Below are 56252 nucleotides of genomic sequence, written 5' to 3'. Positions count from 1 at the left end.
AGTGGGCTGGCTGGTGGATGGCGCCGCCATCGTCAACCAGGTGGTACTGCAGCGCACCTCCTATGGCCCGTACTCGCGCGCCATGATCCGCATCTGCAAGGAAGAGAGCTTCCACCAGCGCCAGGGCTACGAAATTCTCCTGACCATGATGCGCCACGGCACCCAAGCCCAGCGCGACATGGTCCAGGACGCTATTAACCGCCTGTGGTGGCCGGCGCTGATGATGTTTGGCCCCAGCGACGAACACTCGCCCAATAGCGCCCAGTCCATGGCCTGGAAAATCAAGCGCCAGACCAACGACGAACTGCGCCAGCGCTTCATCGACCAAACCGTGCCGCAGCTCGAGCTGCTCGGCTGCACCGCCCCCGACCCCGAGCTGAAGTGGAACGCCGAGCGCGGCCACTACGACTTCGGCGAAATCCAGTGGGACGAGTTCTACGAAGTGCTCAAGGGCAATGGCCCGTGCAACCAGGAACGTGTCGCCACCCGCCGCCAGGCCATCGAGGATGGCGCCTGGGTACGCGAAGCCGCCGTGGCCTATGCGCGCAAGCAACAGAACAAGAACGCCGCCTGAGCGGCGATTGATGCGGAGATCGAAAATGTCTGTCTGGACCCTCTACGAAGTGTTCGTGCGCAGCAAGCACGGCCTTAACCACAAGCACGTTGGCAGCGTGCACGCCGCCGATGCCGCCATGGCCATCGAAAACGCCCGTGAGCTGTACACCCGCCGCAGCGAAGGCGTAAGCCTGTGGGTGGTGCCCTCGGCACTGATCACCGCCTCTTCCCCCGACGAGAAAGACCCGCTGTTCGCCCCGGCGGACGACAAGGTCTACCGCCATGCCAGCTTTTACGAGCTGCCCGACGAAGTCGGACACATGTGAGGTTGGCCATGCATAACGAAGCCCTTATCCCCTATTTGCTGCTGCTCGGCGACAGTGCCCTGGTGCAGGGCCAGCGCCTCTGCGAATGGTGCGGCCACGCCCCCGCCATCGAAGAAGAACTGGCCCTGATGAACGTCGGCCTCGACTTGGTCGGCCAGGCGCGCAACTGGCTGGAGTACGCCGCTGAACTGCTCGATGACGGCAGCGACGCCGATGCCCTGGCCTTCCGCCGTGATGAACGGGCCTACCGCAACCTGCTGCTGGTCGAGCAGCCCAACGGCGATTTCGCCGTGACCATGACCAAGCAGTTCTTCTATGACGCCTGGCATTTCGCCATGCTGCAGGGCCTGATCGGCTCCCGCGACGCGCGCATTGCCGGTATCGCCGCCAAAGCACTGAAGGAGGTCACCTACCACCTGCGTCGTTCCAGCGAGTGGGTACAGCGCCTGGGCGGTGGCACTGACGAAAGCCGCCAGCGCATGCTCGCCGCCATCCCCGCACTGTGGCGCTTCAGCGTCGAACTGGCGGCCGGTAGCGACAACGAAGTGCGCCTGGCCGAAGCCGGCATCGCTGCCAACCCAGCTGCCGTGGGTGCCGATTGGCTGAAGCAGGTGGCGGCGATCTTCGCCTCGGTCGAGCTGCCGCTGCCCAACGCCGCCAGCCATTTCTACCTGGACGGCCGCAAAGGCCTGCACACCGAGCACCTGGGCCTGCTGTTGGCCGAGATGCAGTGCCTGCCAAGGGCTTACCCCGATGCAACCTGGTGAGCTGATTGCCGGCGACCGTGGCGCCCGCGCGCCACACGGCGACGACCTGGCCCGGGCCTGGGCGGTCCTGGCCCAAGTCATGGACCCGGAAGTGCCGGTGGTCAGCGTGGTCGACTTAGGCATTGTCCGCGACCTCGACTGGCGCGCCGGGCACTTGCACCTGGTGGTCACGCCTACCTATTCCGGCTGCCCCGCCACCGAGGTGATCGAAGGGGATATCCGCCTGGCGCTGGAACAGGCGGGCTTCCCTGCCCCTGACCTGGAGCGCCGGCTGACCCCGGCCTGGAGCACCGACTGGATCAGCGAACTGGGCCGCGAGCGCCTGCGCGCCTATGGCATCGCCCCGCCACAAGGCAGCGCCAGCAAGCGCAGCCTGCTCGGCGAGGCGCCCCAGGTGTGCTGCCCGCAGTGCGGCAGCGCCCATACCGAATTGCTCAGCCAGTTCGGCTCTACGGCCTGCAAGGCGCTGTACCGCTGCCGCGAGTGCCTGGAGCCGTTCGACTATTTCAAATGTATTTGAGCCGTGGAGAACGCCATGAGCCAGTTTCACAGCCTGACCATCAAGCAAGTGCGTAAAGAGACCCGTGATGCGGTGTCGATTGCCTTCGATGTACCCGCGCACCTGCAAGCGCAGTTTCGTTTTACCCAAGGCCAGTACCTGGTCATGCGTACCCAGCTGGACAACGAGGAGGTTCGCCGCTCCTACTCCATCTGCAGCGCCGTGCAGGACGGCGAACTGCGCGTGGCCGTCAAGCGCGTACCCGGCGGGCGCTTCTCGGCGTTTGCCAATGATGCGCTCAAGGCCGGCCAGCAACTGGAAGTGATGCCGCCGTCAGGCAGCTTCTTCGTGCCGCTGGACCCGGCCCGCCAGGGTCATTACCTGGGCGTAGCCGCCGGCAGCGGCATTACCCCGATCCTGTCGATCATCGCCACCACCCTGGCCAACGAGCCACACAGCCGCTTTACCCTGCTGTACGGCAACCGCTCCAGCTCGGGGGCGCTGTTCCGCGACAAGCTTGAAGACCTGAAAAACCGTTACCTCGACCGCCTGAACCTGATTTTCGTGTTCAGCCGCGAGCAACAGGATGTCGACCTTTACAACGGCCGCATCGATGCCGACAAGTGCGGCCAACTGTTCTCGCGCTGGCTGGACGTTGCCAGCCTGGACGCGGCATTCATCTGCGGCCCGCAGGCGATGACCGAGACCGTGCGCAACAGCCTGCAGGCCAATGGCATGGCCAAGGAGCGCATCCACTTCGAGCTGTTTGCCGCTGCTGGCAATGAAGCCCGTCGCGAAGCCCGCGAGGCCGCACGCCAGGTGGACTCGGCGCTCAGCCACGTCACCGTGATCAGCGATGGCCGCGCCCTCAGTTTCGACTTGCCGCGTAACACCCAGAGCGTACTGGACGCTGGCAATGCCATCGGTGCCGAGCTGCCTTATTCGTGCAAGGCCGGGGTGTGCTCCACCTGCAAGTGCCGGGTAATCGAAGGCGAAGTGGAAATGGACAGTAACCATGCCCTGGAGGACTACGAAGTGGCGGCCGGGTATGTGCTGTCGTGCCAGAGCTACCCGGTGAGTGACAAGGTGATCCTCGATTTCGACCAGCTCTGACACCGAGCCGCCTGCTTCGCGGGTAAACCCGCTCCCACAGGGATTACACCAGGCCTGAGGGTGGCCCCCCAACCTGTAGGAGCGGGTTTACCCGCGAAGAGGCCATCAGCAACACCGCAGCATCCAGCGTGACCTCATAAAAAACAATTACAACACCCAGAGATCGCAACCCATGACACCCGAACGCATCGAAAGTATCGCCAACCACCCCGACTTCCAGCACCTGGTACGGCGCCAACGCCGCCTCAATGGCAGCCTGACCTTGGCCATGCTGGTGATCTACTACGGCTTCGTCCTGCTGGTGGCGTTTTCCCCCAGCACCCTCGGTCAGTCCCTCAGCGGCGGGGTGACCACCGTCGGCATGCTGGTCGGCGTGCTGATGGTGCTGCTGTCCTTCGCCCTGACCGGCATTTACGTGCACCGCGCCAACAACGTGCTCGACCCGCTCAACGACAAGCTCAAGCAGGAGTGCGCGCAATGAACTGGACCGCTATTTCGATGTTCATGGTGTTTGTCTGCTTCACCCTGCTGGTCACCCGCTGGGCGGCATTACGCACCCGCTCGGCCAGCGATTTCTACACCGCAGGCGGCGGCCTCACCGGCATGCAGAACGGCCTGGCGATCGCCGGCGACATGATCAGCGCCGCCTCGTTCCTGGGCATCTCGGCGATGATGTTCATGAACGGCTACGACGGCCTGCTATACGCCCTGGGCGTGTTGGCCGGCTGGCCGATCATCCTGTTCCTGATTGCCGAGCGCCTGCGTAACCTGGGCAAATACACCTTCGCCGACGTGGTCAGCTACCGCCTGGCGCAAACCCCGGTGCGCCTGAGCTCGGCGTTCGGCACCCTGGTGGTGGCGCTGATGTACCTGGTGGCGCAGATGGTCGGCGCCGGCAAGCTGATCGAACTGCTGTTCGGCATCAGCTACCTGTACGCGGTAATGCTGGTCGGTGTGCTGATGGTCGCCTACGTCACGTTTGGCGGCATGCTCGCCACCACCTGGGTGCAAATCATCAAGGCAGTGATGCTGCTGTCGGGCACCACCTTCATGGCCTTCATGGTGCTCAAGCACTTTGGTTTCAGCACCGAGGCCATGTTCGCCAGCGCTGTGGCCGTGCATGCCAAGGGCCAGGCCATCATGGCCCCCGGCGGCTTGCTGTCCAACCCGGTCGACGCCATTTCGCTGGGCTTGGGCATGATGTTCGGTACCGCCGGGCTGCCGCATATCCTGATGCGCTTCTTCACCGTCAGCGATGCCAAGGAAGCGCGCAAGAGCGTGTTCTACGCCACCGGTTTCATTGGCTACTTCTACCTGTTGCTGATCGTCATCGGTTTTGGTGCCATCGTCATGGTCGGTACCGAGCCGTCCTACCGTGACGCCGCCGGCGCAATCATCGGCGGCGGCAACATGGTCGCCGTGCACTTGGCCCAGGCCGTGGGTGGCAACCTGTTCCTTGGTTTCATTTCGGCAGTGGCCTTCGCCACCATTCTGGCCGTGGTCGCGGGCCTGGCGTTGTCTGGCGCATCGGCCGTATCCCACGACCTGTATGCCTGCGTGATGCGCAAAGGCCAGGCGACCGAGCGCGAGGAAATGCGGGTGTCGCGTATCGCCACCCTGGTCATTGGCCTGCTGGCGGTAATCCTCGGGCTGATGTTCGAGTCGCAGAACATCGCCTTCCTGTCTGGCTTGGTGCTGGCGGTGGCGGCCTCGGTCAACTTCCCGGTGCTGCTGCTCTCGATGTTCTGGAAAGGCCTGACCACCCGTGGTGCGGTGTGCGGCAGCATGGCCGGCCTGGTTTCGGCGGTACTGCTGGTGGTACTGGGCCCAGCCGTGTGGGTCAACGTGCTGCACAACGAGAAGGCGCTGTTCCCCTACAGCAACCCAGCGCTGTTCTCCATGAGCCTGGCGTTCCTCAGTGCCTGGGTATTCTCGATCACCGACAGCTCCGAACGGGCGGTTGAAGAGCGCGGCCGCTACCTGGGCCAGTTCATCCGCTCCATGACCGGTATCGGCGCCGCCGGCGCCAGCAAGCACTGACTTCAAGGACGAATAACCATGTCGGGTAAAACAACAACAATGAACCGCTCGCACCTCATGTCAGCCGCCTGGCTGGCAACCCTGGCCATGCCGTTGCCGGCGCTGGCGGACTTCATCAGCGACAGCCACGCCCGGCTGGAGCTGCGCAACCACTACCTCAACCGCGACTTTCGCCAGAGCAATGCACCACAGGCCAAGGCCGAGGAATGGGGCCAGGGCTTCACCGCCAAGCTGGAGTCGGGCTTCACCGACGGCCCGGTCGGCGTCGGCGTCGATGCCATGGGCCAGTTGGGCATCAAGCTCGACTCCAGCCGCGACCGCCGTAACACCGGCCTGCTGCCCTTCGGCCCCAACAGCCATGAGCCGGTCGACGACTACAGCGAGTTGGGCCTGACCGGCAAGCTACGGGTGGCCAAGAGCACCCTACGCCTGGGCACCTTGCAACCGATCCTGCCCGTGGTGGTGTACAACGACACCCGCCTGCTGGCCTCCACCTTCCAGGGCGGCCTGCTTACCAGCCAGGACCTTGCGGGCCTCACCTTCAACGGCGGCCGCCTGACCAAGGCCAACCTGCGTGACTCCTCGGGCCGTGACGATATCGGCTACGGCGCCGCCAGCAGCGACCACCTGGACTTTGGCGGGGGCAGCTACGCCATCACCCCGCAAACCAGCGTCAGCTACTACTACGCCAAGCTCGAAGACATCTACCGCCAGCAGTTCGTCGGCCTGATCGATACTCGCCCACTGGGCGAAGGCCTGAGCCTGCGCAGTGACTTGCGCTACTTCGACAGCCGCAACGACGGCGCCGAGCGTGCCGGCAACATCGACAACCGCAACTTCAACGCCATGTTCACCCTCGGCGTGCGGGCCCACAAGTTCACTGCCACCTGGCAGCAGATGTCCGGCGACAGCGCCTTCCCGTTCGTCAACGGCGGCGACCCGTTCACCGTCAACCTGGTCACCTACAACACCTTCACCCGCGCCGGGCTGGACTCCTGGCAAGTGCGCTACGACTACGACTTCGTCGCCCTGGGCATCCCCGGCCTGAGCTTCATGACCCGCTACACCGACGGCCGCCACGCTGAAACCGCCACGGTCAGCAATGGCCGTGAGCGCGAGCGCGACACCGACATTACCTATGTCATCCAGAGCGGCCCATTCAAGGACGTCAGCCTGCGCTGGCGCAACGTCACCTTCCGCTCCGGCAATGGCCTAACCAATGCCGTGGACGAAAACCGCCTGATCATCGGCTACACCGTGGCGCTGTGGTAACAGCGCCCCCTCTACCTTATTGAAACCGCTTGGAGAACAGCATGTCTGCCGCCCCTACCCTGCAAAGCTTCATCGCCGGCCGCTGGCTTGGCCAGCACGGCGCCCAGGCCCTGCGCAGCGCCCTGGACGGTCACGTCCTGGCCTACAGCCACGAAGAGCGCCCGGACTTCGCCGAGGCCGTGGACTTCGCCCGTGCCCGTGGCCTGACCAGCCTGATGGCCATGGACTTCCAGCAACGCGCGCAACGCCTCAAGGCCCTGGCCCTGTACCTGGCCGAGCGCAAGGAACAGCTCTACGCCTTGTCCCATCACAGCGGCGCCACCCGCGCCGACAGCTGGATCGACATCGAAGGCGGCAATGCCACGTTGTTCGCCTATGCCGGCATCGGCAGCCGCGAACTGCCGTCGGGCAACCTGGTGCACGAAGGCCCAGCCATCGCGCTGGGCAAGCAAGGCCACTTCGCCGGCAGCCACATCCTGGTGCCACGCGCAGGCGTGGCGGTGCACATCAACGCCTTCAACTTCCCCATCTGGGGCATGCTGGAAAAGTTCGCCCCGACCTTCTTGGCCGGCATGCCGTGCATCGTCAAGCCGGCGACCTCGACCAGCTACCTGACCGAGGCCGTGGTGCGCCTGATGAACGCCTCCGGGCTGTTGCCCGAAGGCAGCCTGCAACTGGTGATCGGCAGCACCGGCGACCTCCTCGACCGCCTGCAGGGCCAAGACGTGGTGACGTTCACCGGCTCTGCCGATACCGCCGCCAAGCTGCGCGTCACACCGAACCTGGTGCGCAACTCGGTACCGTTCACTGCCGAAGCCGACTCGCTGAACTGCGCCATCCTCGGCCCGGACGTGACCCCGGACAGCGAAGAGTTCGACTTGTACCTCAAGGAAGTGGTGCGGGAAATGACCACCAAGGCCGGGCAGAAATGCACCGCCATCCGCCGCGCCATCGTCCCGGCCAAGCACATTGACGCCGTTGCCACACGCCTGCGCGAGCGGCTGAGCAAAGTGGTGGTCGGCGACCCTTCGCTGGAAGGCGTGCGCATGGGCGCGCTGGCTTCCCACGACCAGCAGCACGACGTCGCCGAGCGGGTCCGCAGCCTGCTGCAAAGTTGCGATCAGCTGTTCGGCGCCAGCGATGGCTTTGCCCCGCGTGGCGAGGGCGTGGCCGAGGGCGCGTTCTTTGCCCCGACCCTGCTGCAAGCGCGCGACCCGCATGCCGAAGGCGGTGCCCACGATATCGAAGCGTTCGGCCCGGTCAGCACGCTGATGGGCTACGACGACCTTGACGAAGCCTTGGCCCTGGCCGCGCGTGGCAAAGGCAGCCTGGTGGCAACCCTGGTCACCGCCGACCGTAGCGTCGCCGCCAAGGCCATCCCGGTGGCCGCCGCCTGGCATGGCCGCCTGCTGGTACTCGACAGCGAAGCTGCCAAGGAATCCACCGGCCACGGCTCGCCATTGCCGCAGCTCAAGCACGGCGGCCCGGGCCGCGCCGGTGGCGGTGAAGAGCTGGGTGGCCTGCGCGCCGTCAAGCACTACCTGCAACGTGCTGCGGTACAAGGTTCACCGAGCATGCTCACGGCGGTAACCGGTGAGTACGTACGCGGTGCTGAAGTGATCGAAAGCGAAGTGCACCCGTTCCGCCGCTACTTCGAGCAGTTGCGCATCGGCGAATCGCTGCTTACCCATCGCCGCACCGTGACTGAGGCCGACTTGGTCAACTTCGGTTGCCTGTCCGGCGACCACTTCTACATGCACTTCGACGAAATCGCTGCCAAAGAGTCGCAGTTCGGCAAGCGCATTGCCCATGGCTACTTCGTGTTGTCGGCGGCGGCTGGGCTGTTCGTTTCCCCGGGTGCCGGGCCGGTGCTGGCCAACTATGGCCTGGATACCCTGCGCTTCATCAACCCGGTGGGCATCGGTGACACCATCCAGGCGCGGCTAACCTGCAAGCGCAAGATCGACCAGGGCAAGACCAGCCCACTGGGCCAGCCACAGGGCGTGGTGGCGTGGGATGTGGAGGTGACCAACCAGCTGGGTGAGCTGGTCGCCAGCTACGACATTCTGACTTTGGTGCTGAAAAAGCCCTGATGAACTGATTGAGGAGCGGGCTGGTCCGCGAACAATCCGACGCGGTGCCTGGCACCGGCTGCGCCGGTGTTCGCGGGCAAGCCCGCTCCTACAAGGCATCAGGCGTTCACACAGTCGCTGCTGGGTCGCCCACCGACTGGTTCGGCTTGCCCCCTGACACCCGCCAGCTCACGGCGGTAATTCCGTAGCGCTCGGCCATCGGCCGGCTGACTTTCCTGATCTTTTCACGCCCGAACTTGGGAATAATGCCAATCCCCGCATCGCAACTGGCCCAATGCCAAGCCTCGGCATTGTCCAGTTGTTCCAGACGGATAATGAAACTGCGTGGCTGGCCATGCAGTAGGTAATCAATGATGTACAGCTGTGGGCTAGGCATCGCAGGGGCCTCCTCTTCTCCATGGATGACACCCTGATTGATCGGGGCAGTGCCAGAAGATTCAAAAAAAATGCCGAACAATAGTTAACACAGGCCGAGGCGGCCTCAGCGGCAAGGGGTGGGCAGCACCCGGCACTCGCAAGTGCCGAGCGTATACCGGCCCATTCAACTCACTGTTGACGGCCCCCACCGTGGCTGTTCTGCCCACCCTTGCGGCCGGCTTCCGATGCCCGTTGACGGTCGTTGGCAAAGTTGCCACCAGACGCTTGCCCGCCTTTGTGCCCCGCACGTGAGGCCCGCTCGCGGTCATTGGCGAAATTGCCCGGGTTGGTTTCCTTGGTGCCGCCACGCTGGCGGGTTCGCGGTTGGTCCTGCGCCATGTCGTTTCTCCTTACGATGGATTGGCGAGTCGCATGGGTGCGTGCCATGCCTTGGTTCCGAACCGCCGATCACCTGCTTTGCTCAATGGCATTGCAGGCAACTGACCAGCGGCACCAAACACAGGCAGGCAAAATGTTTGTGTGACGGACGCAGGCGGGTCGCACTTTCGGTGGTTTGCACAGGTCTCAAAAACATGGCGACGGCCTATAATCGCGCCACAACCACCCACGTCCGATGGTCTGCACAAGGCTCCGTCCATGAAGTCGTCCTCTAAGCAACCTGCCTCGCCCCAAAACCCGGCGCTCACCCCCAGCCACCTGGATTTCCCAGTGGTGGGCATTGGTGCTTCGGCAGGTGGCCTGGAAGCGATTTGCACGTTGTTCCGGCAAATGCCCAGCGACTGCGGCATGGCCTTCGTCGTGGTGTTGCACTTGTCCCCCGACCACCAGAGCGTCGCCGACCGCATCATCCAGGAAACCACGCAAATGCCGGTGCGCCAGGTGACCGAGCCGGTGCCCATCGAACGCAACCATGTCTACGTGATTTCACCGGCTAATCGCCTGTCCACCAACGATGGCTATCTGCGCGTGGCCCCGGCCAACCGCCGCCGCGGCGACCACGTGGCCATCGACCTGTTCTTCCGCGACCTGGCAGACGTGCACAAGGACCACGCCTTCTGCGTAGTGTTGTCTGGCACCGGGGCCGATGGCGCCGTGGGCCTGTCGCGGATCAAGGAGCAAGGCGGCGTGACCCTGGTGCAAACCCCAGACGACGCCCAGTACGACTCCATGCCCCGCGCCGCCATTGAAACCGGCATGGTCGACCTGGTGCTACCGGCGGCAGAAATACCGCAGAAGCTGCTTGAACTGTGGCGCAATGCCCGCCAGGTTCGGCTGCCGGAAATCGACGACGATACCCTGCCACCGGCCTTGGGCACCCGCAGCGGCGATGCCCAAGCCTGTGAGCCGCTGCTCGAAGAAATCCTGTTGCAGCTGCGCAGCAATACCGGCCACGACTTCCAGCACTACAAGCGCGCCACCGTGCTGCGGCGCATCGAGCGCCGGCTGCATGTGACCGGGCAAACAGACCTCAAGGCTTACCTGCATTACCTGGAACAGCACCCCGATGAATCCGCCGCGTTGCTGGCCGACATGCTGATTGGCGTGACCAACTTCTTCCGTGACCGCGAAGCCTTCGAAGCCCTGGAGCGCCATGTGCTACCGCAAATGGCCTGCGAACGCGACCCCGCCGAGGGCACAGAGGAGATCCGCATCTGGTCGGCCGGCTGCTCCACTGGCGAAGAGGCTTACAGCCTGGCCATGCTGATGTGCGAGCAGTTGGCGCTGGAGCAGCGCGCGCGCAAGGTGCAAGTGTTTGCCACCGACCTGGACGAACGCGCTATTGGCATTGCCCGCAGTGGCTCCTACCCTGAGGCGATCGTCACCGACGTACCACCCAGCCGGCTACGCCAATTTTTCGTCAAGGAAGACCAGCATTACCGGGTGCGCAAGGAAGTGCGCGAGAAGGTGCTGTTCGCCCGCCATAACCTGCTATCGGACCCACCGTTCTCGCAGATCGACCTGGTTGTCTGCCGCAACCTGCTGATCTACCTGGACCGCGAGGTGCAGCGTGACATCCTGCAGATGTTCCATTTCGCCTTGCGCCCAGGTGGCTACCTGTTCCTCGGTTCGTCCGAGTCGGCCGACGTGGCCTGTGAACTTTTCGCCCCGGTGGACAAGCGCAACCGCATTTTCCGCGCGCGCGATGCCAGCAATGCCGGGCGCCGCTCTGGCCGCTTGGTGCCCGGTACACCGGCTGCCAGCATGCCCCTGGAAGCATTGGTCAAGGCCAAGCCAGGGCGCAAGCCCTCCTTCGCCGAGCTGCACCACCGCGCCCTGGCGCGGCGCATGCCACCCAGCCTGATCGTCGATGTCGATGGCAATGTGCTGCACATGAGCGAGGGCGTGGGGCGCTTCCTGCAGATGACCGGGGGTGAGCCGAGCCGCAACCTGCTTAACCTGGTGCTGCCGTCCCTGCGGCTGACCCTGCGCAGCACCTTGTTCCAGGCGCGCCAGGGCAGCGAGGCAGTCACCTCGCGCCCGGTCGACCTGGCCGATAGCGAGCACAGGCTGCAGGTGGAGGTCACCGTGCAGCCGTACAAGGACGAGCTCAGTGGCAGCGACTGCCTGCTGGTGGTGTTCGAGGAGCGCGCACCTGACCCGTCGTTGCCGTTACCCGGTGCCATCCGCCAAACCGACAGCATGTTCCTGCACAACCTTGAGCGGGAACTGCAGCGTACGCGCCTGCAACTGCAGGAAACCATCGAGCAGTCAGAGGTCTCCAGCGAGGAACTGACGGCTTCCAACGAAGAAATGCAAGCGATCAACGAGGAGCTGCGTTCAGCCAGCGAAGAGCTGGAAACCAGCAAGGAAGAGCTGCAGTCGATCAATGAGGAATTGCTCACGGTCAACTACGAGCTGAAGAACAAGGTCGAGGAAACCGACAAGGTCAACGACTACCTCAGCAACCTGATCGCCTGCACCGAGATCGCCACGGTGTTTGTCGACCGCAACTTGCGTATCCGCTGGTTCACCCCGCGCGCCACCGACCTGTTCAACATGCTGCCGGTCGACACGGGGCGCTCACTGCTCGACATCACCCACCGCCTGGAATACCCGGCGCTGGCCGACGACGCCCGCGCCGTGGCCCAGGGCGAAACCATCATCGAGCGCGAGATTGGCGGCCATGGCGACCACTGGTACCTGGCGCGGCTGCTGCCCTACCGCTCCAGCGAGCAGAAAATCGACGGCACGGTGCTGACCTTCATCGATATCAGCAGCAGCCACGCCGCCGAAGAGCGCGTACGCCTGGGCGAGGAGCGCCTGAGCCAGCAGTTGGCCGAGTCGCAAAGTACCAGCCACATGAAGGACGAGTTTTTCGCCGTCATGTCCCACGAGCTCAAGCACCCACTCAACCTGATTCAACTCAATGCCGAAATCTTGCGCCGCTTGCCGTCGATCAAGAACATCAGTGCCGCAAGCAAGGCCGTCGGCACCATCTGCGAGGCGGTGACCAGCCAGGCGCGGATCATCGATGACCTGCTGGATGTGGCGCGCATTCGCACCGGCAAACTGAAACTCAAGACCGAGCCGGTTGACCTGTGCGTCATTCTGCAGGGTATCCATGGTGTGGTGATGAGCGAGCAATACCCCTGCACGGTCCGCCTGCAGTTGCCCGCCGACAACCTGCCGCTGATGATCGACGGGGATATCACCCGCCTGGAGCAAATCATCTGGAACCTGCTGAACAATGCGCTGAAATTCAGCCCGCCAGGCAGCGAGATACGCCTGGTGCTGAGCCACGACGACGACCACGCGCGCCTACAAGTGATCGACCACGGCGTGGGCCTGAGCAGCGACAGCCTGGAGCACATCTTCGACCTGTTCAGCCAGGCTGCGCCGCAGCTGGCAACCCATAGCCGTGAAGGCCTGGGCATCGGCTTGTCGCTGGTGCGGCAACTGGTAGAGGCCCAGGGCGGGAGCGTGCGCGCCAGTTCACCGGGTCTGGGCCTGGGCTGCACCTTCACGGTCACCCTACCCCTGTGCAATGCGCAGAGCCGGCAGCCTGCGCCCGGCACCGAGCCGCAGAGCGAGGGCCGCCTGAGTGGCATTCGCGTGTTACTGGTGGATGATTCCGTCGAAGTGCTGGCAGTGATGCAGGAACTGCTGGAAATGGAGAGCGCCAGCGTTACCGCCTTCAGCAAGCCGCGTGAGGCCTTGGAGGCCGCTGCGGGCGAGGAGTACGACATCATCCTGTCCGATATCGGCATGCCGATGATGGACGGCCACGCGCTGATCAAGGCCCTGCGCGGTTATGTGCACCTGCGCCATACCCCCGCCATCGCCCTGACCGGCTATGGCGCCAGTGCCGACCAGCACAAGTCGCGCCAGTCAGGCTTCGATCGGCACTTGAACAAGCCAGTGGGCTATGACGAGCTGGTCGAGGCCATCGAAACGTTGAGCGGTTCGGTGCCGTACTGACCGCTGGTCAGGTTCAACGCAACGTTTATTGCTGCCCGGGGCCGAATCCTCATGGAATAAGGGATTCGCCCAGGAGCCTGAATGAAGCCAGTCAAGCATCGCGCCACCATCATCTGCCGGCATGGCAAGCAAAGCCATAAATGGTTATGGGTCAGAAAGCCCAACGCTGCCTGGACCCTGCCCGGCGGCAAGATCGAACCTGGCGAGACGCCGCTGCAAGCCGCGGAGCGTGAATTGCTGGAAGAGACCGGCTTGCAGGCCGCATCGCTGACCTTGTTGATGCGCCATGAAGCGGCAGCGCGTGTGCATTACGTGTTCGAAGCCGAGTTCGCCGATGCGCCGCAGCCCATCGCCCGGCATGAAATTGCCGACTGCCGGTTTGCCCACCTGGACCAGGTGCCACTGCTCAAGGACGAGATCAAGCTGCTGATCCGCGCCTTGCTGGCCTGCGACCGCGCGACCGCCGCCTCTATCACTGTGTAAAGTCGCTACCGTACAGGCGCGGGCTAGCCCGCAACACACCGGCAACCACTAGGCATGCACACTCCACTGGCTGGTCCCGGCCTCGATGCGCATTTCGTCGATGGCGTGAATCATCCCGTTTTCAAACGCCTCCTTCGGCCCCAGTATCCGCGGGTAAGCCATCAAGTAACTCGGCACATCCAGCACCTCGGCCGCCCCTTCGGTGCGTTCAGCCACGATCTGCGCGTACAGCCGCAGGTCATAGTCCAGGCTCATTGCATATTCGGCCATGCGCGCATGGTCCACCGAGCCGTGCAAGGTCCAGTGGAACGGATGGAACAGAAACTTGCTGTAGCGGCACGCGGTGCGCCGTTCCCCAGCCAGGAACAGGATGTTGCCCATGGACTCCACCGTGCCGAGGTTGTGGGTATGCACTGCAGTCGGCAACGCCCGCAGAAAGTTGTACAAGGTGAACCCATAGCTGCACTCCCCACCCATGGTGGCGATGTTCAGTTGCAGGGTTTCGGCGCCTTTGTCCAACGCCCTTGAACAGGTACTGATCAGGTTGCCACAGGTGGACGCGTTGATCGGCCCGGTGAAGTGGATGATATGTCTGGCCATGCTTGCCTCCAGGGTTGGCAGTTCATTCCTTGGGCGTGTGCGCATCGTTATCCTGCTGGGCCATCTGCCGGTACTGCTTGCGCAAGGCATGCAGCTCGGTCGGGTCCATGTCTTCCAGGTCCAGCAGCGCCTTGTGCGCCCGCTGGGTGGTGCGCAGCAATTCGTCGATCTTGATGTGCAATTCGTCGTTGTCGCGGTTCTGGGTGTTCTGGATCAGGAAGACCATGAGGAAGGTGATGATGGTGGTCGAGGTATTGATCACCAATTGCCACGTGTCGTTGAAATTGAACAACGGCCCGGTGACCGCCCACGTCACGATCAGCAGGCAGGCAATGCCAAAGGTCAGCGGGCGGCCTGCGCAATTCGCCAGCCACTGAGAAAAGCGGTCGAATTTCATCCTGGCGCCCTTCCTCATAACGGGTATAACGGGTATGCGGTGGAGACGTTGCAGCGCGCAAAGTTCAACGCAGTGTCTGCCATTCCCGTTGGTCAACCGTGCTGAACCCTGGCTGCTGTTCACCAGTCGCACTTTCAGAGCGACCGAACAAGGACCCGGCAATGAGGAAGGCAGCGTGAGCGATATCCGCATCGGCATCTCCGGCTGGCGCTATAGCCCCTGGCGCAAGGATTTTTACCCCAAGGGGCTGCCGCAGGACCACGAACTGGCGTTCGCCTCGCGGGCGGTCAACAGCATTGAAATCAACGGCTCGTTCTACAGCCTGCAAACGCCCGAACGCTACCAAAGCTGGCGTGACGACACGCCGGACGGCTTCGTGTTCGCCGTCAAAGGCCCGCGATACATCACCCATGTGCGCCGGCTCAAGGAGGTAGAGGAGCCGCTGGCCAATTTCTTCGCCTCGGGGCCGCTGCTGCTCGGCGACAAGTTGGGGCCATTGCTGTGGCAGTTTCCACCCAACATGAAGTTTGACGAGGCCCGCTTCGCGCGTTTTTTAGAGCTGCTGCCGCGCAACCGCAAGGCCGCCCGCCAATGCGCACAAGGTTGTGCCCCGCGCCTGCGGGACAACGGCGGCACCGACATCAAGGGCAATGCACGCTTGCGCCACGCCGTAGAAATCCGCAACGAGAGCTTTTTGTGCGAAGCCTTCATCAAGTTGCTGCGCAAGCACCGGGTTGCGCTGGTGGTAGCCGACAGCGCCGGTAAATGGCCTTATGTCGAGGACGTTACCGCTGACTTCGTGTACCTGCGTCTGCATGGCGACGTCGAGCTGTACAGCAGCGGCTACACCGCGCAGGCGCTGAGGCGTTGGCAGCAACGCATCCAGCATTGGAGCCAGGGCAGCCAGGCCAGCGACGCCCAGTTGATCGTGCCGGGGCCGCCACCACGGCGCACCAGCCGTGACGTTTACTGCTATTTCGACAACGACCAGAAGGTCCATGCGCCTTATGACGCCCGGCGCTTGCTGCAGAAGCTGTCGTTGGACCACGCCTTGATGACCGAGCCCGGCGTAGTGCCGGAGGTGGCACTGTGAACAAAACCCTGCCCACCCCGCACTGCATCATCGACAAGGTGACTGCCGTGCGGCGGCTGAACGTACTGACGCTGAATGTGCACAAAGGCTTCACCTTCTTCAACCGGCGTTTCATCCTGCCTGAGTTGCGCGAGGCCGTGCGCGCCACCGGTGCCGACCTGGTGTTCCTCCAGGAGGTGCACGGTACCCACCAGCAACATGCCCTGCGCCACCCAGCCTGGCCCGATTCACCGCAGTACGAGTTCCTGGCCGACAGCATGTGGCCGCAGTTCGCCTATGGCCGCAATGCCGTATACCCGCATGGTGACCACGGCAACGCCTTGCTGTCGAAGTTCCCAATCCGCCACTTCAACAACCTGGACGTTTCGGTGCAGGGCAAAGAGCAGCGCGGCCTGCTGCATTGCCAGCTGGAAGTGCCGGGGCATGACCAGGTGCATGCCGTGTGCGTGCACCTTGGCTTGCGCGAGGCCCACCGGCAAAGCCAGGTAAAGCTGCTGCTGGACCTGCTCGACAGCCTGCCAGCCAAGGCCCCGGTGATCGTTGCCGGTGACTTCAACGATTGGCGGCTGAAGGCCGACGCGGTGCTGAGCGAGCATCTGGTAGAGGCCTTTGGCGAGCATTTCGGCACCCCGGCCCGCAGCTTTCCGGCCCGCTTGCCGCTGTTGCGCCTGGACCGCATTTACTTGCGCAACGCCATGCCGCGCGATGCCCGGGTGCTGTCGCAGTACCCGTGGTCGCACTTGTCTGACCACGCCCCTCTGGCTGCGGAGATCAACCTGTGAACCGACCTTGGGTAGACGGCAACAACGTGCAGTTGCTGATCAATGGCGAGCAGTACTACCCCCGCGTGTTCGAGGCCATGGCCCAAGCACGTGAAGAAATCCTGCTGGAGACGTTCATCATCTTCGATGACAAGGTCGGCCAGCAATTGCAGCAAGTACTGATCGATGCCGCTTGCCGGGGCGTGCGCGTCGAAGTGGCCGTGGACGGCTACGGCACGGCCGACCTGCCAGCGCCGTTCATTACCGCCATGACCGAAGCCGGGGTCAGCTTTCACGCGTTCGACCCGCAGCCCCGCCTGGTGGGCATGCGCACCAACCTGTTCCGGCGCCTGCACCGCAAGATCGTGGTTGTCGATGGTGAACGGGCCTTCATCGGCGGTATCAACTACAGCGCTGACCACCTCGGCGATTTTGGTGCCATGGCCAAGCAGGACTATGCCGTCGAAGTCACCGGCCCGGTGGTGGCGCAAGTGCATGCCGCCAGCAAACGCCTGATGTCGCCGGTGCTGCAGCCGCCCAGTGCGGTGCGGCCGTTGACCGAGCCTGCCGGGGCCTGCAGTGCCGTGCTGGTAGAGCGCGACAACGGGCTGCGCAGTACCGATATCGAGGCCCATTATCTGCAAGCTTTTCGCCGCGCCCGCCAGCGCATCGTGGTCGCCAATGCGTATTTTTTCCCGGGTTACCGGCTGATGCGTGAACTGCGCAACGCCTCCCGGCGGGGTGTGAAGGTACAACTGATTTTGCAGGGCCAGCCTGACATGCGCTGGGTGCGGGCGTTGTCGCGGCTGCTGTACAACTACCTGCTGCGCGATGGTGTGGCCATTCACGAGTACTGCCAGCGGCCCTTGCACGGCAAGGTGGCGCTGGTCGACGACGAGTGGGCCACGGTTGGCTCCAGCAACCTCGATCCGTTAAGCCTGTCGTTCAACCTGGAAGCCAACTTGTTTATCCGTGACCAGGCCTTTAACCATCAACTCAACCAGCACCTGCAGGCGCTTGCCAGCGACCACTGCAGGCCGGTTACCCTGGAACGCATGGTCCGCGGCTACTGGTGGCGGGCGCCGCTAATCTTCCTATGCTTCCACGTGATCCGCCATTTCCCGCGGATTGCCGGCTGGTTCCCGGCGCACCGCCAGCGTTTGCGCTCGGTACAACCGCAAGATGAGGCCCAAGGCGACTTTCACGAGGGCCAAACGTGATGGCGCGTAGACATTGGCAAACCTGGGGCAAACGCCTGTTCAGCGTGGCGTTTTTGCTGCTGATCCCAGCACTGCTGTACCTGCTCGCGCGTAACTTGGACTGGAACGAGGTGCGCCACTCATTGCTGGCCTACCGGCCTGGCACCCTGGCCTTCGGCCTGGCGCTGGCCTTGTGCAGCTACTTGACCTTCGCCAGTTACGACCTGCTGGCACGCGCCTACACCGGCCACCACCTGCCGGCTCGGCAGGTTTTGCCAGTGGCCTTCGTGTGCTATGCCTTCAACCTCAACTTCACCACCTGGGTGGGCGGTGTGGCCTTGCGCTACCGACTATATGGCCGCCTGGGGCTGGACACAGCGACCATCACGCGCATCCTTACCCTGGGCCTGCTAACCAACTGGATGGGCTACATGCTGCTGGCCGGCACAGTGTTCGCCTTGCGCCTGGTCGAGCTGCCGCCCAGTTGGGCGGTCGGCGCCACCGGCTTGCAACTGATCGGCCTGGTGTTGCTAGCCGTCGCCGCAAGCTACCTGCTGGCCTGTGGTTTCGCCAAAAAGCGCACCTGGCGCTGGCGCGAGCATGAGGTAACGCTACCGTCGCTGCGCCTGGCGCTGTGCCAAGTGGTACTGGGTGCCAGCAACTGGGCGCTGATGGCCCTGCTGATCTTCTGGTTGCTGCCTGGCGAGGCATTCTACCCTTCGATACTGGGCATCCTGCTGATCAGCTGCGTGGCGGGCGTGGTCGCGCACATCCCGGCTGGGCTGGGAGTGCTGGAAACAGTGTTTCTGGCCCTGCTGCATGGGCAGGTTGCGCAAGGTACGCTGGTGGCGGCGCTGCTGGGCTACCGTACGTTGTACTACCTGGTGCCGCTGTTGTTGGCGGTGCTGACTTACCTGATGTTAGAGAAGCGCGCCAAGGCCATGCGCCAGCGCGACAAGCCCGCTTAGACCTTACAAGGGCCTAAGGCCCGGGAGGTAGCCAATGCGCATCTGCATCATGAAGGTCGTGTTGATAGGGATGCTTGCCAGCTTGGCCTGCGGCCAGGCCCTGGCCGAAGCCTGCAACGTACTCACTCGCTCCTCCAGCGAAGCAGTCACGCCGGTGGAGCGGCACAGTTGCTACAGCTACAGCAACCTGCCCGCCGAAGCGATCAACTGGTCGTGCAGTAACGAGAGCAAGGAAATGCTCAACAGCGAAAAGCACAAGGTAGCGCGCTGTGCGGATGGCAGTGTGGGCAGTTGCATCGCGCCGTTGACCCAGGAGGCATTGGCTAACCCCAAGGCCGCTGGCGGTGATAAGCCCGCGTTGCCCAAGGATGCGCGGGTGATCACCTACTACTACGACACCCCCAGCCTGGGCCAGGCCCGCGCCGATTGCGAGCGTAACAACGGCATCTGGCAGACGCACTGAGCCTGCGGGCTTGCCCGGTGCTTATTGTAGGAGCGGGCTTGCCCGCGAACACCGGCGCGGCCGGTGCCAGGCACCGCGCTGGATGCTTCGCGGGCAAGCCCGTCCCTACAAAGTAGGCTAAACCGCAGCAGCCTCGGCCTAAGGTGTTTCAGGGCGAAATGGGGTCGCTGGCTGGGAAGGTCTCCTCCAGCGCATTGTCCACCGTGCTCTCCCCCGGCTTCTCTCCACAATGACAGTCCGCCATCCGGCACGGCTCACCGTTACGATGCCCGCTGGCGCAGGCTTCGCAGCAATACGCCTTACCCTCCTGCTGCACAGCATTGGCATCCACGGTGCAGGCACACTGCGCACAGGCACAACGTTGCTCGTTCATGGCTTGTTCTCCTGGTCATCGATCACGTCGTCCGTCCACGGCTCGCCATCCAAGGGTGCGGAGCGGGCCAGTTCGGCTTCGTCCAGGCCCGTGCCGCCGCCAATTTCATGCGCCTCCACCTGGCGCAAGGCTTTGTCTGCGGGGCCGCCGCTGCCACCCGGTTCGTGCCGGTCACGGGCGCCGGTTTCATCCAGCAGGGTGTCCGGGCTCAGGTCGTCATAGGTAACGTTGTCTTCGTGCAGGCTGTCGCTTAGCGCCTCGCCCCCGGTCATGCCACTTTCAGCGACGCGCCGGGGTGGAAATTCCCGCGCCACCTCCTCGGCTGGGCGCTCATCCCCCACGCGCCCTTCGCGTTCGTCCAAACGTTCATCGAAGTCCAGTTCATGGACGCTGCCCATGCGGTCTTCGGTGTCGTCGATTTCCGTCGGGGTATACGGCTTCGGTTCATCTGCGCGCGCCATGTGCGGTCTCCTTCAGGTGGCTTCATTCGGTCGACTGCGCCTGTACCTGGAAGATTCAGAGTTTTTTTGAACTACCGCCCAGCCTGCTGCCTCCCAGCTTAGAGACTGCAAACCGCCCGGAGCCCGCCATGGCCAAGCCACTGCAGGAATATGCGCGCAAGCGCGACTTCAATGCCACGCCCGAGCCCAGCGGCAAGCGCAGCCGTGGCAAGCGAGCGCACGCGTTGCAGTTCTGCATCCAGAAACACGATGCCAGCCACCTGCACTACGACTTTCGCTTGGAGCTCGATGGCACGCTGAAAAGCTGGGCCATTCCCAAAGGGCCGTCACTTGACCCCAAGGTGCGCCGCCTGGCCGTGCACGTCGAAGACCACCCGCTGGACTACGCCGAATTCGAAGGGCATATCCCTGAAGGCCATTACGGCGCAGGCGATGTGATCGTCTGGGACCGCGGCATCTGGGAGCCCGAAGGCGATGCGCACGAGGCCTATGCCAAGGGCAAGCTGCGCTTTCGCTTGCAAGGCGAAAAACTTAGCGGCGTGTGGAACCTGTTCCGCACCCACCTGGCCGGTAAGAAGGAGCAGTGGATGCTGGTCAAGTCACACGACGGCGAGGCACGCAGCGAAGCCGACTACAGCATCGTCGAAGCCCAGCCCGACAGCGTGCTCAGTGACCGCACGTTAGTGCCGCGCAAGGCCGCTACCAACAAGCCCGCCCCCCCGCGCAGCAGCCGTAAACGCGCCGCCACCGGCCGGAAAGCGCCGTTGCCTGCGCAGCTGCAACCGCAGCTGGCGACGCTGCTCGACTCACCGCCCAGCGGCGACTGGCGCTACGAGGTCAAGTTCGACGGCTACCGTATCCTGGCCCGCATCGATGGCGATGACATCCGCCTGTTCACCCGCAATGGCCACGACTGGAGCAGCAAGATGCCCAAGCAGGTCGCCGCCCTGCGTGCACTGGGCATCGATTCGGGCTGGCTCGATGGCGAAATGGTCGTGGCTGATGAAAACGGCGCGGCAGACTTCCAGGCCCTGCAAAATGCCTTCGACACCGCGCATGACGAGCGCATCACCTATTACCTGTTCGACTTGCCCTTCCTCGGCGGCCAGGACCTGCGCCGCGTGCCGCTGCAAGCGCGGCGCGATACGTTGCGCCAGTTGCTCGAGCACAACCAATCAGAGGTCCTCAAGTACTCTGCTGACTTCGACCAGCCGGTGCAGTCGTTGCTGGACAGCGCCTGCCGGCTGCAGCTCGAAGGCCTGATCGGCAAGCGTGTCGACAGCCCGTACAGCGGTCGCCGCAGCCCAGACTGGATCAAGCTCAAGTGCAAGCAGCGCCAGGAGTTCGTGATCGTCGGCTACACCGAGCCCAAGGGCAGCCGCAGCGGCTTTGGGGCCCTGCTGCTGGCCCTGCATGATCACGACAGCGGCCAGCTGCGTTATGCCGGCAAGGTGGGTACCGGCTTCAGCAGCGCGACCCTGGCCAGTATTCACGCCCGGCTCAAACCGCTGGAAACCGCCAAACCCGCCCTGCTCAAGCCACCCACCGGTGCCGAGACGCGCGGCGTACACTGGCTGAAGCCGCAGCTGTTGGCCGAAGTCGCCTATGCCCAGATGACCCGCGACGGCATCGTGCGCCACTCGGTGTTCCACGGCCTACGCGATGACAAGCCGGCGACCGCCATCGACCTGGAGCGCGCCATGCCAGCCAAGACCGTGCCTAAGCGCAAGCAGGCCAAGGCGCCCGCAGCCTTCGGCGAGCTGCGCCTGACCCACCCCGACCGGGTAATCGACGCCAGCACCGGCGTGAGTAAACGTGACGTGGCCGAGTATTACGCCGCCGTCAGCCAGTGGATCTTGCCCCAGCTCAAGGACCGCCCGGTGGCGCTGGTCCGCGCGCCGGACGGGCTGGCCGGTGAGCTGTTTTTCCAGAAGAACGCCGGTCAGCTGCACATTGCCAATGTGCTTAGCTACGGCAAGGACGAAGCCGGCCAGGCGGCGATGGTCATCAACCGTGCCGACACCCTGCTCGGCGCGGTGCAAATGAACATGCTCGAACTGCACACCTGGAACGCCACCGACAAGGATTTCGACAAGCCCGACCGCTTGGTCCTCGACCTTGACCCAGACCCGGCACTGCCCTGGAAGGCCATGCTCGAAGCCACTCAACTGGTCCTAACCCTGCTGGATGAACTGGGTTTGAAGGTGTTTCTGAAGACCAGCGGCGGCAAAGGCATGCACCTGGTCGTGCCCCTGACCCGGCGGGGCAGCTGGGACGAGGTCAAGGCCTTCAGCCACGCCATGGTCGATTACTTGGCCGGGCTGTTCCCTGATCGGCTGAGTGCAGTGTCCGGGCCCAAAAACCGGGTCGGGCGCATTTTCATCGACTACCTGCGCAATGGCAAAGGTGCCACCACCGCCTGCGCGTACTCCCTGCGCGCCCGTGAAGGCTTGCCCGTCTCGGTCCCCATCTGGCGTGAAGAACTGCCACAACTCAAGGGCGCTAACCAGTGGCACATCGGCAACCTGCGCGAGCGCCTGAACGACCTGGACGACCCTTGGGCCGACTATGCCAAGACCCGGCAGTCGATCACCGCTGCCATGCGCAAGCAGCTAGGGCTGGCCTGATGGCGCCTCGCCCGCAATGCCCCAACCGCAGCACCCCACCGGCAATGCCTGGCCAAGGAGCCCGAGCCCATGAGCATCGTCCAGGATTTTGAGCTGACCAATCTCGATCGCCTGCTGCGCGCCTTCGGCGAACGGCAGCAACCGCTCAACCTGGATACCCAGTTGCCACAGCTGATCCAGGCGCTGCAAGCCGACCAACTTGACCTGCTGCCGCTGCCCGGCCAGGGCAACACGTTACGGCGCTGGCAAACCCTGGCGCGGGTTGCCGGTTGTGACCTGGCCCTGGCCAAGCTCTATGAGGGCCACACCGACGCGTTGGCGATCCTTGCCGAATGCGCTGGCGCCCATCACGCCGCGGCGGGTATCTGGGGCGTGTGGGCCGCCGAAGCGCCGGATGCCCGCACCTGCATTGTGGCCCGGGATGGCGAACGGGTGCGCCTGAGCGGGCGCAAGGCCTGGTGTTCGGGCGCGTTGCAAATCGACCGGGCGCTGATCACCGCCTGGGATGCGCATGACCAGCCGCAGCTGGTGGCCATCGAGCTGTCCCATCCCAGCCAAGGCCTGACCATCGAACACTGGCAGGCAATCGGCATGGCCACCACCGCCAGCGTCGAGGTCGCATTCAATGACACACCGGGCATCGCCATCGGCCGCCCCGGGCAGTATCTGTCGCGACCGGGGTTTTGGCATGGCGGTGCCGGCATCGCAGCCTGCTGGTACGGCGCCGCCGAAGCCCTGGCCGATTACCTGCGGGAACACTGCCGTAACCCTCGCCCCGACCCTCATGCCGATGCCCACCTGGGCGCGGTCGACGCCGACTTGTTGGGGGCCAGGGCGGCACTGCGCGAATGCGCGGCGTGGATCGACCGCCAGCCGGGGGCAGACGCTAGCTTCGAGGTGCGCCGCAGCCGGGCGCAGGTGGAACAGGCGGTGAATCAGGTCATCCATCACGTTGGCCGAGCGCTGGGCGCCACGCCGTTCTGCCGCAGTAGTCACTTCGCCCGGTTGAACGCCGATTTGCCCGTGTTTCTGCGCCAGAGCCATGCCGAGCGCGATCTGGCGGCACTCGGCCAGCAGTTGGCGCAACAACCCGCGGGGAGCTGGCAGTTATGAGTGAGAACCTGATCCAGTCGAGCAGCGGCACACCGTGGGCAGCCTGGCAGCAGGCCGCGCACCTGGCCAGGGCCACGTGGATCGACCCGCAGCAGCTGTGCCCGCCAGGTCGCCGCCTGGTGCTGTTGGCCCCGCACCCCGATGATGAAATTCTCATGGCCGGTGGCCTGCTGGCGGGTTTTCGTGGCCGCGAGCACGACCTGGTACTGATCTCCGCCACCGACGGCGAAGCCAGCCACCCCGGTTCGGCCCACTGGACCGAACACCGCCTGCGGCGGCAAAGGCCGCAGGAAAGCCGCCATGCCCTGCAACAGCTTGAGCTTGATCTGGGGCGCGTGGACTGGCGCCGCCTGCACCTCAAGGACGGCGCGTTGCCACGCAACGAGGCGTTTTTGGTCAACCACCTGAGCCAGCTGCTCAAGCCTGGCGACTTGCTGGTGGCCACCTGGCGCGGCGACGGCCACTGTGACCACGAAGCGGTGGGCCGGGCCGCAGCCCAGGCAGCCCAAGCGCGCCAGGTGCAATGGCTGGAAGTCCCGGTGTGGGCTTGGCATTGGGCGCAACCGGACGACCCGCGCCTGCCGTGGCCACGGGCCCACCGCATCCAGCTGGACGAAGCCCGCCTGGCGCGCAAGCGCAAAGCCCTCGCCGCCCACGTCAGCCAGCTGGAGCCGGATGGCCGGCGCCCGCCGGTGCTGCCGCAGAATTTGCTGGATTGTTTGCTGCAACCTTTCGAACTGGTGTTTCTGTAAATGGAGTGGTCATGAGCCTCGACCCGCAGTACTTCGCCGACCTGTACGCCAGCAATGAAGACCCCTGGGCCTTTCGCACCCGCTGGTACGAAAAACGCAAGCGTGAGTTGGTCATGGCCTGCCTGCCGCGCCAGTGCTACCAGCATGCCTTCGAGCCAGCCTGCGCCAATGGCGAACTCAGCGCCTTGCTGGCCGAGCGTTGCGCCGAGCTGCTGTGCCAGGACCTGGACCCGACCGCGGTAGGCCTGGCACGTGCACGCTTGGTGAACGCGCACAACGCCTCGGTGGAGCTGGCGCGGTTGCCGGCGGACTGGCCGGGCGGGCGCTTCGACCTGATCGTGCTCAGTGAAATCGGTTACTACCTGGACCCCACCGACTGGCTGCAGGTAATCGAGCAGTCGGTAGCCAGCCTGACCTACGACGGCGGGCTGCTAGCCTGCCACTGGAAACACCCCATCGCCGGCTGCCCACAGGACGGGCGTGACGTGCACCGCATGCTCGCCCGGCACCTGCCGCTGTATGTGCAGCTGCAGCACGAGGAGGCGGACTTCGTGCTGGAATACTGGGCCTGCCAGCCCAGCGTCGTCGACCTGGACGAGACCTGCCCATGATCGCCGTGATCATCCCGGCGCACAACGAAGCCCGGCGCCTGGGGCGCTGCCTGCGGGCGGTGCTGGCCGCTGCCCAGCAGGCGCAGCAGGCTGGGCATCAGGTCGAGGTACTGGTAGTGCTGGACCGCTGCAGCGACGGTAGCGCCGCCGTGGCACGGCGCTTTGGCGTGCAGGTGCTGGCGGTAGAAGCCGGCAACGTCGGCATGGCGCGCCGGGTGGGCGCAGCACACATGCTCGAGCGCGGCGCGCGCTGGCTGGCCTGCACTGATGCCGACAGCCGGGTACCCACGCACTGGTTGCTCTCCCAGCTGGCCTGCAGGGCTGAAGTGGTGTGCGGTACGGTACATATCGAGTATTGGCAACCGTGGCACACGGCTGCGTTGCGCAAGCTGTACCACAGCCGTTACCAGCCACGGGAGGGGCATCGGCATGTGCACGGGGCCAATCTTGGCGTATGCGCCGCCGCCTACGACCGCGTGGGCGGTTTCCGGCCCTTGGCGGCGCATGAAGATGTGCAGTTGGTCAGCGACCTGCAGGCCAGTGGCGCGCAAATTGTTTGGACGGCGAAGCACAGCGTAGCCACCAGCAGCCGGCGCGACAGCCGCGCCGGCGAAGGGTTTGCTGATTATCTGGCAGGGTTGCAAGCACAGCTACTGTGATGGCTGTTGCACGGCCGAGCGCACCTGCAGCGGCGGGCCTGCCCGCGAACATCGGCGCAGCCGCTGCCGGGCACCGCGTTGAATCGCGGGCAATGTCCCAAATCACAACGCTATGACGCCTTGCGCGCCTTCTTCGCCGGTTTGTTGCCGCCGAGGCTGCGTTTGAGCAGCTCGGTAAGGTCGAGGATATCCGCGCCTTTTTCCACCGCCGCCGCGTCGCCCTTTTCAACCGTTTCGATCTTGCCCTTGCGGGCCTTTTCTTCCACCAAGTCGAGGATGGTCTGGCGGAAGGCATCCTGATAATCCGCTGGTTTCCAAGGGCCACTCATGTCTGCTACCAGCCGCTTGGCCATGTCCAATTCGCGCTTGTCCACCTTGGCGTCGGTCACACTGCTGTCCAACTCCAGCGTTTCCAGCCCGCGTACCTCTTCGGGCCAGCGCAGGGTAATCATCACCAACGCATCGTCCAGTGGCCGTATTAGCGCCAAGTGCTGGCGGGTGTGCAGCACCACTGTGGCCAGCGCCACCTTGCCGGTCTTCGCCAGGGTTTCACGCAGCAAGGCATACACCTTGCCGCCACGGCGGTCGGGGCTCAGGTAATACGGCGTGTCGAAGTGCTGCAGCGGGATCTCGCTGGCCTCCACGAAGGAAAATATATCGATGGTCTGCGTCGCTTCGGGCCTTGCCTTGCGAATTTCCTCTTCGCTGATCACCACGTAGCGGCCTTTTTCGAACTCCACGCCCTTGACGATGTTGTCCTTGTCGATTTCCTTGCCGGTGACCTTGTTCACCCGTTTGTAGCCCACCGGTTCCATGCTGCGCTTGTCGAGCCAGTCGAAATCGACCCGCTCGGTGCGGACCGCGGTATTGAGTGCCACGGGGATGTGCACGAGGCCGAAACTGATGGCGCCTTTCCAAATTGCCCGAGCCATGAGGGTGCTCCCAGGGTTGCTTGCCAATACCTGAGATGACTGCAACGGGCGGCGAAGGTTTAGCCGCCCTGCCCTGTGGTTACACTGGGCTGAACAACACCCGCTGAAAAGCCTGCGCCGCCAGGTGTACCTGCACCGCCCAATCCTGCGCAGCGTCACTGCCAGCATCGTCGGAAATGTACTTCAGGCAGACGAACGGGATGCCCTCGCTGCGCGCGATCAGCGCCAGCACGTAGGCCTCCATGTCGACCACGTCATAAGGCGCATCGCCATGGTTGATCTCGAAGCTGTCGCCGCTGCCGCAAGCCTCAACGGCCAGGCCGGGAACGGCCGCGCCATGCTCCAGCACCACCGGGATATCAGACAACGGCGTCTGGTAGCGGGCAAAGCCCAGCGGGGTAACGTCCATGTCGCGCTGCACGAAGCGGGTGCAGCACACCACTGCGCCCTTGCCGTGGCGCTGGCTGCCGGCCGAGCCTAGGTTGACGATCAGTTTGGGCCGGCGCGCGGCGATGGCTTTGCTCAGGCCGATGGCGGCATTGACCTTGCCAATACCGGTAAACACGGTGTTGACGTTTGCGAACACATCGCCGGCCTCGGCCTCGAGGGCAAAGACGAACAGCGTGTCATCAAGGGAAATATCGGGGAATTGCTGGGTCAGCATCATGGAGCAGGTGGTTCCGATTGGCTGCGGGGGCGCGGCCATTTTCGGCCAACCCTGGCTAATTGCAAGCCCCCGCGGCCACTACGGCCCGCAACGCCTGCGCCCGGCTCAGCCCCGCAGCGCGGGCCTGGGCCAGGCAGCAAAGTTGCTGGTCGGCATGGGTGCCGTCGCGCAGCAGGCACTGGGCATGGCCAAAGGCACGTGCGGCGTCGGCGCTGTCAATCGGCAACTGCTCCTGCAACTGGGCCAGCCAGCCTTCGGCGGTGACTGGCTGTTGATCATGCACGCCAATGAACTGACCGTGGCGCCCGTGACGCATGGCACGCCAATAGTTTTCCTGGGCAACCCAGCGCAGTTCACGATTGCACGCCGCAGGGTCATAGCGGTGCGTGATGCTGTGCTCCACCAGGTGACGAAACAGCGCGGCGATGCACAGGGCGTCCTCCAACTGCGGGCAGCCATCGCAGATCCGCAGCTCCACCGTCGGGAAGCGCCGCGAAGGGCGGATAGCCCACCAGAAGTCGCCATCCGCGGCCAGCGAACCGGTGCGTTGCAACAAGGCGCGGTAGCGTTCGTAGGCGGCCCAGTCGGGTAAAGGCTCTGGCAACCCCATGTGTGGCCATTCCCCACAAATCACCCGCCGGTAGCTCATGTAGCCGGTGCCCTGGCCCGCCCACAACGGGGATGAGGTACTCAGCACCAGCAACAACGGCAGCCAGGCCAGTACGCGGTTGATCAGCTGCATGCGATCACACCCGGGCGGTACGCCGACGTGCACATGCAGGCCATTGAGCAGGCTACGCCGCGCCACATGTTGGTAGTCGTCGAACAGTTGCCGGTAATGCGCGGGTGCAGCGGGCTTCTGCCGCAGCCAGGCGGCATTGGGGTGGCTTGCCGCACCGTACAGGCCCATGCCCTCTTCGGCCAGCGCCGTGCGCAGCCGCTGGCGGCTGTTCTGGAAGAATTCGCGTGCCTCGCACAAGTTAGCGAACACCGGCGAAGCCACTTCGATCTGGCTGCGGAACATTTCCTGGGCGAAATATTGGCCCAGCGCTTGGCGGCAGCGTCCGATCACCGCGGGCGAAGGTGCGGCCGGTACCTGCCCTGAGCCCAGGTGCACCAGCAGGTACTCTTCCTCGATGCCGAACGTGCAGGATTGCGCCATGTTGCCTCAGCGGCTGCGCGTAACGGTGAGGGCCACGGCGGCGATGCGCTCGACCTGTTGGTAACCGGGTTCGCTGAGCTGTTCGCCAAACACGTCCGGGTCGATTTCCCGGTACACCCACGCCCATTGCGGCCCTGCCAGGCGCAGGCGGATGGCATCGAGCAAGGCATCGCGGCCCTCGACGATGGCTACGCCGGTGTACAGCAACAGCGAACCGCCGGTCGTTAGCCGCTCGCAGGCTTGCTCGACGATGCGCAGCGACAGTTCTGCACCCAGCGCACCACCGCCATGCCGGTAGGTGCGTTCGCCCACATCTAACATGTACGGCGGGTTGGCGACGATCAGGTCGAACGTTCCGGTAATGCCCTGGAGTAGATCACTGGGCTCCACCGAGACATTGCTCACGCCCGCCAGCGCCGCGTTGATGGCGGTGTAACGCAGTGCCAGCGGGTTGATGTCGACAGCGCTGACCTGAGCATGGGGGGCGGCCCGAGCAATCAGCAACGCACCGATACCGGTGCCGCAACCAATGTCCACTGCATGCTCGACCGGCTGTGGGGTGCGTTGCAGGTGAGCCTGGATAACCTGGGCAAAACGGTAGCTGTCCGGGCCAAAAAACACTGCGTCGCTCGCCTCGGTCGGGTACGCCGAGTGCACCAACAGCAGGTCTTCATAGTTCGACCAGCGCACGTTACTGCGTAACAGCTGCGTGTGCGCTGTCAGCACCTGGGCACGCTGAAGCTGCTCAAGTTCATCGGCGCAGATCAGTGCAGGGGCAAACGGGCGGCTCCAGCCAAATACATCGCGCAGTGTACTGGCCGGTTCGCCTGCATGGCGCGCAATGACCCGGGCGTGGGTAGCGGGCGAGACACAGGTGAAGCGATAGCCGTCGGCCCACAGCCGCTTGCCCAGTTGCAGCAGTGCCTGGTCGGTTTCGAGCTGTTGCGGGTCTAACAGCATCAGCGGGGTCCCTCCTGAATCAGGCCGGTGGCACGCAGGTAGGCGCGCGTCGCTTGCAAGCCTTCGGGGGTTGCGTGACGGTTGCCGGCCATTCTTGCGATCAGCGCGTCGATGTCGTCGCCTTGTGCGTCGGCCGTGGGTAAGTCCTCCACTTGCAGCGGTACCTCCCAGCTGCCCGGCCTTATGCGACGAACGCAGGCGTTCCAGCCCGCGGCGATCCAGTCGTGCCACACCTGCTTCTCGTAGGCGGTGAAAACGCCATACATCGGCGCCGAGGGCCCGTCGATCAGCTTCCACCAGCGGCTTCGGGCCGGCTCCTCACCGCGACGGATCCAGCCTTGGGCCTGTAGGGCTTCAAGAAACCCCGGCATGGCGCCCGGCTCGGCCAACCACTGATTGATGGTGCGTTGTTGCAAACGGCAATGGTCAGAATGCATGAATTGGCCGAAGTTGCGCTTGTGCTCAAGCACTTTAAGCAGCTCGGCCTGGAGGTCAAAGCGGCTGATCAGGCTTGGGGTATCAACGCCCAGATCGTTCAGCCGGTAGCCAAGGCGCACACGTTCGTAGAACGCACGCTGCCCGGCGGCTGGGCACAACTGGCGCAATGCCTGGATCGATAAATGAGCATGGCCACTGGCTGCATTATCAATGGTCACATGAAGCTGAAAGTAATGCCCGTCGATGCCCAGTTCCGCCAGTTCATAAGTGGTGATCAACAGGTGCAGTGGCGGTTGCTCGTAGCCCAGGTTGTACCCAATCACTTCAGGGAGGAACGCTTCGCCATGCTGGCCCAGCGCAAGCTGCAGTGCGCCCTGAAGGTAGCGCTCGTCATCCAGGCCCGGTTGCTGCAGGCAGCCCAGCCGGCTCAGTAGCCGCTGGTAGATCAATACATGATTACAACGGGGGTCACCCCCGCCCAACTCTTCCAGGTAGGTGCGAATCAGGCCGTGGTAGCGGGGGTCAGCCCAATGGCGCAAGGTGCTGTGCAGCCATGCACCATCCACAGCTTTGGTGGGGGCGACTTGCTGGAGAAACCACAAGGCTTGGGCGCGACTGGAAAAGAAGCGCCTTGGCGCACCTTGCCGGCGTTGTTCAAGGTAGTCGGCATAGGTTGCGGCCACCTGGGCGGCATGCTGGGCACTCCAGGCTTGCAACTGCGCAGGATCACTCGGCAGATCGTCCGATACGTGCTGCACGCGTGCCAGTTGCGCCTGCAACCACTCAGCGCTGGCGGCGTCAGGGCCGTCGAGCAGTGCCCGGTAACGCTGGTGAAGGCTAGGCCCTGTCGCCAGCGCCGGTACCATCGTGGCGGTCTTGCGGGTCATGACCGTCATGCTGTGTTCCTCGTACGCAAGTTATTGGCCTGCTTTTTGCCCTGGCTGCGGGTCTGAACCCGGCGTAGGTTGGGCAGCGGGTGTGTCGCTGGGTTGCTGCATTTGCAAAGAAGGTTTGCTCGGGTCGGCATCCTTGGCAGGGTGATCGGTATCGCGGTCAAAACAGCCACCGAGTAGGGTCAATGCGCCGATAAGTGTTATCAGAGGGGGCAGTCGCATGGGGACCTCCTGTGCTTGAAAATCGCAGTGCCGGGTTACCCTGGCACTGCGTAGCCTCACTTACGAACGGCCGCCCTTGCGGCCCGATTCGCTGCTTTGGCTGCCACCGGAATGCTGGCCGCCTTTGCGCCCAGCTTCGGAAGCTTTCTCGCGGTCATTGGCAAAGTTGCCTGGGTTTTTGTTACCGCCCTGGCTGCCTTGTTGATTGCCGCTACGGCTGTTGTCTTTAGTGGCCATGGTCTTAAACCTCATATGACTTCAGAATGCACGGCACCTTTGCCGTACACCTGTTCGGAGTTCGCCCATATGAGGGGATTCGTTTTATTGCGAAGCGTTCTGACCGGTGGCGTTAAATAAGCGGCCAGCGTGTATTTGGCGCGCTTGTCAGTCGCGCCGGGCGCCGTCCTGGCGGGCCTGTCGGCGCCCCAGCCAGCCACCCGTGGCTGCCCACCCCAACGCCATCAGCGCGCCAATCAGCATTGCCAGTTGCGGGTGCTCGCCGATCACGTCCAGTGCGCGTTTGAGCCAGCCACTGAAGGCATCGCCAGCGCGATAGACCACGGTGTCGATGAAGTTCTTGGCCTTGTATTTGTCCTCGGCGGGCAGGACGGTGAACAGCATCTCCCGCCCAGGCCTGACCAACGCATATTCACCCGCCCGGCGCACTACCATCACCACCGCGAACACGGCGAACGCCGGGGCCAGTGCCAGCCACAGGAAACCCGCCGCCATCAGCAGTGGCACCGCCACCAGCAAAACGCCCACGCCCAGGCGCCGGGCCAGGCGCCCAGTAAGTAACGCCTGGGTAAGGATGGCCAGCGCCTGGACTACGGTGTCGATCAAGCCGAACACCTGGGTTTGCCGGGTGCGGTCGGTAAAGGTTTCACTGACGATGCGCGCCTGCTCGAAATACAGGAAGGTGCTAACGCTGGCCAGCAATACCACGAACAGGGCAATACCCAGCAAATATGGCGAGCGCAGCACCGCGGTGGCGCCGGCAAACGGGTTGCCGCCCAGCGGCCGAGTGCCCGGCCGTTCGGCTTGCGCCAGCAGCGGGTGGCGCGTACGCCAACCTTGCAGGACCTGGGCCGCGGCAATACTGCCCAGTAGCAAGCCGCCGGCTAGCAGCAACAGCCCGGCATGGCCCAACGGCGCCACTAGCAGCGTGCCAAGGATGGGGCCACTCAGCCCGCCCAGGCTGGCCCCAGCGGCCAACAGGCCGAACAGGCGCTTGCCTTGCGCGGTGGAAAACAGGTCGGCGAGCAGGCTCCAGGCCAGCGAGATGGTTAGCAGGTTGAACACCGACAGCCAGATATAGAAGGCACGGGCCACCCACAACGCCTGCGAATCGCGGGCAAACAGCACGGCGAACAGCAACAAGTTGCTGGCAAAGAAACCGTAGGTGCACGGCAGGATATGCCTGCGCTGTACCTTGGAAGCCAGCCAGCCGAATAGCGGCAGGCACGCCAGGGTGGCGATGAAGGTGCCGGTAAACAGCCATTGCAGGTTGCCCACACCGCCGGCTACACCCATGGTTTCGCGTACCGGGCGCAGCATGAAGTAGCCGGTGAACAACAGGTAGAACAGCAGCAGGCCGGCGACTACCGCCGGCCCCTCGCCGGGCCGAATGTTCAGCCCCTGGCCCAAGCGCCGGCGCCAGGCATCCATGGCGTCAAGTAAACTGCTTGATCAGCGCCTGTTGCTGCGCTTGGGTCAATAGGGGTTCATGCCCTGCCTTAAGCTGGTCCAGCTGGCGCTCGGGCCGGCTGGTCGCGGGAATTACCGTGGTCACCGCCGGGTGGCTGATGGCGAACTTGAGAAACAGCTGCGCCCAACTGCCGATCCCCGCCTCTGCGGCCCAGCCGGGCAAGGGCTGGTCCTTGACCCTGGCGAACAAGCGGCCATCGTCGAAGGCCCGGTTGATCAGCACCGCAACGCCCTTGTCCTGGCACAGCGGCAGCAGTTCACGGGCAGCGTTGGGGGCGCTGACTGCGTAGTTGATCTGGATGAAGTCCAACGGCTCGTTGCGCACGATGCGGGCGACTTCGTCCTGGCTGCTGTCCAGGTAATGGGTGATGCCGACGTAGCGGGTCCTGCCCTGTTGCTGCAACTCGCGGGCATAGGGTAGCTGGGCCTGCCAGTCGCGCAGGTTATGAATTTGCAGCAAGTCGACAGTATCGGTGCGCAAGCTGGCGAGGCTGCCGGCCCATTGCGCTTCGGCGTCGGCCCGGCTGTTGGCGGCAATCTTGGTCGCGAGAAAACACTGTCGGTGCCAACCGCCCTCTTCCAGCAATTGGCCGAGGATGCTGTCGGCACCGCCATAGTTGGGTGAGGTGTCGATGACCCGTGCACCGCCTTCGAAGAACGCTTGCAGTACCACTTTCAATTGCTGGTACTGTGCCGAGCCGGCTTGCACTTCGAAACTGCCGGAAGTGCCAGCGCCGATCACCGGCAGCGCCTCACCGGTGGACGGTATTTTGCGGGTCAGCAAGCCCGCTGGGGCCGCAGCGTGCAGCCAAGGGCTAGCGGCCAGCAAGCCCAAGGTGGCACCCGCGCGTAGGACATCACGACGTGCGTACATGGAAAAGCCCCCGCCATGAGTCGGAAACTTTCAAGGCTAGCCGCTCTACCCAGCGCCGGCGGGTGTTTCTGTATCTGGATGTTTAGTGATCAGGCCTGCAACAACGAGCGCAGGTCGACACCTGCGTCGCTCATCGGTGGGCACCAGTAATAGCCACCTGACAGTGGCCGGCTGAAGCGGTACAGGCCGTCGATGATGCCGTCTTCCAGGCCACTCATGCGCCGCAGCTGCACCTCGAACGCATCGAAGCTGTGGCCCAGCGCGACGAAGGCCAGCCCAGCGCCGCGCGCGTCCGCCCAGGCTACCGAGCGGCGCACCATGAACGCTTCGGGCTCGAAACTTTCCTGGGCCGTTCGCTTGACGTGCGCCGACGCTGGGGCATCATCGAGCTCTTCGTTGTCACTCAGGCGGCGGCCGATGATGTTGTCCTGGTCGGCCTGGGGCAGCGACTTGAAGTATTCCAGGTCGTGCTTCCACAACTGGAAGGCGGCAAAACTGGAACCATCGGCGGCGATGGCCGCCTGCACGGCGTCTTGGTCCACTGGGTTTTCGGTGCCGTCTTCATAACCGGTCAGGTCTTGGCCGCCCCGGTGCAGGAAGCCGTCGACGCTGTCGGCCAGGCGCAGAGCCGGTGCCAGCGCCTGCTCCAGGGCCTGGGCGCGCAACAGCAGGTCGCCGCGCTCGTTGCCGCGCAGCCACACCCACAGGGCGTGTTGGGTGCTGGGGTTTTCCACGGCGGCATCCAGCAGCGGGAAGGCACGCAAGCCCGGTATTTCGCGGCCCAAGGCCTTGGCCAGCGGGGCGCCGACGCCCAGGATCAACTGTTCGCCATCGACCTGCGGCAGCAAGGCATCCAGGGCGGCAGGCAGCGCCTCGGGCGCTTGCAAAGAGAAGAACAGGTGACGGGCGTGGGCCGGCACCGGGGTGGCAAGCAGACCTTGCTGGAACGGCATCACAGGCTAATCCTCGGTTAAAACGGGAATGCTACTGCGCCTAATGGCCTACTGCAACGCGGCATGCGGCCGCGAGCGCCGCTGCGCTTGGTAACAAACGGTTACAGAGAGCTGGCGCTTTGCAATTAGCTAGCAATTCAGGCCGACCTACACTCCTCGAGATCCTCGGCCGAGAAACCGCCCATGACCGCCTCACCTTTGCTGACCGCCTTTTTGCCGCTGGCCTTGGGCATCATCATGCTCGGCCTTGGGTTGTCGCTGACCCTGGCCGATTTTGCCCGCGTGGTGAAGTACCCCAAGCCGGTGGTGGTGGGCCTGGCCTGCCAGATCCTGCTACTGCCGCTGGTGTGTTTCCTGATCGCCAATGGTTTTGGCCTGGAGTCGGCCTTGGCAGTGGGGCTAATGCTGCTGGCCGCCTCGCCTGGCGGCACCACGGCCAACCTGTTCAGCCACCTGGCGCATGGCGATGTGGCGTTGAACATTACCCTGACGGCGGTCAACTCGCTGATTGCGATCCTGACCATGCCGCTGTTGGTGAACCTGTCGTTGAGCTGGTTCATGGCGTCCGACCAGGCCATCCCGCTGCAGTTCGCCAAGGTCTTGCAGGTGTTCGCCATTGTTCTGTTGCCGGTGGCGCTGGGGATGCTGATTCGCCGTTTCGCCCCTGCTTTTGCCGCCCGCATGCAAAAACCGATGAAGCTGGTGGCGGCGCTGTTCTTGGCTTTCACCATCGTCCTGGCCTTGGCCAAGGACTGGCAGACCGTGGTTGAGTACGCGCCGGTGGTGGGCCTGGCCGCGCTGTTGTTCAACCTGTTGAGCCTAACGGTGGGCTACTGGGTGCCGCGCCTGCTGAACATCCCCAAGCGCCAGGCGATTGCCATCGGCATGGAGATTGGCATCCATAACGGGACCTTGGCGATTGCCCTGGCGTTGAGCCCTTCGTTGCTGAACAACGCGACCATGGCGGTGCCGGCAGCGCTGTATAGCCTGATCATGTTCTTCACCGCAGCGGGGTTTGGCTGGTGGGTCAGCCGTGGGCAGGTGGCGGCGCAGCCAGAGGGAGAAACCGTGAATTAAGGCGACGGGCCACTTCTACAGGGGGCGTAGTGGCCTTGAGGGCTGCTGTGGGAGCGGGTTTACCCGCGAAGAGGCCGGTACAGGCTGTTACGGCTGGCCGCGCCTGCTGCGCAATTGTTGCTTCAACACTCGCAACGGCGGTGCGTAAAAGAACCCGAACGACACACTCCCGGTGCGCCCTTTCACCGCATGGTGCAACCGGTGCGCACGGTGCAAGCGTTTGAGGTAACGGCTAACCGGGCGAGGCTGGCGCGGCCAGTGCCGGTGAAACAACCCGTCGTGGGCGACGACATACAGCACGCCGTACCCCGCCACCCCACCCCCGACCCACTGCAATGGCGCATAACCACTCTTGCCCAAGGCCACCAGCGCTGTGGCGACTAGCCCTAGGGCCAGCAGGTACAGGTCATTGGTTTCGAGCATGCCCAACTGCGGCTCATGGTGCGAGCGGTGCAGCCACCAGCCGCAGCCATGCATGATGTACTTGTGAGCCAGCGTACCAACGCCCTCCATGGCCACCAGGGTGCCGAACAATACGGCAAGATTGAACAGCATCGAACGGTCCGGGTGATGGCAAAGGAAGGCGCAAGGTTACCGTCTGCCCGGCCTTTTTTCCATGTAGGCGTGACCGGTTGCGGTTAACCAGGTTTTCGCTGTGCAGTGATAAAGCTGAGCGTGCGAGCTGCTCAGCCCGGGCGGAAGCATTACAATGCGCGCCCCAATTTGAAATATGTTTTCCCCATGAAATCACTGCTTTACGCCGTAACCTTACTGTTTTCCTTCACCCTCCCCGCTCTGGCCAGCCCGCCAGCAACCTTCACCGAGGCCAAGGTGGTGGCCAAGCAGAAGGTGTACATGGACCAGGCCAGCAGTGCCATGGGCGACTTGTATTGCGGCTGCAAATGGACGTGGGTCGGCAAGTCCGGCGGGCGCATCGATGCTGCTTCGTGCGGTTACCAGACCCGCAAGCAACAGAACCGCGCCGAGCGCACCGAGTGGGAACACATCGTGCCCGCCTACACCTTCGGCAACCAGCGCCAGTGCTGGAAAAACGGCGGCCGTGAGCATTGCGTGGATGACGATCCGGTGTTCCGCGCCATGGAGGCCGACCTGTTCAACCTGTACCCGGCGGTGGGCGAGGTCAACGGCGACCGCAGCAACTTCAACTACGCCATGGTCGCTGGCAATGCCGGGCAATATGGGCAGTGCAGCACCAAAGTCGATTTCGTGCAGCGCGCGGCCGAACCACGAGACGAAGTGAAAGGCCTGGTGGCCCGCACCACGTTCTACATGTACGACCGCTACAAGCTGAACATGTCGCGCCAACAGCAACAGCTGCTGATGGCCTGGGACAAACAGCATCCAGTGTCGGCTTGGGAAAAAGAGCGTGACCGGCGCATTGCCGCGATCATGGGGCATGCCAACCCGTTCGTGACCGGCGAACGCAAGTGGACGGCCGGCTACACGCCAGTCGGTAGTGGCGTGGTGCAAGCCGTGCCGGCGAAGGCCGCCAAGCCAGAAGCCAAGCCGAGCCTGGCCAGCGCCGAGTCGGTGGGGGCGGTGCTTGGCAACCGCAACAGCCACGTTTATCACCTTTCCGTTGGCTGCCCGGGCTACAACCAGGTGACGGCGAAGAACCAGGTCAGCTTCGCCACCGAAGGTGAAGCGCAGGCGGCGGGCTATCGCAAGGCCGGTAACTGCCGGTAAGCACCTGCGAAGGTCGCTGCAAGGGGGCCGCATAGCGGCCCCTGATGTTCAAGGCCTGCACACCTCATTCACCAGATTCGCCGGCCGCTCACCCGCCAGCGCGCTGAGCAGGTTGTCCACCGCACAACGCGCCATGGCCTGGCGGGTTTCTTCGGTGGCCGAGCCGATGTGCGGGGTCGCCACCACATTGTCGAACTGCAGCAGCGGCGAGTTCACCGGCAACGGTTCCTGTACGAACACATCCAGCCCGGCACCGCGTATACGCCGGGCACGCAGCGCTTCAACCAGTGCGTTCTCATCCACCACCCGCCCGCGGGAAATGTTCACCAGGATGGCCTCAGGTTTCATCAGCGCCAATTCCCGCGCACCGATCAGGCCTTCGGTGTTGGCATTCAGCGGTACGGTCAAGCACACGAAATCCGCCTGCTGCAATAGCTCATCCAGGCTGCATTGATGCGCGGCATACCGTGCCTCCACTTGCGGTTTGGCCCGCTGGCTGTGGTACAACACGCGCATGCCGAAGCCAGCTGCCGCACGCCGGGCCAGGGCCTCGCCGATTCGGCCCATGCCGACAATACCCAAGGTTTTGCCGTGCACATCGCTGCCGAAATGCGCCGGGCCCAGGTTGGCCTGCCAGTGGCCGTCCCGTACCCAATTCGCCAGCTCCACCACCCGCCTGGCGGTAGCCAGGATCAAGGCAAAACCCGTGTCGGCGGTGGTTTCGGTCAGCACGTCAGGCGTGTTGGTCAACATCACGCCGCGCCGGCTGAGTTCGGCAATGTCATAGTTGTCCACGCCGACCGAAACACTGGCAACCACCTCCAGTTGTGGCGCCAAGTCGAGCAAGCTGGCGTCCAGGCGCAGGCTGGCGCCCAGCAACCCATGCGCCCCGGGCAGAGCGTCGCGCAGGCGGGCCAAGCCATCGGCTTGGGCGGTATCCACCCAGGTTACCTCGACGCGTTCGTGCAGGCGTGCCATCAGCTCGTCGGGCAGGCGTTTGTACAGGACGATTCGCTTCTTCATTGCAGGTTTCCTAAGGGTTCATGGCCAGGCGTGAGCCGTTGCGCTTGGCCCGGCTCGACGTTGGGGAAGTATTGAGTGCAGCGGTAAGCGCCACTGCGGCCAGCAGCGCACCGCACATGAACAGGTAAGAAGCACCAGGCCCACCCGTGGCGCCATTGAGGTAGCCCACCAGCCACGAGCCGCCGAACGAACCCAGCGCGCCCATGCTGTTGATCAGCGCCATGGCACCGCCTGCGACGTTGGCCGGCAGAATCTCGGGCACGATCGCGAAGAACGGGCCATAAGGGGCGTACATGCAGGCGCCGGCGACCACCAGCAGCGCGTACGACAGCCAAAAATGCTCGCTGCCCAAGGCGTACGAACCATAGAACGCGACGGCGGCGATCAGCAGCGGTGGCCAAACGAAACGCTTGCGCTTTTGCAGGCGGTCGGACGCCCACGACACGCCAACCATGCCCAGTACCGCCGCCAGGTAGGGCACCGACGACAGCCAGCCGGCCTGCACGATATCGACATTCGCTGCCTGCTTGATAATCGACGGGAGCCACAGCACGAAGCCATACACGCCGATGCTCCAGCAGAAGTACTGCAGCGCGAGGATGATCACTTGCGGCGAGCGGAACGCCTCGCGGTAGTTCTTCATCGGCTTGATCCCCTGCTGCTCGGCGGCCAGCGCCTGCTGCAGGGCGGTCTTTTCCTGCTCGCTCAGCCAGTTCACCTGGGCTGGGCGGTCATCCACCAGGCGCCACCAGAGGAATGCCCAGATCACCGCAGGCAAGCCTTCGATGATGAACATCCAGCGCCAGTCGTAATGCTTGATGAGGTACCCCGACACTACTGACATCCACAGGATGGTCACCGGGTTGCCGAGCATCAGGAAGGTATTGGCGCGCGAACGCTCCGCGCGGGTGAACCAGTGGCACAGGTACACCAGCATGGCCGGCATCACCGCCGCCTCCACGACCCCGAGCAAGAAACGAATGCCGATCAGCATGTACACGTTGCTGACCATACCGGTAAGCGTGGCAAGGCCGCCCCAGAGGATCAGGCAGACGAAAATCAGCTTCTTCACACTGCGCTTTTCGGCGTAAATCGCGCCGGGCACTTGGAAAAAGAAGTAACCGAGGAAAAACAGTGCACCCAGCAGCGAAGACAGCGTGGGGGTGATCTGCAGGTCGTCGGCCATGCCGGAAGCGGCGGCGAAACCGTAGTTGGCGCGGTCCAGGTACGCCAGGCTATAGGTGATGAACACGATCGGGATGATGTACCACCAGCGGCGAGGTGCCAGGCTTTGGCTTTGCATGGTTTGTTTCTCCTGAGCTTGTTGTTTTTGTTGCAACAGGTGATTCGGGTCTAGTTCACGCGCTTTTGCGCAACTCGTGGGCTTCCAGTTCATGGCGCAGCGGCAGCCCTTCCATGTCGCCACGCGACTGCACGGCGCGGCTGCCGCACCAGTTACCACGCGCCACCGCTTCGGCCAGTGGGCGGCCCTCCAGCAGCGCGCTGAGTACACCGACGGCAAAGGCATCGCCGGCGCCGACGGTGTCCACCACACGGCTGACCGGCACCGGCGCCACCTGGCCTTCGCCCTTGGCACTGCGCAAATAGGCACCCGCGTCGCCCAGCTTTATCACCACCAGCTCCACCCCTTGGTCAAGGTAGAACGCGGCGATGTCCGCCGGGGTGTGCTGACCGGTTAGCAGCCGGCCCTCCTCCAGGCCTGGCAAGACCCAGTCGGCCTTGGCTGCCAGGGCATTGATTTCGCGCACCATACTGGCGTGGTTCGGCCATAACGAAGGGCGTAGGTTGGGGTCGAACGAAATGCTGCGCCCGGCGGCGCGCATGGCGTCCACCAGTGCATGGGACAGCGCCCGGCAACCCTCCGACAGTGCCAGCGGGATGCCGGTGGCGTGCAGGTGGCGGGCCTGCAGCCAAGCCGGGCGAATCAGCGCTGGCGACAAGCGGCTGGCCGCCGAACCGCGGCGGAAGTATTCCACCGCTGGGTCGCTGCCATCGTCGCAGCGGGCCTTGAGCTGAAAGCCAGTGGGGTAGCTGGGGTCCACCTCGACGGCAGAACAGTCCAGGCCTTCGCGGCGCAAGCTGTCGACGACGAAACGGCCCAGCGAGTCATCGCCCACCCGGCTCAGCCAGCGAACCTTGAAGCCCAGCCGCGCCAGGCCGATAGCCACGTTGCTGTCGGCACCAGCGATGCGCTTGCCGAACTGGCCGACACTGGCCAGGTCGCCGGCCTGCTCAGCAACGAACATGGCCATGGTCTCGCCGAAACACAGCACATCATGCTCATGCATGGCTCGGCTCCTTGCTCACAATTGCGCACAGCCCCAGCCGCGACAAGTCGTGTACGTGTGCGCGGGTCAGCGCCAGCAGGTCGTCGCTGACCAACGGGTATTCGACGGCACGCACCACCCCGGGGCTGAACTCGGCCATCAGTGCAGCCCAGTCTTCCAGGTCCGCGGCCTGCGGCGGCACGGCAGCCAGGCGGCCATCGGCCCGGCGCTGCACGGCTTTACAGTGTACGTAACGCACCCAGCGGCCAAGCTGACGCGCGGCGTGTTGGGCAGGCTCGCCCTGCCACTGCCAGTTACCAATGTCGAAGGTCATGCCCAGGCTCAACCCCAGGTGCTCGGCACGTTGGAAAAACTGCTGCAGGGGCTCGATTCTGCCGCCCTGCGCGGTCTGGTCGTTCTCCACCAGCAGCAACGGCCCGTGCGCCGGCAACAACTCGGCCAAGGCCGCGACATCGCAGCCCGCCTGGTAGTGCCCCAGGGAAACCTTGAGCGCCACCGCGCCGAGGGCACGTGCCGTTTCCAGCTTGTGCACCAATTGCGGGGCCGGCACGCCTTGCGCAGTCCACAGTTCAAGCGGTGTGGAATACAGGCACTCGAGGCGCCGCGCGGCAATGGCCGCCGCAAGCGCTGCTGCGTCCGGTGTACGGGTGAACAATTCTTCGCGCAGCTCCACACGGGTAACGCCAGCGGCTGCCAGCAAGTCAAGAAACTGCTCCTGGCCACGTTGCCGGACAAACTCGGCGCCGTAGCTGGAGAGGCTGATGGAAACGGGGTTTGCATGCATTGTTATTGTCCTTATGAAACCGGTTTCATTTTTTACCAACAGCAGGCCCGCAGAGGCCTGCCACGCGTTAATGTGGTTGGGTTGAACCTCGTATAATCAGCTCGGCCCTGAAGTCGACACGTCGCGCCGCCCCACTGTCGCCGCGCAGGCGACTGAGCAAGCTCTCGAATGCCGCCACGCCAATACGCTCGGTAGGCTGGGCCAGCGCGGTGATGCCGGTGCCGACCAAGGGGTACCAGTCGAGGTCGTCGAGGGCGATCAGCCCGACATCCGCGAACAGCTGGCGCCCCGCTTCATGCAGGGCTCGGGTCACGGCCAGGGTGGCGATACCGTTGCAGGTGAAGATCGCCTGCGGGCCATGGCCGCTGTTGGCGAGGAACGCCGCCAACTGGCGATCTAGCCCGGCGCTGATTTCCAGCACCTGCTGGCGCATGCCGGGGCGGCGGCTGATCGACGCGCCGAACGCCTGTACGCGCTCCAGGCGCGAGCTGGTGCCATCGAGGGGCTCGGTCACCGCCAGGATGTCGCGGTAACCTTGCGCATGCAGGTGGTCAAGGGCCTGCTCCACCGCATCGGCATTGTCCAGGCCCACCAGGTCGACATTCAGTTCTGGCAGCTGGCGGTCGACCAGCACCATGGGGATGTCGCGCTGCAGGTTGAGCAGTTCGCCGGGGTGATGGCCGAGCGTGTTCACGATCAACCCTTCGACGTTGTAGGACTGCAGCGCCACCAAGTGGTGCCGCTCCTGCTCGTCGTCACGGTTGGTGTTGCACACCACCAGGCTGTAGCCGTGCTGGCGGCAGGCGGTTTCCACGCCATGCATCACCGCCACTGAATAGGGGTTGAGGATATCGGCCACCAGCATGCCGATCAGCCGCGTCTGGCCGCGTTTAAGGCCACGGGCCATCTGGTTGGGGCGGTAGCCTAGGCGCTCGATGACCGCTTCCAGGCGCTTGGCCGTGGCTTCGGCCAGCAACTGGCGGTCGCCACCGATGTAACGCGAGACGGTGGCCTTGGAAACGCCAGCGACACGCGCAACTTCACTGATGGTGACCCGTTCGCGGGCATGGGCAGGCGCGTCGGTCATTGGCTGTCCTTATGATTATTGTGGTAGTGATGAAACCGGTTTCAATACATCAAAAAACCGCGCGTTCGTCAACCTGCCGTGGGTCGGCTGTCGTACAAAAATAAGCGTTCAAAAATGCTGGGAAACCACTTTCATTGTTCACCGCCCTGCCGGGTACAGCCCGTCGGCTCAAGGTATTTTTCACATTCAGGCCACTCTCTGCTGACATTTCGCCGCCTAAAGTGCCGTCGCTCGCGATCAGAACGAGCGGACAGGAGAGTGGCAGCATGTTGCAAGGCGTCATCGACAAATACCCCGCGCTAAGGCTGTTCCAAGCAACGCGCCAGCCTTCGCGCAGCATGCTGGTTACAGCACTGTGCATGCTGCTGGCACTGGTGGTGACGGCTGCCTGGGCCCATAGCTGCACTGCCGTGCCCACACTTGGCCCCCCCAATTTCCTGCAAAGCAGCGGGCTATATGCCGATTGGTCGAACGGTTCAGTAATTGTCGTGCTTCGCCATGCCGAACGCTGCGACCGCTCCGGCGGGGCCTGCCTGGGTGACCCCACCGGTATCACGGTCGCAGGCAGCCAAGTGGCCGCCGATGTAGGCCGCGGCCTGCAACGCCTTGGCCTGGAAAAAACCGATGTATGGGCTAGTCCCGAGGTGCGCACCCAGCAGACCGCACACGCCCTGTTCGGTAAAACCATTGCCACGCAAAACTGGCTTAATCAGTGTGACGACCAGTTTGCCAAGAACGCCTTTGCCCTCAAGCGCAGCGGCCACAACCTGCTACTGGTCAGCCACAGCGGCTGCATGGAGCAGCTGGAACTGGCGCTTGAAGTCCCCTCCAGCGCCATTTCAAACAACTATGCCAGCGCCCTGTTCATCACCTTGGGCAGCGATGGCAAAGCAAAATTGCTGGGGCAGATGGCTGCCAGTGAATGGCACACACTCGTCGCTGCCAAGGAACTCTGAACATGCCGTCCCGCGCTGCCTTTTACCGCAACAACCTGCTGCTGCCACTGTTGCTGGCGGCTATCGTGTTCATGGCATTCGACCTCACAGAGCTCGACCGCTGGATCAGCAACCTGCTGCTCGACCCAGCCACCGGCCAGTTCCCGCTGCTGCACAACCAGTGGTTCGAAAAAGTCACCCACAAGTGGCCACGGATACTGCCCGACTGGACCGGTGAGCTGGCGGTCATCGGCAGCTTGCTGTCGTTCATCTGGCCGCGGCTGGTCAACCGCCCGCAACTGGGCCTGACCCGGCTCTTGGAAAAGGCCCATATCGCACCGGTGCTGCGCTTTACCACCCAACACCGCCGCGACCTGCTGTTCGTGGTGGTGGCGTTCGCCTTGAGCACCACCGTTATCCACTACCTGAAAAGCCATACCAGCGTGTATTGCCCGGTGGAAACCACGCTGTATGGTGGTTCGCAGGCCCGGGTCGAATGGTTCGAAAACTTCTCCTGGTGGGGCAAGGCCGGTGATGGCCGCTGCTGGCCAGGTGGTCATGCTTCCAGCGGGTTTACCTTGTTGGCGCTGTATTTCGTGGCATTGCGTCACCGCTGGGCGCATGCCCGCAAGTTGCTGGTGGCGATTTTGCTGATAGGTTTCGTCTACGGTACTACCCGGGTGTTGCAGGGCTGGCACTATATGTCCCATACGTTCTGGGCCGGTATTTTTGTTTGGTTTGCCACGTGGGTAACTGCGTTGTTCTTCTATGGGCGTGTTGCATTGCAAGCGCCGGAGCAGAGCATAACCTTACCCGCCGCTACTGTGCCGCAGCCCTTGTAGGAGCGGCCTTTTGGCGCCATCGGGGTGCGCCAAAAGTTGACATACTTACAGCACGACTTAGTTGCACTAATAATTAAAAAATAACTAAAAAGCGAAACTTCCTACAAAACTTTAGGAAGCCTAAAGCTCCCATGTAAATTGATTCCTCGTTAGTCTTCCGGTTTCCACAGCATGCTTGCGCCCGACCGCTTGGAAAGCCCGCGGCGATTGCATGAGTTTGACCCGGTAATAGACGAGGATTAAGGATGTCCAAAGGTTCCGATGGCGCTGACAAACCAGTGCCGGCCCCAAAAAAGCCAATCCTGCTTGAGGATTTCAAAGGCACCCAGCAGCCTCGCACCGGCGCCGGTCCTCAACACGCAACGGATCTACTCGGTTATCCAGCCGACCCCGATTTCCAGCTGCGTGGCGGCTTCGACAACCTGATGCTCGACGCAGCAAGCCCACTGTTCGGCCTGGTCATACGCCTGCGCACGCTAGATGACCTGCCCAACATCGAATACGTGCACAAGGCCCTGCAAACTCAGGTCAGCGCCATCCGCCAAGAAATACAGCAGCACGGCTATTCCACTACGCATCTCGAAGTCTATTCGTACGGCTTGTGTCTATATCTGGACGAGGCCGTGATGAGTCGCCCCTGGGGCAACAATTCGTGCTGGAGCCAAGCACCGCTGCTGAGCATCTTCCACGACGAAACCCAAGGCGGCGAGAAGATCTTCGTCCTGCTTGAACGCATCATGCAATCGCCCGAGGAGTTCCAGGATGTGCTGGAGTTTCTGTACTTCTGCTTTTGCCTAGGCCTTAGAGGCAAGTACGCCCTTGATCCCAAGTGCGAGGACATCATCAAGGCCCTGATCTCGCGGATGCACAAGGTCATTCGCGAACTGCGTGGCCCCGCGCCGGAATTCCCCTCCGACCCCTACACCAACGTGGTCCATCGCCCTTACCGCATGCGCCGGTGGGAGTGGCCTTGGTGGAGCCCGCTGGTCATCTCCGCCATCGCCATGGCCTGTGCCTACAGCTACTACAGCTACCGCCTCGACTTGCTGACCGCCGAGGTTCTGGAGTCGCTCAACGGTATTTTGCAGCAGTGACAGGGGAGCCACATGTCTAGCCAATCCGATTTGCACTTTACCTTCCAGCCGCTGGCTGGCCGGCTTGAATTCGAAGTGGTTTCGTTCGAACTCGACGAAGCGATCAGCTCACCGTTCCAGCTGAAGCTGGAATTGATCAGTTTCGAAGACGATGTCGACTTCGGTCAGTTGCTCGACAAACCGGTGCTGTTCACCCTCTGGCGGGGCGAGCGCCCACTGCGCTACGTGCATGGCCTGGTCAGCAGCTTCAGCCAGGGCGAGACGGGCTTTTATCGCACCCGTTACCGCGCCTTGGTCGAGCCCGTGCTGGCCCGGGCTGGGCTGCGTTCGAACTGGCGTATCTTCCAGCAGAAAACCGTGCCGCAAATTCTCGAACTGATGCTCCAGCGCCAAGGCATCAGCCGTTTCGAGATCAAGAGCATCAGCAACCATCAGGTGCGCGAGTTCTGCGTGCAGGCTGGTGAAACCGACTTGGACTTCATTGCCCGCCTGGCTAGCGAAGAAGGCTTCGTCTACCGCTTCGAGCACACCCCGAAACACCACCATCTGATCATCACCGACCGGCTGCTGGCGCTGGGCCAGATCAGCCGGGGGGCGATCGAGACTGATGACGATGATGAAGGCTTCTTCGAAGAGGACGACATCGACCCCAACCAGGTGCTGTACCGCGCCACCCGCGGCGGTGATCAGGCCGGGCCCTGCCTGCGCCACCTGCGTTACAGCGAACAGGTACGGACTGCGCGGCAGGTGCAACGCGACTATACGTTCACCAACCCGGCCTACCGCCAGGAACACCGCGCGGCGGACAGCAGCATCACCCATCAGTCACGGGATTATGAGCGCTTCGACTACCCCGGCCGCTACAAGCGGGATGCGGTGGGTGTGCCGTTCACTGCCACACGCCTCATGGCCCTGCGCCATGACGCCCGCATCGCCGAGGTGGAAGGCGACGATGTGCGCCTGCAACCGGGGCTGAGCTTCACCCTTATCGAGCACCCTCGTGAAGACCTCAATGTGCATTGGCGCCCGATCAGCGTGCATCACGAAGGCATCCAGTTCACCAGTTTGCAGGAGGAAGCCGCTGGCGCTGAGCAAGGCACCCGTTACCAGCAGGAAGCCGTGCTGGTGCCGGGCCGGATCGAATGGCGACCCGCGCCCTTGAACAAGCCACGCATCGATGGCCCGCACATGGCCACGGTCGTCGGCCCAGCTGGCGAAGAGATCTACTGCGACGAATGGGGGCGGGTCAAGGTCAGCTTCCCCTGGGACCGCGAGAGCGCCAACAATGAGTTCAGCTCCTGCTGGGTGCGCGTCTCCCAGGGCTGGGCCGGCGGCAGCTGGGGCGCGATGGCCATCCCGCGCATCGGCCAGGACGTGATCATCCAGTACGTCAACGCCGACCCAGACCAACCGATGATCACCGGGCGCACCTACTGCGGCGATCAACTGCCGCCGTACGATCTGCCGGAACACAAAACGCGCATGACCCTCAAGAGCCAGACCCACAAGGGCGATGGCTTCAACGAACTGCGCTTCGAGGACGAACTGGGCCGGCAGGAAGTCTTCATCCACGCTGAAAGAGATCAGAACAACGTCGTCAAACATGACGAAACCACGCAAATAGGCAACGACCGCACCGAACGTGTCGAAAGGGACGAGACGATTACGATCGGCCAGGACCGTCGGGAAGATGTTGCGCGAGATGAGGCCGTTAGTATTGGCCAGAGCCGAGTACATGAAATCGGCACCGATGACAGCCTGACCGTCGGCCGGACCCATACCATCATCACTGGCCAGGACCGCATCGAACAGGTCGGCAACCATCGCCAGGACATCACCAAAGCCAACCACAGGGTGGAAATCGGTGGCCACCTCGAACAGGTCGTGGCCGGTCACAGTACTTTGCAGACCGGCGAGGCTATCCGGCAAACCACCAAGGTCTATGACATCCAGGTCAGCGAAAGCCTGACGATCAGGAGCCCGGCCGGTCTGCTGCGTATCGATGGCGCCGGTATCACATTGGATGGCCTGGCACTGGCATTCAAAGGGCCAGTCAGTCAACAGGCAAACGGCAGCCAGCGCACGACTTCAACCTCTGGCATACCCGAGCCCGGCGAACCCATTTGCCTCAGTTGCTTGCTCAAAGCGATCGAGCAAGGCCAGAACCTGATTCGCATGGAAGGAGCAAGCTGATGCCCAGTCCATTTGTCAGAGCAGTGGTAGAGGCGCTGCGCGCATCCGACCGCTACCGCCTGAGCGCCATAGTGGAGATGGCCAACCTGTCACCTCAAATACGGGAAACACTGACCCAGCATTACTCGGGACGCTGTTGGCCCCTGCTGCAACAAGCCCAGTTCAGCAACCTGCGAACCGTGGGCCCTTGGCTGTTCGGCTCACGGCCCGGCTCCGATGTGTCGGCCCAGTATGATTTTCAATGGCAACTCGAACAAAGCGCACCGGGCGCGGTATGTGGCTGGATCGTGAGCGCGCTGCCCCCTACCCAACTCGCCCAGCACTTAAGCCATGCCAACATTGTCATTGGCGCGGACGGGCATTCCTACCTGCTGCGCTACCACACCGTTGCAGCCTTGCAAGTACTCGACACCCACCGCGACCTGCCCGGGGTCAGCGAGTGGCTAGCCCCTGTCTGCCACTGGTGGGTGCCCGTAGCGCACCCAAACAAGAGGTTGTGGCTGCAAATTTCCGGTGGTGACCAACCACAAAGCACACAAGTCCCGCCTATCACATTGGCCGAAGACTGCTGGGCAGCATTGGCGGGTGACCCGCTGAGCTATCAACTGGCCGAGTTGCTCAAAGATGAACAATCGTGCCCGGCCTTGTCTGCCAATTGCCCTGGCACGCGACTTGGCCTGATCCAGTACTACCTGCAGCAGGCACGCGAGCAAGGCCTGGAACGTGAGGAAGATCTCCTCAGCTTTGTACTCATGATGGCTCGTGAGGGTGAACAACTCAGTCAGTCACCGGCTTGGCAAAACGCTATCGCAGCCACGCGCGAGCAGCGGGCATCCCTTCTCGAAAACGTGCAGCGATGCCTGCGCAACAAGGATTGAGGCATACAACATGGACTCGCTCACCGAAACCCTAGAACTGTGCAGACGCATAACCACCGGCTACCGCCCGGCTTTGCGCAACAGCCCCGTGGCCGACTGCACCCGCCGCTTCGAACTGCTGCCCCTGCGCTACGCCGCCGTCGGTGGCAACCCGGCGCAACGTGCTCGCCTGCCCAAGTTGCCAGGCTACCTCAACCCCTTCCAGGAGGTCGGCGAGCTTACCCACTCCAGTTACGCCATCCGCCCGTTGCGCGAAGGGTTTCTCTACCTGCTGATCAAACGCCACAGCGCAGCGGCCTACGAATGGCATAGCCAGTACCGCGTGGCACCCAACGGCTCGCTGCTGTACATCAGCGCCGACGCCCCGTGGGAACCGGCCCCCAGTGCAGGCAACCTGGACGAAATCATGCGGGGTTTTGGTTGGACCATCAGCCTTTATGACCTGGATGACATCCAAGAGCTGCGACCGTTATACAGCCCTTCCCCGCTCACACCGCGCATGCTCGACAACTATCGCCTGCTTGAGGACGAGTACCGCAGCAGCCTGCCGGCCATCGATATCGCTCGCTTCATCCAACCTTCCGAGGCGCCACCACAGCCTCATGTGCTGAAGCACGATCAACTGGGCTGGGTCGCCGACTTCAAGGCCCAGGACGATTCAGACCTGCAAGCGCTGCTGGACCTGCAACCGTTCAATAGCGACCAAATCGTCTCACCGCACGCGTCACGGCAAGCCTTGGCGCCACTGGTGAATCAAACCAAACCCCGCGGTGCCGCCATCGTCATCGAAGACGCCATCGGTATCACCCAGGAGCTCAACGCCTGGCGCAACGCGGCAGTCGACGACGTAAAGGTGAAGTGGCTACAACGCACCGTAGAGCCTGCCGTGGACAACGAACGCAGGTTGCTGGTCGCGCAATCGTTCCTGGAAATCGAAAAGCTCTACCCACAGATGCTGGCCGACCGAATCGTCAAGCGCGAGGTCATGGCCGAGACCGTTCGCAACCAACCGTACACGCATCCGGAAATCTACGCTTTTTCCGAACGGGCCAGGCAACAGGCTGATGCGCATGACGAGCGGATGAAACCTCATCTCGCGCAGTTCGAGCGCGGGGTCCGCGCCAGGGTCCAGGCCCGCCAGGATGCCGGCGAGTTCAGCAAAAAATTCGACCAGAAATACGGGCACCTGGTCGACCGACAGGCCATGCGCGACCAGCTTGAGAGTTTCGAACAGGCCATGCAGCAGGCCCAGCAGGCCGCGGAAGATCGGGCCAAGGATCATGCTCGCTGGCTAATCAGCGAGCGGCTGCTGCAGGCCTTGGACCGTTATGACAATGCCGACCTGATCAACGGCCTGGCCTTTGCCGAACAGACCGGCCAGTGCGTCATCGGCATGGAGCTCAGTGAATGGGGCACGAGCGTGTGGGACCACTGGTGGCGCAGTGACGTGGCAGACCGGGGCAACCTGGCGATGCGCGGCATCACGTACAACCAGGAAGACCTTCGTGAAGCGCTTGCGGCGCTTCTGCAGGCGGCCAAGGCCGAACCGCCTTCAGCATTCGACTTCACGCTGGCCGAAGGCCTTGCCAAGCGCGCGCACGCTGCCGCCAATGCCTTCGGCCGCATCAACGCACTCTACGAAGAACTGCAAAAGGCAAACAGCACCGCCAGCATCGGCTTGTATGCCTGGTACGTAGCGCTCAGCCGGCAGGTGCTGCGTACCGGAGCGCCCAACAATGTGGACCGCGCCCTGCACCAGGGTTTGCGCCTGACACTGTTTGCTTCGGTACACGAAGCAGCGGTCGATGTACGTCTGGGTGATGCCGCCCGCAACGGGCAGGTTTTAAACCCACAGCGAAGCGCTGGCCAAGTATCACGGTATCTGGATCAGGCTTGGGCTGAAGGGTTGATGCAGGCCGACAGCAACAAAAGTGACTTCTATAAGGTACGCGCCGCCGGCGTGGTCTGCCTGCTTGAAGGAATGCTGATGGCCTTCAAGGCAAGGGAGCTGCCTGATAGCGACGCGCGGGTGAAGACCGAACTCATGGCAGCTGCCATGACTACGGCTGCGGCTGGTTTTGAAATAGGAGCCAGTTATGTGGATCAGGTGGTAACACGATACGGGACGAATAGTGTAACGGGGCGAGGAGCAGCAGCGACTGTGGGGAGGTTAAAGCTCTGGGGAGCGAGCTTGGCGGGTATGGGGGGGCTGATTTTCGCGTGGTGGGACTATGCGGATGCAGATAGGTATTTTCGTGAAGCACAGGGCAAAGAATCGAGGGTTCGAACAAACAGTCTGGCCAACGCCTATCGTATTCGAGGGACGGCAACAATAGTACTTGGATTAGCAGAAGCTGGAACAGCTATAGCAATCGCAAAGACCGTTTTCGACTCTCTATCTCATAACGCTAAGACTAAATTTGGAAGAATGTTAGCCACCTCCATGGGGACGCTCGCAAAAAAGCTAGGGACAAACGCTGCTCGGCTCTTACTCTCACGTTTAGTACTCGGAGCTTTTTGGGTCAGCCTCGCCCTGACGGTTGTAATTTATCTACTTGAAGACGACTCATTGGAAAAATGGTGTAAACGCAGCTGCTTCCGCATAGGAAAGACTTCAAAACTCTATGAAGAGCACGAAGAGTTAAAATATCTTCACTCAGCTTTCAGAGAGGTCATATAATGTATCTGATAGAATGGGGATTCTGGCAGATGGCAATCGAGTCAGAAACGGCACGAAATGCGTATGAAATAAAGATGACGCCAGTAGAGAGATGCGCGACGCAGGATTTTTATCAAAGCGATTTGGAAGAAGAAATACATTTCCGACGGGTCAGTGAACAACCTCGCGCACACGGGCATGTTTTTGCCTTCAATGATACTTTCCTGGAACTACGCTGCGGGGGCTCAGAGGAAAAACGCGGGCTAATTACAATCATGACACTGGGAGGACTAGGCCCGATCCTATATACCGGAGCCACAATAACTCTAGGCTCTCTTTACCTTGATTTTTTCTCATCTTACACAACCTCTCTCATCAACATCATAATAACTATGCTGATGTCCACAATGGACGGCGCAATCATTTATTTTTATCTAAAATACGGGCTGCAGTTTACGCGACTAGAGATGCTTACCACCCGTCATCTGCTCATCCGTTTCAACCGAAAAACCCAGCAAGTTCATCTACATCGGCCTAGCAGTTGCGGCGGCATCGTGACATTTCCATGGAAAACCACCGGGAGCACGGCTCTTTACCCAGAAGATGACGCTCTCAGCCTCGGCGTGAGGCTTGGCCTAGTCTGGCACCCCAGCCGCACCGGCCTCCCGCACATGGAAATGGCCCTACTCGGCAAGCAGGGCCAAGGCGGCAGCGAATTGCGTGACGAGTGGGAGTTCATCCGCCGCTACATGGAAGAAGGTCCAGACGCGGTGCCCCGCCCCCGCCTGAGCACCCAGCTGCCCTCGCCCATCCAGGCATTCAGTGCCCAATTCGAGGGCCTCGGCCGTTTCTTCCGCAAAAGCAGCTGGCTGTTCAAGGTCGCGCTGCTCCTGGTCTGGCCCGCCTTCGTCATCGTCGGCATCGGCCACTGGCTCAGCCTGCTGCTGTGCTGGCGGCCACGCTGGCCGAAGGTGATCCGCGAGGCCGGCATGCCCGGTAAACCCGTCCCGCCCGTGACAACCCTGAGCGACTACCCACCAGCCATTCAGGATCGCCTGCTCGCCAACGCCGACCGCTGGCAGCTCAAGCCCGGTAAGCGGCCAGAAAAAAAACCACGTAAACCGCATACGCCCAAATCGAAAAATTCGCCGCCCATGTAGGTGCGGCCCGCTCGCGACACAAGGCCGCTCCCACAAAAAATCGGGTAAGCATCAGAATTCGAACGTGTACCCCACGATCACCCGGTTTTCATCGGCCGCATCGGCAAAGTTCGAACGCATGCTCGCATTGCGCCAACGCAGCGACACATTCCTCAATGGCCCCGATTGCACCACGTAGCTGATATCCGTGGTCCGCTCCCACTCCTGCCCTTCCCCACCCTGAGCGGCCAGCGCCCTGCCCTTGGCACTGGCTATGCGCTGCGGGTCCACCTGGTCGCCCTTCACATAGCGCACGTTGAAGGTGAGCCCCGGGAGGCCCAGCGCGGCGAAGTTGTAGTCATAGCGCAGCATCCAGGCCCTTTCCTTGGCCAAGGCGAACGTGCTGACCTGCTGTTCACTGAACAGGTAGGTATCAGTGCCACCCACGTAAGCATATGCCGTATCGCCGTGGCCTTTCTGATAACCGCCGCTGAATGTATGGCCCTGAACGCTGTAGCCTACATGGGTACTGAGTGTCTGGTTGTCGACCTCGCCCAGCAACGCCCGGCCCTGCTCACGTGCATTGAACCAGCGCCACTCGCTGAACACCTCCCCGGCCCCCAGGCCGGCCTTGAACTTGAACCCGGCAAAGTCGCGGTGAAACAGGTCCTCGAGTTCGCTGGTGTGCAAGCTCAACGTCAGGTTGGCCAACGGCTGGTAATCGACCCCGGCATAGTACAGCCGGTCACTGGTGACCGTTGCCGAGTAGGCGCCTTGCTGCGCCATGGCCGTCAGGTCCTCATAGTCGGTGGAATCACGCAGCTTGGTGGCATCCACCTGTAGCAAGGTGAAGGTAAACCGATCCAGGTCCTTGCTGACCAGTTGCGCACCGTTGAACCACTGGGGGAACAGCCGGCTGTTGTTGGACGCCAGCAATGGCAGCTGCGGGCTCAGGCCACCGACTCTCAGCTCGCTCTGCGCCAGCCTGGCCTTGAGGGTTGCCACGGCCTTGGCGTAGTCATCGGCCGCGCGTTTATCGGCACCACGGGGCAGCAGGCCGGTGCCGCTGCGCTCGGGCGAGGAGTCGAGCTTGAGCCCCAGCATACCGGCTGCGTCGAGGCCGAAGCCGACCACGCCCTCGGTGTAACCAGACTGCAAGCGCAACATGAAGCCCTGGGCCCATTCGCCGCGCCGGGATTGCGTGGCGCTGTCGCCGTGAAAGTCGCGGTCGAAGTAGAAATTGCGCAGTTCCAGGCTGCCTTTACCGCCCTCGATAAAACTGGCCTGGGCAACCTGGCAGGCGCAGCAAAGCGCCGCGAGCATTAGCGCTGCTCGCCGGGAGTGGACAATGATCATGGGTGTGCCTTGTTCTTGTTGTTGTTCGTAGACTCGGCGCCAATCAGCTTCGGGGGTTGCGCACGTAGCGCATCACCACCAGGCAAGCGATCAGGATCAGCGGTGCAATGGCGAGCATGCCCATGTAGGTACTGCCAGTGACATCGTTGATCTTGCCCACCATCACCGGTGCGACGATGCCGCTCAGTTGCCCCACCGAGTTGATCGCGGCGGTGCCGGTGGCAATCGCCAGGCCCGAGAAGGTCGACTGCGGGATGGTCCAAAAGATCGGGATGGCGATGAAGGTACCGGCGGTAGCCAGCACCAGTGCGGCCATCATCGCCACCGACGAGTCGGACAACAGGCACGCCAGCAGGTAGCCCACGGCAGACGCGAGCAGGCAATACACCAGGTAACGCTTGCGCTCACCAGTGCGGTCGGAGCGACGGGTCAGCAACACCATGCCGATGCAGGCCACTGCGTAAGGCAATGCCGACAGTACGCCGACCCAGAGCATGTCCTGCACCCCCGAGGACTTGATCAGGTGTGGCATCCAGAAGTTGAGGCCGTAGGACGCGGTTTTGACCACGTAGTAGATGAACGCCATGATCGCCACTTCCCGGGTCAGCAGCACCCGCCAGAGCGAACCGAGGATGGGCTTTTCCGTGCGCTTGTCCTGGGCCAGGTTTTCCATCAGCAGGTCCTTCTCTTCGCGGCTCAGCCATTTTGCCGCTTCGATATCGCGGTCGAGCTTGTACAGCACCAGTACACCTAGCACCACGCAGGGCAAACCGGACATCAGGAACAGCCAGTGCCAGCCGGCCAGGCCCAGCACGCCGTCCAGGGTGCCCAGCAAAAAGCCTGCTGCCGGGCCACCTACCGCACCGGCCAGCGGCACCGCCAGAAACCACAGGCCATTCATCTTCGCCAGGTGCTTGCGCGGGAACCAGCACGCCAGGTAGAACAAGATCGCCGGGCCGAAGCCGGCCTCCATCACGCCGATCAAAAACCGCAGGAAGTACAGGGTGTACTGGGTGTAGGCAAACACCAGGGCAGCGGTCGCCAGGCCCCAGGACACCATGATCCGGCAGATCCAGGCCGGCGCCCCATAGCGCTTCAGGCCCAAGCTGCTGGGCACTTCGAACAACACGTAGCCGACGAAGAACATGCTCGCGGCCAGCCCATAGGCGGCGTCGCTCAGGCCCAGCTCCTGCTGCATCTGGGCCTTGGCGAAACTGATGTTGATGCGGTCGAAGTAGGAAAACAGGAAGCAGATGATGGCCAGGGGCATGATGCGCCAAGCCACGCGGCGGTACAGCAGCAGTTCATCGATGTGGTTGGCGTTGCGCTCACGCGCCAGTTCGCCGGTCATGGCAACCATGGTAGATCTCCATTCTTGTAATTATTGGAGAGCAGCGACGCTACAGCGGGCGCCGCTTGCAAGGTTTTCAACGGATGCGCGTGAGTTTTGCCTTGAAGGCCTGGCCCTTGCCGACGTACTCAGCGGCGTTGCGCTGCATACCGGCGATGGCTTCGGGCGTCAGTTCGCGCACCACCTTGGCCGGTGCCCCCAGGATCAGCGAGTTGTCGGGGAACACCTTGCCTTCGGTGACGATGGCACCGGCACCGACCAGGCAGTTTTTGCCAATCACCGCACCATTGAGCACCACCGCCTGAATACCGATCAGTGCGCCGTCACCGATCGTGCAACCGTGCAACATCGCCTGGTGGCCGATGGTCACGCGCTGCCCCACGGTTAGGGCAAAGCCTGGGTCGGCATGCAGCACCGCGCCCTCTTGCACGTTGCTGTGCTGGCCGATGCGGATCGGTTCGTTGTCCCCACGCAGCACCGCCTGGGGCCATACACTGACGCCTTGTTCAAGGGTAACGGCGCCGATCACAGTGGCATCTTCGGCAACGAAGGTTTCCGGGTGCACGTGCGGCGTGAGCGTATCGTACTGGTAGATCGCCATTTCAAACTTTCCTCAGGCCACGTCGTCAGTCTTCAGCACACCGGCCGCACACAGCTCGGCAATGTGCGCATCGCTATAGCCCAGGTCACGCATCACCTGATGGGTATACTCGCCAATGCGCGGTATCGCCCGGCGCGGTTGCAGGCGTTGGCCGTCCAGCGACAGTGGCAGCAAGGGCATCGGCGTGTGGCTGCCGTCTTCCAGTTGCAGCTCGGCCATGCCACCGCTCTGCTGCAGGTGCGGGTCATCGAACAGTTCTTCTGGGCGGCGAATTGGTGCGAAGGGAATGCCGTTGGCTTCCAGTTGCAGCGCCAGTTGCCCAGCATCCAGCGGCGCGAACACCTCGGCCAGGTGCGCCAGCAGCCGTGGCCGTTGCATCACCCGGTC

Annotated in this window: 55 protein-coding genes and 2 pseudogenes (2 of these 57 cut by a window edge); 30 read left to right on the top strand and 27 right to left on the bottom strand. The window is 63.1% G+C overall.

The annotated features are described in order from the left end of the window. The 9 genes and pseudogenes from paaA to paaZ all read left to right on the top strand — a co-directional run. A protein-coding gene (gene paaA / locus DV532_RS12225) for a 1,2-phenylacetyl-CoA epoxidase subunit PaaA (RefSeq protein WP_056797107.1) crosses the window boundary here: on the top strand, positions 1–574 show its 3' portion. Its footprint begins 416 nt before the window's first position; the window shows 574 of its 990 coding nt (coding positions 417–990); its start codon lies off the left edge, out of view; the stop codon is at positions 572–574. 25 nt (positions 575–599) lie between these two features. Continuing rightward, positions 600–881: a 1,2-phenylacetyl-CoA epoxidase subunit PaaB gene (paaB, locus tag DV532_RS12220; RefSeq protein ID WP_013972614.1), complete on the top strand. Its 282-nt coding sequence runs from the start codon at positions 600–602 to the stop codon at positions 879–881. A gap of 8 nt (positions 882–889) precedes the next feature. Then, positions 890–1648: a 1,2-phenylacetyl-CoA epoxidase subunit PaaC gene (gene paaC, locus DV532_RS12215; protein ID WP_056797103.1), complete on the top strand. Its 759-nt coding sequence runs from the start codon at positions 890–892 to the stop codon at positions 1646–1648. Continuing rightward, positions 1635–2168: a 1,2-phenylacetyl-CoA epoxidase subunit PaaD gene (paaD, locus tag DV532_RS12210; protein WP_056797100.1), complete on the top strand. Its 534-nt coding sequence runs from the start codon at positions 1635–1637 to the stop codon at positions 2166–2168. Before paaC ends, paaD begins: the two co-directional genes overlap by 14 nt. A gap of 15 nt (positions 2169–2183) precedes the next feature. Further along, positions 2184–3260, top strand: coding sequence for a 1,2-phenylacetyl-CoA epoxidase subunit PaaE (gene paaE / locus DV532_RS12205; RefSeq protein WP_056797098.1), 1077 nt, complete (start codon positions 2184–2186; stop codon positions 3258–3260). A 172-nt stretch (positions 3261–3432) separates the two neighbouring features. Continuing rightward, a complete protein-coding gene (locus DV532_RS12200; RefSeq protein WP_056797095.1) occupies positions 3433–3741 on the top strand; it encodes a DUF485 domain-containing protein in 309 nt (102 codons plus the stop codon). After that, positions 3732–5300, top strand: a pseudogene (locus DV532_RS12195) (cation acetate symporter); the annotation flags it as partial. The gene DV532_RS12200 and the pseudogene DV532_RS12195, both read left to right, overlap by 10 nt. 39 nt (positions 5301–5339) lie before the next feature. Further along, on the top strand, positions 5340–6572 hold the full coding sequence (locus DV532_RS12190) for an OprD family porin (protein ID WP_056797089.1): 1233 nt from the start codon (positions 5340–5342) through the stop codon (positions 6570–6572). Between the two features lie 41 nt (positions 6573–6613). Then, the gene (gene paaZ / locus DV532_RS12185; RefSeq protein WP_056797085.1) at positions 6614–8665 is read left to right on the top strand and encodes a phenylacetic acid degradation bifunctional protein PaaZ; all 2052 of its coding nucleotides are present in this window, start codon (positions 6614–6616) and stop codon (positions 8663–8665) included. Between the two features lie 106 nt (positions 8666–8771). On the opposite strand, the gene DV532_RS12180 is transcribed toward paaZ, so the two are convergent. Beyond that, a complete protein-coding gene (locus DV532_RS12180; RefSeq protein WP_056797082.1) occupies positions 8772–9041 on the bottom strand; it encodes a DUF6555 family protein in 270 nt (89 codons plus the stop codon). A gap of 170 nt (positions 9042–9211) precedes the next feature. Further along, the gene (locus DV532_RS12175; RefSeq protein ID WP_056797079.1) at positions 9212–9421 is read right to left on the bottom strand and encodes a general stress protein; all 210 of its coding nucleotides are present in this window, start codon (positions 9419–9421) and stop codon (positions 9212–9214) included. 258 nt (positions 9422–9679) lie between these two features. Between DV532_RS12175 and DV532_RS12170 the strand changes: the two genes are divergently transcribed. Then, complete coding sequence (locus DV532_RS12170) at positions 9680–13462, top strand: CheR family methyltransferase (protein ID WP_056797076.1); 3783 nt, start codon at positions 9680–9682, stop codon at positions 13460–13462. 81 nt (positions 13463–13543) lie between these two features. Continuing rightward, entirely contained in the window at positions 13544–13945 is a 402-nt protein-coding gene (locus DV532_RS12165) for an NUDIX hydrolase (protein WP_056797074.1), read from the top strand. 48 nt (positions 13946–13993) lie between these two features. On the opposite strand, the gene DV532_RS12160 is transcribed toward DV532_RS12165, so the two are convergent. After that, positions 13994–14545 carry an ATP-dependent Clp protease proteolytic subunit gene (locus DV532_RS12160; protein ID WP_056797071.1) on the bottom strand — a complete coding sequence of 184 codons (552 nt, stop codon included), beginning with the start codon at positions 14543–14545 and terminating at the stop codon, positions 13994–13996. 22 nt (positions 14546–14567) lie between these two features. Further along, the gene (locus DV532_RS12155; protein ID WP_056797069.1) at positions 14568–14942 is read right to left on the bottom strand and encodes a low affinity iron permease family protein; all 375 of its coding nucleotides are present in this window, start codon (positions 14940–14942) and stop codon (positions 14568–14570) included. A gap of 175 nt (positions 14943–15117) precedes the next feature. On the opposite strand from DV532_RS12155, the gene DV532_RS12150 reads away from it, so the two are divergent. From DV532_RS12150 to DV532_RS12130, 5 genes are read left to right on the top strand one after another with little or no spacing between them, the layout of a single operon-like run. After that, complete coding sequence (locus DV532_RS12150; RefSeq protein WP_056797066.1) at positions 15118–16035, top strand: DUF72 domain-containing protein; 918 nt, start codon at positions 15118–15120, stop codon at positions 16033–16035. Next, a complete protein-coding gene (locus DV532_RS12145) occupies positions 16032–16817 on the top strand; it encodes an endonuclease/exonuclease/phosphatase family protein (RefSeq protein ID WP_056797063.1) in 786 nt (261 codons plus the stop codon). The genes DV532_RS12150 and DV532_RS12145 overlap by 4 nt, the downstream gene beginning before the upstream one ends. Beyond that, the gene (clsB, locus tag DV532_RS12140; protein ID WP_056797056.1) at positions 16814–18016 is read left to right on the top strand and encodes a cardiolipin synthase ClsB; all 1203 of its coding nucleotides are present in this window, start codon (positions 16814–16816) and stop codon (positions 18014–18016) included. The genes DV532_RS12145 and clsB overlap by 4 nt, the downstream gene beginning before the upstream one ends. Further along, the gene (locus DV532_RS12135) at positions 18016–18963 is read left to right on the top strand and encodes a lysylphosphatidylglycerol synthase domain-containing protein (protein ID WP_056797054.1); all 948 of its coding nucleotides are present in this window, start codon (positions 18016–18018) and stop codon (positions 18961–18963) included. The genes clsB and DV532_RS12135 overlap by 1 nt, the downstream gene beginning before the upstream one ends. A gap of 34 nt (positions 18964–18997) precedes the next feature. Further along, positions 18998–19426 (top strand): hypothetical protein, encoded by a 429-nt coding sequence (locus DV532_RS12130; protein WP_372339989.1) that lies wholly within the window; start codon positions 18998–19000, stop codon positions 19424–19426. Between the two features lie 148 nt (positions 19427–19574). Here DV532_RS12130 and DV532_RS12120 read toward each other — a convergent pair whose 3' ends face one another. After that, positions 19575–19799, bottom strand: a complete 225-nt coding sequence (locus DV532_RS12120) for a metallothionein (RefSeq protein WP_056797049.1) — start codon at positions 19797–19799, stop codon at positions 19575–19577. Next, entirely contained in the window at positions 19796–20260 is a 465-nt protein-coding gene (locus tag DV532_RS12115; protein WP_056797047.1) for a hypothetical protein, read from the bottom strand. Before DV532_RS12115 ends, DV532_RS12120 begins: the two co-directional genes overlap by 4 nt. A 128-nt stretch (positions 20261–20388) precedes the next feature. Here DV532_RS12115 and ligD point away from each other — a divergent pair, with 128 nt between their 5' ends. From ligD to DV532_RS12090, 5 genes are all read left to right on the top strand, one after another. After that, positions 20389–22887 carry a DNA ligase D gene (ligD, locus tag DV532_RS12110; RefSeq protein ID WP_056797045.1) on the top strand — a complete coding sequence of 833 codons (2499 nt, stop codon included), beginning with the start codon at positions 20389–20391 and terminating at the stop codon, positions 22885–22887. A 69-nt stretch (positions 22888–22956) separates the two neighbouring features. Then, positions 22957–24000, top strand: a complete 1044-nt coding sequence (locus DV532_RS12105; protein WP_056797042.1) for an acyl-CoA dehydrogenase family protein — start codon at positions 22957–22959, stop codon at positions 23998–24000. Beyond that, positions 23997–24752: a PIG-L deacetylase family protein gene (locus tag DV532_RS12100; protein ID WP_056797039.1), complete on the top strand. Its 756-nt coding sequence runs from the start codon at positions 23997–23999 to the stop codon at positions 24750–24752. The genes DV532_RS12105 and DV532_RS12100 overlap by 4 nt, the downstream gene beginning before the upstream one ends. A gap of 11 nt (positions 24753–24763) precedes the next feature. Further along, on the top strand, positions 24764–25363 hold the full coding sequence (locus DV532_RS12095; RefSeq protein WP_056797036.1) for a bifunctional 2-polyprenyl-6-hydroxyphenol methylase/3-demethylubiquinol 3-O-methyltransferase UbiG: 600 nt from the start codon (positions 24764–24766) through the stop codon (positions 25361–25363). Then, a complete protein-coding gene (locus DV532_RS12090; RefSeq protein WP_056797033.1) occupies positions 25360–26022 on the top strand; it encodes a glycosyltransferase family 2 protein in 663 nt (220 codons plus the stop codon). The genes DV532_RS12095 and DV532_RS12090 overlap by 4 nt, the downstream gene beginning before the upstream one ends. A 110-nt stretch (positions 26023–26132) precedes the next feature. On the opposite strand, the gene DV532_RS12085 is transcribed toward DV532_RS12090, so the two are convergent. The 10 genes and pseudogenes from DV532_RS12085 to DV532_RS12040 all read right to left on the bottom strand — a co-directional run bounded on the left by DV532_RS12085 (position 26133) and on the right by DV532_RS12040 (position 34830). Next, positions 26133–26954, bottom strand: coding sequence for a Ku protein (locus tag DV532_RS12085; protein WP_056797029.1), 822 nt, complete (start codon positions 26952–26954; stop codon positions 26133–26135). A gap of 79 nt (positions 26955–27033) precedes the next feature. Beyond that, a complete protein-coding gene (locus DV532_RS12080) occupies positions 27034–27621 on the bottom strand; it encodes a nucleosidase (RefSeq protein ID WP_056797026.1) in 588 nt (195 codons plus the stop codon). Positions 27622–27676: 55 nt separating this feature from the next. After that, a complete protein-coding gene (locus DV532_RS12075) occupies positions 27677–28783 on the bottom strand; it encodes a carboxylate-amine ligase (RefSeq protein WP_056797023.1) in 1107 nt (368 codons plus the stop codon). A 6-nt stretch (positions 28784–28789) separates the two neighbouring features. Then, on the bottom strand, positions 28790–29743 hold the full coding sequence (locus DV532_RS12070; RefSeq protein WP_056797021.1) for a class I SAM-dependent methyltransferase: 954 nt from the start codon (positions 29741–29743) through the stop codon (positions 28790–28792). Next, a complete protein-coding gene (locus DV532_RS12065; RefSeq protein WP_056797018.1) occupies positions 29743–31077 on the bottom strand; it encodes an iron-containing redox enzyme family protein in 1335 nt (444 codons plus the stop codon). The genes DV532_RS12070 and DV532_RS12065 overlap by 1 nt, the downstream gene beginning before the upstream one ends. Positions 31078–31098: 21 nt before the next feature. Further along, on the bottom strand, positions 31099–31296 hold the full coding sequence (locus DV532_RS12060; RefSeq protein ID WP_082476764.1) for a hypothetical protein: 198 nt from the start codon (positions 31294–31296) through the stop codon (positions 31099–31101). Positions 31297–31356: 60 nt separating this feature from the next. After that, positions 31357–31476 (bottom strand): annotated as a pseudogene (locus DV532_RS12055) (KGG domain-containing protein); the annotation flags it as partial. A 204-nt stretch (positions 31477–31680) separates the two neighbouring features. Then, a complete protein-coding gene (locus DV532_RS12050; RefSeq protein WP_056797013.1) occupies positions 31681–32964 on the bottom strand; it encodes an NTP/NDP exchange transporter in 1284 nt (427 codons plus the stop codon). A 4-nt stretch (positions 32965–32968) separates the two neighbouring features. After that, on the bottom strand, positions 32969–33877 hold the full coding sequence (locus DV532_RS12045; RefSeq protein ID WP_056797010.1) for an aldo/keto reductase: 909 nt from the start codon (positions 33875–33877) through the stop codon (positions 32969–32971). 89 nt (positions 33878–33966) lie between these two features. After that, positions 33967–34830, bottom strand: coding sequence for a Dyp-type peroxidase (locus DV532_RS12040; RefSeq protein ID WP_056797005.1), 864 nt, complete (start codon positions 34828–34830; stop codon positions 33967–33969). 183 nt (positions 34831–35013) lie between these two features. On the opposite strand from DV532_RS12040, the gene DV532_RS12035 reads away from it, so the two are divergent. Next, complete coding sequence (locus DV532_RS12035) at positions 35014–35907, top strand: bile acid:sodium symporter family protein (protein ID WP_056797003.1); 894 nt, start codon at positions 35014–35016, stop codon at positions 35905–35907. Positions 35908–35994: 87 nt separating this feature from the next. Here the strand turns inward: DV532_RS12035 and DV532_RS12030 are convergent, their stop codons facing one another. Beyond that, positions 35995–36462, bottom strand: a complete 468-nt coding sequence (locus DV532_RS12030) for a sterol desaturase family protein (protein WP_056797000.1) — start codon at positions 36460–36462, stop codon at positions 35995–35997. 186 nt (positions 36463–36648) lie between these two features. Here DV532_RS12030 and DV532_RS12025 point away from each other — a divergent pair, with 186 nt between their 5' ends. Then, on the top strand, positions 36649–37614 hold the full coding sequence (locus DV532_RS12025; protein WP_056796998.1) for an endonuclease: 966 nt from the start codon (positions 36649–36651) through the stop codon (positions 37612–37614). A gap of 48 nt (positions 37615–37662) precedes the next feature. Here DV532_RS12025 and DV532_RS12020 read toward each other — a convergent pair whose 3' ends face one another. The 6 genes from DV532_RS12020 to DV532_RS30260 all read right to left on the bottom strand — a co-directional run bounded on the left by DV532_RS12020 (position 37663) and on the right by DV532_RS30260 (position 43085). Next, positions 37663–38637 carry a D-glycerate dehydrogenase gene (locus tag DV532_RS12020; RefSeq protein ID WP_056796995.1) on the bottom strand — a complete coding sequence of 325 codons (975 nt, stop codon included), beginning with the start codon at positions 38635–38637 and terminating at the stop codon, positions 37663–37665. A 10-nt stretch (positions 38638–38647) separates the two neighbouring features. After that, the gene (locus tag DV532_RS12015; RefSeq protein WP_056796992.1) at positions 38648–39940 is read right to left on the bottom strand and encodes an MFS transporter; all 1293 of its coding nucleotides are present in this window, start codon (positions 39938–39940) and stop codon (positions 38648–38650) included. 55 nt (positions 39941–39995) lie between these two features. Continuing rightward, complete coding sequence (locus tag DV532_RS12010; RefSeq protein WP_056796989.1) at positions 39996–40946, bottom strand: sugar kinase; 951 nt, start codon at positions 40944–40946, stop codon at positions 39996–39998. Next, positions 40939–41730, bottom strand: a complete 792-nt coding sequence (locus tag DV532_RS12005) for a TIM barrel protein (RefSeq protein ID WP_056796986.1) — start codon at positions 41728–41730, stop codon at positions 40939–40941. Before DV532_RS12005 ends, DV532_RS12010 begins: the two co-directional genes overlap by 8 nt. 67 nt (positions 41731–41797) lie before the next feature. Further along, a complete protein-coding gene (gene ptxS / locus DV532_RS12000) occupies positions 41798–42817 on the bottom strand; it encodes a transcriptional regulator PtxS (RefSeq protein WP_056796981.1) in 1020 nt (339 codons plus the stop codon). Positions 42818–42866: 49 nt separating this feature from the next. Further along, on the bottom strand, positions 42867–43085 hold the full coding sequence (locus tag DV532_RS30260; RefSeq protein WP_162948973.1) for a hypothetical protein: 219 nt from the start codon (positions 43083–43085) through the stop codon (positions 42867–42869). On the opposite strand from DV532_RS30260, the gene DV532_RS11995 reads away from it, so the two are divergent. The 7 genes from DV532_RS11995 to DV532_RS11965 all read left to right on the top strand — a co-directional run bounded on the left by DV532_RS11995 (position 43084) and on the right by DV532_RS11965 (position 52578). Further along, positions 43084–43773: a phosphohistidine phosphatase gene (locus DV532_RS11995; RefSeq protein ID WP_056796978.1), complete on the top strand. Its 690-nt coding sequence runs from the start codon at positions 43084–43086 to the stop codon at positions 43771–43773. The two genes, DV532_RS30260 and DV532_RS11995, sit on opposite strands and share 2 nt — an antisense overlap. A 2-nt stretch (positions 43774–43775) precedes the next feature. After that, the gene (locus DV532_RS11990; RefSeq protein ID WP_056796976.1) at positions 43776–44594 is read left to right on the top strand and encodes a phosphatase PAP2 family protein; all 819 of its coding nucleotides are present in this window, start codon (positions 43776–43778) and stop codon (positions 44592–44594) included. Positions 44595–44839: 245 nt separating this feature from the next. Then, a complete protein-coding gene (gene icmH / locus DV532_RS11985; RefSeq protein ID WP_120715336.1) occupies positions 44840–45688 on the top strand; it encodes a type IVB secretion system protein IcmH/DotU in 849 nt (282 codons plus the stop codon). A 12-nt stretch (positions 45689–45700) separates the two neighbouring features. Continuing rightward, positions 45701–47881 (top strand): type VI secretion system Vgr family protein, encoded by a 2181-nt coding sequence (locus DV532_RS11980; RefSeq protein ID WP_120715334.1) that lies wholly within the window; start codon positions 45701–45703, stop codon positions 47879–47881. Beyond that, positions 47881–48759 (top strand): DUF4123 domain-containing protein, encoded by an 879-nt coding sequence (locus DV532_RS11975; protein ID WP_056796959.1) that lies wholly within the window; start codon positions 47881–47883, stop codon positions 48757–48759. Before DV532_RS11980 ends, DV532_RS11975 begins: the two co-directional genes overlap by 1 nt. Before the next feature lie 10 nt (positions 48760–48769). Next, positions 48770–51439, top strand: coding sequence for a T6SS effector BTH_I2691 family protein (locus DV532_RS11970; protein WP_056796957.1), 2670 nt, complete (start codon positions 48770–48772; stop codon positions 51437–51439). After that, the gene (locus DV532_RS11965) at positions 51439–52578 is read left to right on the top strand and encodes a DUF6708 domain-containing protein (RefSeq protein ID WP_082476762.1); all 1140 of its coding nucleotides are present in this window, start codon (positions 51439–51441) and stop codon (positions 52576–52578) included. The genes DV532_RS11970 and DV532_RS11965 overlap by 1 nt, the downstream gene beginning before the upstream one ends. Before the next feature lie 51 nt (positions 52579–52629). On the opposite strand, the gene DV532_RS11960 is transcribed toward DV532_RS11965, so the two are convergent. The 4 genes from DV532_RS11960 to DV532_RS11945 form a co-directional block, all read right to left on the bottom strand. Then, positions 52630–53910 (bottom strand): OprD family porin, encoded by a 1281-nt coding sequence (locus tag DV532_RS11960; protein ID WP_056796972.1) that lies wholly within the window; start codon positions 53908–53910, stop codon positions 52630–52632. 46 nt (positions 53911–53956) lie between these two features. After that, a complete protein-coding gene (locus tag DV532_RS11955; protein ID WP_056796952.1) occupies positions 53957–55273 on the bottom strand; it encodes an MFS transporter in 1317 nt (438 codons plus the stop codon). 67 nt (positions 55274–55340) lie between these two features. After that, on the bottom strand, positions 55341–55865 hold the full coding sequence (locus DV532_RS11950) for a gamma carbonic anhydrase family protein (RefSeq protein ID WP_056796949.1): 525 nt from the start codon (positions 55863–55865) through the stop codon (positions 55341–55343). A gap of 12 nt (positions 55866–55877) precedes the next feature. After that, positions 55878–56252, bottom strand: the end of a protein-coding gene (locus DV532_RS11945; protein WP_056796945.1) for a CaiB/BaiF CoA-transferase family protein. The gene runs 816 nt beyond the window's last position; the window shows 375 of its 1191 coding nt (coding positions 817–1191); its start codon lies off the right edge, out of view; its stop codon occupies positions 55878–55880.

The organism is Pseudomonas sp. Leaf58 (assembly GCF_003627215.1).
In the GTDB taxonomy this organism is placed as follows: Bacteria; Pseudomonadota; Gammaproteobacteria; order Pseudomonadales; family Pseudomonadaceae; genus Aquipseudomonas.
The sequence above is the reverse complement of the archived record's forward strand: the minus strand, read 5'-3'. Positions and strand labels throughout refer to the sequence as shown.

Bases quoted from the DNA above. Each gene is read 5' to 3' on its own strand.
- paaB (WP_013972614.1), top strand. From the start codon at position 600: ATGTCTGTCTGGACCCTCTACGAAGTGTTCGTGCGCAGCAAGCACGGC.
- paaC (WP_056797103.1), top strand. From the start codon at position 890: ATGCATAACGAAGCCCTTATCCCCTATTTGCTGCTGCTCGGCGACAGT.
- paaD (WP_056797100.1), top strand. From the start codon at position 1,635: ATGCAACCTGGTGAGCTGATTGCCGGCGACCGTGGCGCCCGCGCGCCA.
- paaE (WP_056797098.1), top strand. From the start codon at position 2,184: ATGAGCCAGTTTCACAGCCTGACCATCAAGCAAGTGCGTAAAGAGACC.
- DV532_RS12200 (WP_056797095.1), top strand. From the start codon at position 3,433: ATGACACCCGAACGCATCGAAAGTATCGCCAACCACCCCGACTTCCAG.
- DV532_RS12190 (WP_056797089.1), top strand. From the start codon at position 5,340: ATGAACCGCTCGCACCTCATGTCAGCCGCCTGGCTGGCAACCCTGGCC.
- paaZ (WP_056797085.1), top strand. From the start codon at position 6,614: ATGTCTGCCGCCCCTACCCTGCAAAGCTTCATCGCCGGCCGCTGGCTT.
- DV532_RS12180 (WP_056797082.1), bottom strand. From the start codon at position 9,041: ATGCCTAGCCCACAGCTGTACATCATTGATTACCTACTGCATGGCCAG.
- DV532_RS12175 (WP_056797079.1), bottom strand. From the start codon at position 9,421: ATGGCGCAGGACCAACCGCGAACCCGCCAGCGTGGCGGCACCAAGGAA.
- DV532_RS12170 (WP_056797076.1), top strand. From the start codon at position 9,680: ATGAAGTCGTCCTCTAAGCAACCTGCCTCGCCCCAAAACCCGGCGCTC.
- DV532_RS12165 (WP_056797074.1), top strand. From the start codon at position 13,544: ATGAAGCCAGTCAAGCATCGCGCCACCATCATCTGCCGGCATGGCAAG.
- DV532_RS12160 (WP_056797071.1), bottom strand. From the start codon at position 14,545: ATGGCCAGACATATCATCCACTTCACCGGGCCGATCAACGCGTCCACC.
- DV532_RS12155 (WP_056797069.1), bottom strand. From the start codon at position 14,942: ATGAAATTCGACCGCTTTTCTCAGTGGCTGGCGAATTGCGCAGGCCGC.
- DV532_RS12135 (WP_056797054.1), top strand. From the start codon at position 18,016: ATGGCGCGTAGACATTGGCAAACCTGGGGCAAACGCCTGTTCAGCGTG.
- DV532_RS12130 (WP_372339989.1), top strand. From the start codon at position 18,998: ATGCGCATCTGCATCATGAAGGTCGTGTTGATAGGGATGCTTGCCAGC.
- DV532_RS12120 (WP_056797049.1), bottom strand. From the start codon at position 19,799: ATGAACGAGCAACGTTGTGCCTGTGCGCAGTGTGCCTGCACCGTGGAT.
- DV532_RS12115 (WP_056797047.1), bottom strand. From the start codon at position 20,260: ATGGCGCGCGCAGATGAACCGAAGCCGTATACCCCGACGGAAATCGAC.
- ligD (WP_056797045.1), top strand. From the start codon at position 20,389: ATGGCCAAGCCACTGCAGGAATATGCGCGCAAGCGCGACTTCAATGCC.
- DV532_RS12105 (WP_056797042.1), top strand. From the start codon at position 22,957: ATGAGCATCGTCCAGGATTTTGAGCTGACCAATCTCGATCGCCTGCTG.
- DV532_RS12100 (WP_056797039.1), top strand. From the start codon at position 23,997: ATGAGTGAGAACCTGATCCAGTCGAGCAGCGGCACACCGTGGGCAGCC.
- DV532_RS12095 (WP_056797036.1), top strand. From the start codon at position 24,764: ATGAGCCTCGACCCGCAGTACTTCGCCGACCTGTACGCCAGCAATGAA.
- DV532_RS12090 (WP_056797033.1), top strand. From the start codon at position 25,360: ATGATCGCCGTGATCATCCCGGCGCACAACGAAGCCCGGCGCCTGGGG.
- DV532_RS12085 (WP_056797029.1), bottom strand. From the start codon at position 26,954: ATGGCTCGGGCAATTTGGAAAGGCGCCATCAGTTTCGGCCTCGTGCAC.
- DV532_RS12080 (WP_056797026.1), bottom strand. From the start codon at position 27,621: ATGATGCTGACCCAGCAATTCCCCGATATTTCCCTTGATGACACGCTG.
- DV532_RS12075 (WP_056797023.1), bottom strand. From the start codon at position 28,783: ATGGCGCAATCCTGCACGTTCGGCATCGAGGAAGAGTACCTGCTGGTG.
- DV532_RS12070 (WP_056797021.1), bottom strand. From the start codon at position 29,743: ATGCTGTTAGACCCGCAACAGCTCGAAACCGACCAGGCACTGCTGCAA.
- DV532_RS12065 (WP_056797018.1), bottom strand. From the start codon at position 31,077: ATGACGGTCATGACCCGCAAGACCGCCACGATGGTACCGGCGCTGGCG.
- DV532_RS12060 (WP_082476764.1), bottom strand. From the start codon at position 31,296: ATGCGACTGCCCCCTCTGATAACACTTATCGGCGCATTGACCCTACTC.
- DV532_RS12050 (WP_056797013.1), bottom strand. From the start codon at position 32,964: ATGGATGCCTGGCGCCGGCGCTTGGGCCAGGGGCTGAACATTCGGCCC.
- DV532_RS12045 (WP_056797010.1), bottom strand. From the start codon at position 33,877: ATGTACGCACGTCGTGATGTCCTACGCGCGGGTGCCACCTTGGGCTTG.
- DV532_RS12040 (WP_056797005.1), bottom strand. From the start codon at position 34,830: ATGCCGTTCCAGCAAGGTCTGCTTGCCACCCCGGTGCCGGCCCACGCC.
- DV532_RS12035 (WP_056797003.1), top strand. From the start codon at position 35,014: ATGACCGCCTCACCTTTGCTGACCGCCTTTTTGCCGCTGGCCTTGGGC.
- DV532_RS12030 (WP_056797000.1), bottom strand. From the start codon at position 36,462: ATGCTGTTCAATCTTGCCGTATTGTTCGGCACCCTGGTGGCCATGGAG.
- DV532_RS12025 (WP_056796998.1), top strand. From the start codon at position 36,649: ATGAAATCACTGCTTTACGCCGTAACCTTACTGTTTTCCTTCACCCTC.
- DV532_RS12020 (WP_056796995.1), bottom strand. From the start codon at position 38,637: ATGAAGAAGCGAATCGTCCTGTACAAACGCCTGCCCGACGAGCTGATG.
- DV532_RS12015 (WP_056796992.1), bottom strand. From the start codon at position 39,940: ATGCAAAGCCAAAGCCTGGCACCTCGCCGCTGGTGGTACATCATCCCG.
- DV532_RS12010 (WP_056796989.1), bottom strand. From the start codon at position 40,946: ATGCATGAGCATGATGTGCTGTGTTTCGGCGAGACCATGGCCATGTTC.
- DV532_RS12005 (WP_056796986.1), bottom strand. From the start codon at position 41,730: ATGCATGCAAACCCCGTTTCCATCAGCCTCTCCAGCTACGGCGCCGAG.
- ptxS (WP_056796981.1), bottom strand. From the start codon at position 42,817: ATGACCGACGCGCCTGCCCATGCCCGCGAACGGGTCACCATCAGTGAA.
- DV532_RS11995 (WP_056796978.1), top strand. From the start codon at position 43,084: ATGTTGCAAGGCGTCATCGACAAATACCCCGCGCTAAGGCTGTTCCAA.
- DV532_RS30260 (WP_162948973.1), bottom strand. From the start codon at position 43,085: ATGCTGCCACTCTCCTGTCCGCTCGTTCTGATCGCGAGCGACGGCACT.
- DV532_RS11990 (WP_056796976.1), top strand. From the start codon at position 43,776: ATGCCGTCCCGCGCTGCCTTTTACCGCAACAACCTGCTGCTGCCACTG.
- icmH (WP_120715336.1), top strand. From the start codon at position 44,840: ATGTCCAAAGGTTCCGATGGCGCTGACAAACCAGTGCCGGCCCCAAAA.
- DV532_RS11980 (WP_120715334.1), top strand. From the start codon at position 45,701: ATGTCTAGCCAATCCGATTTGCACTTTACCTTCCAGCCGCTGGCTGGC.
- DV532_RS11975 (WP_056796959.1), top strand. From the start codon at position 47,881: ATGCCCAGTCCATTTGTCAGAGCAGTGGTAGAGGCGCTGCGCGCATCC.
- DV532_RS11970 (WP_056796957.1), top strand. From the start codon at position 48,770: ATGGACTCGCTCACCGAAACCCTAGAACTGTGCAGACGCATAACCACC.
- DV532_RS11965 (WP_082476762.1), top strand. From the start codon at position 51,439: ATGTATCTGATAGAATGGGGATTCTGGCAGATGGCAATCGAGTCAGAA.
- DV532_RS11955 (WP_056796952.1), bottom strand. From the start codon at position 55,273: ATGGTTGCCATGACCGGCGAACTGGCGCGTGAGCGCAACGCCAACCAC.
- DV532_RS11950 (WP_056796949.1), bottom strand. From the start codon at position 55,865: ATGGCGATCTACCAGTACGATACGCTCACGCCGCACGTGCACCCGGAA.